The following is a 57,671-nucleotide window of genomic DNA, read 5'->3' on the forward strand; positions in this document are numbered from 1 at the left end:
TAAAATTCAATGTGTTACATGAACCGCCGTATACGGAACCGTACGTACGGTGGTGTGGGAGGACGGCGGGGGTGACCCCGCCTCCTACCCGATTGGTGGAGCGCCTTGACCACGAACTGCGGCACGATCCACTCCGGCTGGTCGGCGAAAAGGAGTACCCCGCCCAGGTTCAATCTGTCGTCATCGGTGGTCAGATTCATGTTTTGCAGCAACCGGGGTCTACATGGGATTGGCTACTCTTTGATGCTATGACAAAGAAGCTCAACCCCTTCACTGTATGTCATTTTGATAAGGCTGGATAACAAAGCTGAGTGTTCTTTTTGATAACCAGCCTTCATTAAAACCTCAAACCATATCCCATCTGCCGCATATCTCAGAACTTGCAGCATTTTATCTGAATCCGTATTGTGGTGTAATTTTTGTTTTTCTTTCATCCATTCGTTATACATGGATTTTAATTGTGGCTCTGATAGTGCGTAGAATGCGAAAAATATCAGCTGTTCTTCCTGTCCTGAGGCAACATCTTTCCAGATTGAATTGATATAAGCCCTTGTAAATCGCCCGTATTCTACTGAATCTTCAGCCATCAACTTGCTAATTTCTGTATCCAGTTGTTCTATAAAATACCTTGATACAGCCTCGCTAAGTTGATTCTTGTTCTTAAAATGATGGAGAAGTCCTCCTTTTGTTACACCAGCCGCGTCAGCGACGGCCTGGATGGTGACAGCATTGGGGCCTTTCTCGGTGATGATTCGCGCGGCACACTCAATAAGCTTACTACGGACTATTTCAGGTTGTTTTTTTCGTTTATGAGCTGTTGGCACAAGAGATCTCCACGATTTTTTAAGTATAATCAGCTAGAATATAAACTAGTGATTAGCCATGTGTACTAAAAAGATATCTGAAGATGCTTTTCATGATCAACATGGTTGATCGGCAAGCCTGTTCCGCTAAGCGAGTTTACGAGTATTTTGCGCAGGCGAACGTAGCAAGTACTAAACTCCGTTGCAAAATTTATATTTTTATTTATGATTTGTCATTGTATATATTTTCGCGTAATTCACTATTTATCTTTTTTACATTTGCTTTTCAAATTTGAATATTTCCTCATCATAATCATTGTCAAGTTTGTGATTTGGATCGGTATGATATTTATTAAAAAAATCAACTATTTTAAATTTACACTTATTTACGTAAAAGTGTATATTTTTTTTCTCAAAATACGGTGTAACTGTTTCCCATACTTTTGTTTTTGGATGTTTTTCTTCGATTGCCTTCCAAGCTTTGTATCCAATTCCTCTGTTATGAAAACTAGATAATATAAAATATAATAATAGTTTGTTATGTTGAGTTGCTTCGTCGATAGATACAACTGCACCGCCAACAATATTATCATTTGAAATAACTTGATATACAATGGCACCAGCAGATTTAAATGACTCTTCGATATCTGAATCAGAAGGAATTGGCTCATCTAATGTATGTCCGAATTCCTTTTCTGCTGATATTCTAAAGGCTTCTTGTAGATCAGTCTTAAACTTCTCAAGTTCCGACTCATCTGCGATTCTGAGAATAACATTTGATTGGTTAACATCATTTTTCATAGTTTACTTCCTATTCTTGAGTTCTTTTCGCCGAAGGCATCCACCTAACCCTGTCGCTAAGCATACGTCTATACATGCTAAACCAATTTTTTATGTATTCTATAAATCAGCATGAGTGCAACTCCAAGTGTCAGCAACTCCGCCAGCGGGACTGCCGCCCACACACCAGTAATGCCCATGAATATTGGTAACACGGTGACGCCGATCAGCACGAATACCAATCCGCGCGCCGCGGAAATGATGATTGAAATCTTCGCTTTGCCCAGTGCGGTAAAGTAGGCAATGATCAGCACGTTGAGTCCGTTGAACAGAAATATGAAAGCGAAGAGCTGCAAGCCTTCGACTGCGATTTGAAATGCCTGGCTTTCGCTGCCATCGAAGAACAACAGGATCGCATGCCGCCCGAACGCCTGTAGCACGATGAACACCATGGCCCCGATGCTCATGGTGATTATCGCGGCAATACGAAATAATCTCCTGACCCGCTGGTAGTTTCCAGCTCCGTAATTGTAGCTCAGCACCGGAATCAGGCCATCCGAAATACCGAGGAACAGCAATATACCCGTGAAGTTGATGTAGTTGATGGCAGTGAACGCGGCCACTCCGTCGGCCCCCAAGAGGCGAACTACGGTGAGGTTGATGATCAGGATGCTGACCGAGGCCGCCATTTCCGAAACGCCTTCGGATGAGCCGTTGTAAACAGCACGTCGCAAGAGCGGCATACGAAAATGACCTTTCAGCATCGACAGCCGCTGTCTGGGATTGAAGGTAATACAGCCAGAAATCAGCAACCCGATGGTGAAAGCGACGCCGGTGGCCACGCTCGCCCCAGTATTGCCCCAGCCCAGCCCGATCACGAAGAAGAAGGTAAGTAGCACATTGATCACCACGCTTAGCGACATGATGATCATCGAAAACCTGGGATGCCCTAGTGCCTTCAACATGGCGTCGGAATAAAAGCATAGGGTCAGTGGCAAGATGAACGGCGCCAGCCCTTTAAGGTAGGGGGTGTAAAATATTTTGTGTAAACGGTCAGTTGTCGATAATCGACCTCTCAAGGAGACGACATGACCGCACGCAAGCCACTTCCAGTCGACCTGATCGACGCCCTCCTGGCGGACTACAAGAAGCCTGAAGACCTCATCGGCGAGGAAGGCCTTCTCAAGCAACTGACCAAGGCCTAGCAGTGACAACCGAAAATTGACCATCCGTGATCACCGAATTTTGACCACCCTGAGACGCGTTTGTTGATATGGACGCTCTGAGGGCTTCGCCCCGCCTTTGCCAACTGGTAGCCTTCTTTATATCCGCTTTGTCTTTTTATTCAGGCTCTGCTTCAGCCGATAGCTCTTCCAAATGCAAGGATGCTCAGAACCGCATCCTTACTCACGGTGCGCTGGTTCAGCGTCATCCGGCAGGCCTCAGCGACCACGTCGAGACCATGGCTGGGGACGCCGGTGAGAATCCCGGCGAACTGGCGGTCCCGGTCGTCGCAACGTCGTAACCGTTCGCGGAACTGCTTGATGGCCTTGGGCAGCGCCACGCCGCAAACGGGGCACAGTTGAGCAGCGCCCCAGGCTTGCGATCAAGCAGAGGGGCGTAGCGCCAGGGATCGTAGACGGTCTTGTCGCGGCCGAATTCCCGCTTGTGCTCGGCGATCAGCTTGCCGCTTTCCACGAACTTGAGCCTTCCCGCGTAAGCCTTGACCTGGCCCTTTTCCACCCGGCCGTGGGCGTGCAAATGATCTGCTCGACCAGGTAATGGGCGAACAACTCTTCGCAGCGCGGGTTGAAATACATTGCAAGATAACCAGTGGACCGCAAATCGGAAACAATGTGTTGAACTGTTCTCTTCATGATGTCGATCCCATGTGCAATGTCTTCCACGCTCATGCTTGAATCCCGGAACAAGGCATACTGGACGCGCGCTTGCGGCAAATACGTTCGGGCTTGTTCGAAGCTCTGTGCAATGATGATGGCATAAACGATTGGGTAACGTGAAATTCCTACCGCGATGGTCAAGATATTCGGATACCGTGACAAGAATTCTGAATCAGCAGCATTTTGTCCAAGAGCGTAAAAAGTGAAAAAAGAGGATGTTTGCCTGCTGATAAATATCCTTGCAATGAGCTCTTACTTGGTAGTATTATTTAGAAGTTTTTGTTTTGTGTTTAGGAATTTTATCCATATGGATTATTATATAGCTAGTATTAATGAGTATTTTTATTACTTAATAATAAATACTAATAACTATTTAGGTAGAAAATTTCATTTATGCATTTTCTAGACGCTTTTTATTATAATTCGATATTTTTTTAGAATTTTATTTATTACAGGCGGTTGAAATTTTTTCAGGAGGAAGCAATGAGAGTGTTTTTTTCTTTTTTGGATGCTTTTTTTCAGGCTCACTGCATCAGAATTTTGCTCATGTCGGTCGTCTTCCTTTCTTTTTCAATGCCTGCCGTGGCCACGGGTTTGCTGGATACGTACAGGCTGGCCGTTCAGAATGATCCTGTATTTCAAGGTTATCAATTTCGGACCTTTGTCGCTCAGGAAGGAAAACGGCAGGCTCTGGCCGCCATGCTCCCGACGGTGATGGCCACGGCCAGTTACATGCACAAGAGCCAGGACATCGTAAGCAGTGACAACGAGGTCTACGCGTCGGGCAGTTCCGAGTACGGAACGACCGTGTACGCCGTTACACTGACCCAGCCTTTGTTCAACTGGACGTCTTATGTCGGGTGGAAACAGGCCGAGGTCATTCGGGCCCGCTCGGAGATGGAGTTCGTCCTGGCCGGCCAGGAGTTGATCACCCGGGTTGCGGACCTTTATTTTCAGGCTCTGGCCGCGAAGGATCGGCTCGACTACGTCCTCGTCGAGCAGACCGCCGTCGAGAAACACTTCGAACTGGCCCAGGGCCGTTCGGACATGGGTCTCATCCCCATCACCGACCTGTACGACGCCAAGGCGCGCCTCGCGGCCACCGAGGCCCTGACCATCGAGACGCGCAACAGGCTTGACGACGCCTTGCAAGCCTTGAGCGAAGTGACCGGCGCGCCCGTGGACGATCTCGGCCCCCTGGCGCAGAACATTACCCTGAAGAGACCTGAGCCGCCGACCCTTGATTCCTGGCTCGCCGGAGCCCTCGAAGGGAATCCGGCCATCGAGCTGAGCAAGAAGGCCGTGGAAGTTGCCGAACTCGAAGTGAAGCGTCAGAACGCCGCACATTATCCCACGCTGGATCTGGTCAGTTCCTTCGACAACGAGAACACCGAGGATTCGCTTTTCGGTGGAAGCAGCGAGGTCGAAACATACAAGATCGGCGTGCAGTTCAACCTGCCCCTGTATCAGGGCGGGGAAGTCGCCTCCAAGGTCCGCTCCGCGCGGCACGAGGTCGGCATCGCCCGGCAGGATCTGGTCAAGCAGTCCCGGTCGGTTGCGCGCAAAACCCGCTCGGCCTTTCTCGGCGTCGACAGTTCACTGAAGAGGGTGGATGCGCTGGCGCAATCCCTCGACGCCAACAGGCTGGCCCTCGAAGCCAAGCAGGACGGCTACATGTCCGGATTGTTCACCAGCCTTGGCGTCCTTGACGCCGAACGCGATCTGGCACTGGTCAGCATCGACCATGCCCAGGCGCGCTATGATTACATTCTCAACAGCCTGCGACTCAAGCAGGCTGTCGGGACCCTGACCGAACAGGATTTGCTGGATCTGGAAAACTGGCTTGTGAAATAGGCTCGTACACGCTGCCGACCACTTGGAGGGTATGGGAATGCTGAAGCATTTGCGCGAAAGATTCGCCGCCATGAGGCGTGGCTCCGTTTCTCCGGTCGAACCCCGCCGAAAGATGAGGTTTGAGACCCTGGAGCCTCGCATCCTGCTTTCGGCGGATCTGGGCATGGAAAATCCCGATTTCGGCCCTCACGGACAGGACGCCACGGTGGCCATCGAGCAGCCCCTGGTCCAGACCCAAGACCCCGCCGTCGTCGCTTCCGACGACACATCGGCCACGGACAGCTCCAGGCAGGAAGGCCCCGGACAGGAGAGCCCCGGGCAGGAGAGCCCCGGGCTCTACAGCTCCACGGAAATGGTTCTCGTCGATCCGTCCGTGGGCGATTACCACTCCCTCCTCGAAAGCCTGTGCTCTTCTTCTGATAATCTCACACAGTATGAGGTCCACGTGCTGGACGCGTCCCGGGACGGGTTCGAGCAGATTTCGTCCCTGTTGCGGGACCGGGGAGGAATCGATGCGCTGCACCTTGTCGCGCACGGGGATGACGGAAATCTGAGGCTCGGGACTACGATTCTGTCCGGGGACAACCTCTCGCTGCATTCCGAAGAGCTGCGTTCCTGGAACACCGCCTTGAGCGATAGCGGCGACATCCTGCTCTACGGCTGCGGCATCGCCGCCGGACAGGACGGCGTGGAGTTTGTCCGGGAACTCGCCTCCTTGACCGGGGCCGATGTCGCGGCCTCCATCGATGCCACGGGCGGGGCCGGCCTTGGGGGCGACTGGGATCTGGAATACACCGCCGGCGCCATCGATAGCGCCACGCTGTTCGCCAATCAGAACGATTACGCCTGGCTGCTGCAGGACCGTTATGTCACCGGCACCGACAGCACCGACACATTCACTCTCGACCTCGCGGGCCTCACCCTGACCGGCGGGGGCGCGAGCCTCTCCCTGAATACCACCGACAACTATTTTCTAAACGGAGCGGGCGGTTCCGACACCCTGATGATCGTAGGCGGGACCGGCGAGGACACCATTTCGCTTTCCTCCACCGGCATCACCTTCAACGGCACTACCTACAATTTTCAGTTTGGCGGCATGACCGGCGTGGAGTCGGTGATCGTCACCCCCGGCGACCAGTCGGAAGATGTCGTTTCCGTCAGCAGTCTGGACATGGACGGCAGCCTGACCCTGCTGGCGTCCCAGGGGACGGTGGCGGTAGCGGCGGGCGCCGTCGTGACCTGTGACACCGGCATCTTCATCACCGCGCCGACCATCACCATCGCCGACGGGGCCGTGCTGACGACGGCCGAGGATATCCGGCTCATCGCCAGCGCCGGGGTGGAAGTGACCTGGCTCACGGCCACGCCGGTATTCAATTACCAGAAAGCCGAGGCCTCCATCGACATTGGCGCCGCCACGCTGAACGCCGACAACGTTCTGATCCATGCCGATGCCACCACCATCAAGAAATTCGAACTGGTGGTGGACGAAAACGCCTTGAGCAGTTTTGTCGACAGACTGGTGAGCGGGCTGCTGCCCGCCAACACCTCCCTTGCCTTCACCGACAGCGGAGGGGCTGCGGCGGATGCGATCACCCGCGGCGACGGGGGAAGCTGGATCTTCGACGGGTTCAGCGTCGGTCAGCTGATCCGGATCAGCGGCACGACCTCCAACGACGGAATCTACCGTATCGATTCCCTGACGGCGGACACCCTGACCCTGGGCGCGGAATACGCGCTGGTCAATGAATCCACTGCTTCGGCTTCCGTGGCCTCCGCCGTGGCCCTGAGCGGCGAGCTTCAGCTCGCTTTCAACAACATCGACAGCGCCGCCGACACCATCGTCCGCGCCGTCGGCACCTGGGCCGCGGACGGCTTTGTGGCCAGCCAGTTCATCAGCGTGACCGGTTCCGCCGACAATGACGGGATCTATCGCATCGCCTCCATCTCCGGCGCCGTCATCACCCTGGAGAGCGGCTACGAACTGACCCAAGAAATCCAGACCGAAGCGTCCACCAGCGTGGTCTCCCTCATCGGCATGACGGCAGCTGACCAGCTCACGCTGGCCACCAGCGGGGGCGTCTCCACCATTGTCCGGGATTCGGGAAGCTGGATCAGGGAAGGATTCCAGGCCGGACAGAGCATCGAGATCTCCGGGTCCACCGCGACGATCACGCTGTCGGGCGATTTTCATTTCAGGGACAACGGCGCGGCGGCGGACACCATCGAGCGCGTCGACGGCCTGTACTGGGAAGATGGCGGGTTTCAGGCGGGGCAGTACATCTCGGTCGCCGGTGCCAATGCCGGCGTTTACCAGATCGCGGCGGTCGAGGGGGCCGTGCTGACCCTCATGGATGCGGACAGCCTGGCCGCGATGGATTCCCAAGCCGCCGTGATCACGGCCGTCACGGCCATGGTCGGCGCTCCGTCCCTGACCTTCGCCGCCGCCACGGCGGAGCAGGGGGCCATGGTCTCGCGGGATACGGGCAGCTGGGTGGAGGACGGTTTTTCCGCCGGCATGACCGTTGCCGTCGGCGGCTCCGCGTCCAATGACGGCGTCTACCGCATCGCCTACCTGGACGACCTCAACCTGATCCTGGAAGAAGGCGCGGTGCTCACGGACGAGGCGCCCGAGGACGGTGTCGTCCAAAACATCACCGTCCTTTCCCCCCGCAGCGGGGTCAATAACGGCACTTTTCAGATCCAGTCGGTTTCCGCCGACGGCCGCACCCTGACCCTGACGGACACTTTTGTGCTGCTGGCGGAAACCGGCAACGGGTTCACTGTCACCGCCGACCCGGTTTCGGCCGCCGACATACCCATCGCCATCGTGGACCAGAGCCAGGGGATGACGGGATCGCCTGCGCTCTATTTCGTGAACAAGGGGGTGCTGGCCGGGGCCGGAAGCCTGACCTTCACCGACAACGGCATCACCCAGGACGCCATTTCCCGGGATACGGGCAGCTGGGTGACCGACGGCTTTGCCGTGGGCCAGAAGATCACCGTCACCGGATCCGTCGCCAACGACGGGGACTACCTCATTGCCGACATCATCGACGGCGGAAAGACCCTGCGGCTGGTTTCCGGACAGGAACTGACGAACGAGACGATGCGTTGCGAGGATGTCAGCGTCATTGCCGACACCGCCGACACCATCACCCGCGCCACCGGCAGTTGGACCGACGACGGCTTTGCCGCCGGCCAGTACATCGCCGTGTCCGATACGGACAGCAACGACGGCACCTATCTCATCGCAGCCGTTTCCGCCGACGGCAGGACCCTGACGCTGGACGGCGTCTACACCTTGAACGGGGAAATCACGGACAGCGCCTCGGTGGCCCGGATCACATCCGCCCTCAACAGCAGTGGCGGACAGCTCACCGCCGGGGATGTCTCCGATCAGCTCCTGGGGCAGGTCGACGGGGTCGGCCTGTTCAACACCATAAGTTACGTGGCCCAGGTGCTTCTGGCCCAGGCGACAAGCACCATCACTCTCGGCGCGACGATCAACGCGGCGGGGAATCTGGTGGTTGAGGCCGAATCTCTCGCCAACACCACCCTGAAGACTCCGAGCCTGATTTTCGGGGTGTCGGTGGGCTCGTCCACGGCAAGCGCGTCGGCCATTGTGGAGAATGGGGCCGTCATCACGGCGGGCGGGGATTTCAGCCTGACCACCACGGTGGACAATACCCTGAACGTGACCTCGGCCGCCATGAAGGGCATTCAGAAGACCATCGCCCAGAAAGTGCTGCATATTCCCAGCGGCCCCGGGCTGTTCGTCGCGGTGGGCGTGGCCGATTCGAACAATACGGCCGCCGTGGACAGCGGCGCGGTGATCGAGGCGGACTCCGTGGCCGTGCGCGCGGAAACCACCAACCGTTTCAGCACGGCCGCCAAAAGCGTCGTCATCACGCCGCAGAAGAACATGGGCGAGGCCATCGGGGTTGCCGTGGCCACGTACAGCTCCGATACGAGCGCCCATATCGGCGGCACGGTGACCGCTGCCGTCGGAGGTGTGTCCGTGGCGGCAGAGTCCGTCAACGTGGTCGATCGGGTCAGCGCCGCCTCGGCCGTCAAGGCCAAACCACCCCTTGCCGGACGCATGATGGGCGCAGTCACGAAGAAACTGGCCGGAACCAAGGATCAAAAGGCCGGGTTCAGCCAGTTCTCCATGGCGGCCAGCGTGGCGGTCGCGGTGAGCAGCAACAACGCCGAAGCCTATATCGCGGACGGGGCCGTCGTCACTGCCGCCGGCGACATCGTCGTGACCGCCCGGGCCGAAGACAATTTCAAGGTGATCTCCACGGCGGCGGCCAAGCTCAACGCAGCCGTGAGCATCGCCGGAGCGGTGGCGGTGACCGATTACACCAATACCGCCAGCGCCCGCATCGGAGCTGACGCGACGGTGATTTCCGGCGGCGACGTGTCGGTGACGGCCGACGCCGTGGTGCCGAGCCAGTTCAAGGTCGTCAGCGATTTCATCACGCTCATGACCTGGTTTGCGGATCTGGACCAGAACATCACCACGCCGAGCATCGATTTCAACCTGCCCCGCATCGATTCGAGCTCCGGGACCATCGACTTTGCCGCTTCCCAGGACACCCTGACCCAGCTGTCCTCCTACAGCTCACAAACTCTGGCCGAACTCCTTGAGCCGGTGCAGCTGCTGATCGGTTACCTGAAGGTGGTGCCCACCAGCATCGCCACCACCTTTGTGCAGGCCAGTTCCGCGTCCAAGACCGAGAAGGACAAGAAAACCGGTCAGGTGAAAGACCCCGACGCCATCGGCAAGTTTTCCGCTTCGGGCATCGTCAACGTGCAGTCCGTGGACAATGCGGCCAGCGCCGTCATCGGCGCCGGCGCGGTGGTGTCCGGCGATACCGTTGCGGTGGATGCCGCCGCCAGCATGGACACCATCAGCATAGCCGGGATGAAGCTGGGCAAGATACAGGATGTCATCGCGCTGCTGAAGGCCGGCGGGGCCGCCGGTAACGAAAGCTCCGGCAGCGGGGCCGGAGGCACGTACAACGGCCAGACTTTTGTCAATCGGGCCACGGCTCTGGTGGACGACGGCGCGGTGGTTACGGCCACCGCAGGCGGCATCACTGTCGGGGCCACAGTCGACGACTGGATGCTCAACATCGCCCAGGCCGGCGGCAGCGCCGAAAAGTTCGGGGTGTCCGGGGCCTTTGCCTGGAACAACGCCACCCATGAAGCCGTGGCCCATGTGGAAAACACGGCCACCCTCGCCGCAACGGGTAATGTCGATATTGCGGCGTCCACGTCCTACCAGAACATCAATATCGCCGGTGCGATCCAGAAGGGCGGCACGGCATCGGCGGGTGCCGCGGTGGTGCTCAATCAGGTCAGCAACATCACCGAGGCCTTTGTCGGCGACACGTCCCACAGCGCCGAGCCTGCGGTTTCAGGCACGCCCATCCTGTCTTTTGCCGGCAACGCCATCACCCGTTCCGGCGGAAACTGGACAACCGACGGGTTCCGTGTCGGACAGTTGATCCAAATTTCGGGAACCGCCGGCAACAACGGTCTGTATCGCATCGTGTCCATTTCTGCGGGCGGCACGATCTTGACGCTCAATGCGGCCCTTGCCGCCGAAACCACGGCCGCTGCCGGCGTTTCGGCGCTGGGTTCCATCACGTCCGGCGGGGCGGTCAGGCTTGATGCCCGCTCGGATGAACTGCTGGTCACGGTCACGGTGGCCGCTTCCCAGTCCTCGGGCGGCACCAAGAAGGAGGAGACTGGCAGTTCTCCGGATGATCCGCTGGACGGCGAGAGCCTTCCGAACCTGTTCGGCGAAGAGCCGACCAATGTTAAGCAAGTGGCCGGCATCGCCATTTCCGGCGGGGCGAGCGTCAACACCGTAAGCGACGTCACCCGGGCCTGTGTCAGCGACGGCGTGCACGTGGACGCGGCGGGAGATCTGACCATCACGGCCGACAACCAGGCTCTGCTGGTTTCCGTATCGGCGGCCCTGGGCCTCGACATGAGCAAGGCCGATGGGGGCGCGGCCCTGGCCGGGTCTTTCGCCTATCAGGATCTGGACCGGGACGTGAATGCCTATGCGCAGGACGCGGTGATTTCGGCGCAGAATGTCTCCACCGTCGCGTCCAGCGATGATCTGGTGGTTTCCGTCAGCGCCGGCGGGGGCGGCTCAAAGAAGGGGAAACTGTCCGTGGCCGGTTCCGCGGACCTCGTCCTGGTCGACAGCGACGTGCAGGCCGGTCTGTGGGCCGACACCTCCCTGGATGCCGGGGGGGATGTGACCATCGACGCTTCGGGCAAGCTGCTGGACGTGTCCGTGGCCGGGGCCGTTTCCTATTCCGGCGGCGCCAGCGGCGTCGGCGGATTCGGAGCGGCGGCCGATGCTGTGGCGCTGACGCAGACCGTCAAGGCCTTCATCGGCGACAACGCCGTGGTGGATGCCGCTGGGGATATCAGCATCACCGCTTCCCAGGATACGGACATCATTTCCGTGGCGGCCTGCGGGGCCGTGACCAAGGGCAAGATCGGCATGACCGGTTCCGCCTCGATTCAGGTGGTGACCAATGTCGTGGAGGCTTCTATCGGCGCTGGCGCCGTGGTGACCACCCCCGGAAGCCTGCTTCTGGACGCGGACGACTCGCTCTTCGTGGTCTCGGTGGCCGGGGCCGTGGCGTACGGCAACACGGCCGGGTTCGGGGCGTCCGGGGCGGTGGGGGTCATCGACCAGACCACCAAGGCCTCTATCGGCGATGGCGCGACGGTTTCGGCCCAGGGGCACGGCGACGGGGTTTCCGGCGGCAACGGCCTGTCCGCCAACGGCATCGTCATCGATGCCGGCACTTCGGACACGATTTTCCGCATCGCCGGCGGCGGCGGTGTCAGCAGCAAAACCGTGGGCGGGGCCTTTTCCGCCAGCACCGATATAATGGACATCGACACCCTGGCCTACATCGGCGACAGGGCCGTCATCAACGCTACCACTGCGGGGGCGGCGGCCAACCAGGCCGTCAGGCTCCGTGCCGAGGATTCCCTGTTCAAGGTGGGCGTGGCCGGATCTTTGGGCGTTTCCAAAGCCGTGGGCGTCGGCATTGCGGCGGACGTGGAGGTCATCGGGCGGCGCACCAAGGCCTATATCGGCAGCGACAGCACCGTGAATGCCGTGGGTGATGTCGCCTTGCAGGCGGATACGACCGGCAAGATCTTTTACTTTGCCGCCGGTCTGGGGATCGGCAGCAACACGGCAGGCGTGGCCGGTTCGGCCGCCGTGGTGACCACCACCGATGTGACCCGTTCTTCCATCGGCAGCGGATCGACGGTTTCGGTCGGCGGCGACGTGGCCCTTCATGCCGCCTCAGACACGCTGCTGGTCGGCGGCGCAGGGGTGTTCGCGGTGGGCGGCAAGGCCGGAGTCGGCCTGACCAACGTGACGGTGGTGCGCAGCGACACGGTGGAAACCGAAATAAACGGGGCCACGGTGACGGCCGGCGGCGCGGTCGGTCTGGAATCCGGCGCTTATTCCTCTGTCGTGAACCTGGCCATCGGCGGGGCGGCTTCGTCCGAATTCGCCGCCGGCGCCGGCATTGCCGTGAATACCGACACCACCACGGTCTATGCCGGAATCTCGGGCAACGCCACGGTGACGGCCGGGGGGGATGTGACCGTACAGGCCCTCAATGACCGGTCGGTGGATACCTTGGCCATCGGCGGTTCCGGCGGCGGCAGCTACGCCGGCGCGGCCGGAGTGGCCGCCAATGCGGTCACCAACCGCGTCACGGCGGAGATCGCCGCGTCGACGGTCAAGGCCGGCATGAACGTCGACGGCTCCATGTCCAACGCGGCGGCGGACGTTGTCCTGCTGGCCCAGTCCTCCTCCGGCATCCGGGCCCTGGCCCTCGGCGTTTCCGGAGCGGGCACAGGAGCTCTTTCCATTGCGGCCCTGGGCAATTTTGTGGTGAACACCATCGGCGCCGGTATCACCGGCTCCACGGTGGCGGCCGGGGGAGACGTCACTTTGACGGCCAGGGAGCTGGCGCCGTTCAGCATTCCGGACTGGATCGTGCCTGCGGAGGCGGCCGCCGACCTGTCCACCGCCCTGGACGGATCCCCGGTTCAGCTGGACTCCAATATCCTGGCGGTGAACGTGAGCGTGGCCGGTTCCGGCAAGGTCGCCGTGAGCGGACTGCTGACGGGCAATGTGATCGCCAACGACATTTCCTCGGAAATATCCGCATCTACGGTAACGGCGGGAAGACACACCATAAGCGGGATTATTCTCAATCCGGCCGCCGACGTCATTCTGACCTCCCTGACCGATTCGGCCATCCTGGCCCTGTCCGTGGGCGTGGGCGCATCGGGGCAGGTGGCGGTGCAGGCTACCGGCTTCGGCAACGTGATCACCGGCGTCGTCGAGTCGAGTATAACCTCGGCATCCACCGTGCAAAGCGGCGGCCTGGTGGCGCTGTCCGCCGAGGACCAGTCCCACATCACCTCGGTCGGCCTGAGCGTGGCGGCTTCCGGCAGTGCGGCGGTCTCGGCCATCATCGGCGCCAACGTGATCACGAGCACCGTGGACACGTTGATCACCGGGTCCACGGTCACAAGCGGCAGCACCCTGGCCCTCGCGGCCCGGTCCGCGTCCACCATCTTCAGCTTTGCCGGCGGGGTGGCCGCTTCCGGCTCCACAGCCGTGCAGGTGACCATGGCCGGCAACGTGGTCACGAACACCACCAGGGCCGCGATCATGGCGGGAACGACCGCCTCGGATGTGGATGCCGTCGGCGCCGTGACGCTTTCGGCCACGGACGCCTCCATCGTCGACGCCATTGCCTTCGGGGTTGCCGGTAGCGGCAGCACCGCCGTGGGCGTGGGTATGGCCGCCAACGTGATCGCCAATTCCACGGAGGCCGCTGTCGGCGGATCGAGCCTTGATACGGGTTCGACGCTCACCCTGACTGCGCAGTCCACCGAGATCATACGCGCGCTGGCCCTGGGCGTTGCCGGGTCCGGCTCGGCGGCCGTGCAGGTCACGGCCCTGGGCAACGCCATCATCAACAGCGTTGCCGCCACCATTTCCGGGTCCACGGTGAGCGCCGCCGGAGACATCGTCCTGACCGCCCGGGATCTGGCCCCGAGCGTGCTGACCCCCTGGAACCTGGGCAGCGAGAAAAACGAAGACGATGTGGACGCAGCCCTGAGTGGTTCGCCCATCTCCCTGGACGCCAACATCCTGGCCCTGAACGTCGGCGTGGCCGCGTCGGGATCCGTGGCGGTCAACGCCGTCCTGACCGGCAACGACATCACGGGCAGCGTCGAGACCGGGATCACGGGCTCCGTGGTCACGTCCACCGCCGGCGACATCGTTCTCGACAGCGACGCCAGTTCCGGCATCATTTCCATGACCGTGGGCGTGGCCGGATCGGGCGCTGTGGCCGTGAACGCCACGGGCTTCGGGAACGTCATCGGCAACTCGACCACGGCGGCCATCACCGGCGGTTCCGTGGCCACGGCCACGGCCGGGGCCTTGGACCTCGACGCGCAGGATTCCTCCCTGATCCGTTCGGCCGCAGTGAGCGTGGCCGGCACGGGCGCGGTGGCGGCGGGGGCCCTCATCGGCGCCAACGTCATCGCCAACACCGTGGCCAGCGACATCGTCTCCTCATCCGTGATCACAGGCACGACCCTGGACCTCGAAGCCCGCAACACCGCGGACATCATGGGGCTGAGCGTGGGCGTGGCCGCGTCGGGCGCCGGGGCGGGACTCCTGTCCCTGACTGCCAACGTCATCGCCAACACCACCCGCGCCTCCATCCGGGGCACGGACACCGGGCGCAGTTTCATCGACGCCACGGGCGGGGTGAACCTCGAAGCCTACGACTCCTCGGAGATCAACACCCTGGCCATCGGCGTGGCCGGCACCGGCGGCGGGGCAGTGGGCGTGGGCATCGCCGCGGCCTCCATAGCCAACGCCACCGCGACGGAAGTGAGCGACACCGACCTCTTCACGGACGCGACCCTGGCCATGACCGCCGAGTCGGGCTCCATCATCCGCACCCTGGGCATCGGCGTGGCCGGCTCGGGCGGCTTCGCCGTGCAGCTCTCGGCCATGGGCAACACCGTCACCAACACGACAAGCTCGGAAATCATCGACGCCGGCGTCACGGCCGGCGGCGTCACCCTGGCGGCCCGCGAGGTCGCGCCGAGCGTGGTTCCGTTCATGGACGCCGTGGGCTCCTACGTACAGGACGGCGAGACCCGGACGACCCTGGACGACGCCCTGGATGATTCGCCCCTGGACCCGTCGGCCAACATCCTGGCCCTCAACGTCAGCGTGGCCGGATCGGGCGGCGTGGCGGTCAACGGCGTCGTCACGGGCAATGTCATCACCAATGAAACTTCAACCAGAATCTCAGCTTCCACCGTGACCGCCACGGGCGACATCGGGCTGGAGACACTGTCCGACTCGGGTATCGCCGCCATGACCGTGGGTGTGGCGGGTTCCGGAGTCGCGGCCGTGAACACCACGGGTTTCGGCAACGTCATCGTCAACTCCACCACGGCCACGGTCGAGGATTCGACCCTCGACGCAGGGCAGTCCGTCTCCCTCGCGGCCACGGACAGCGCCGACATCGCCGCCCTGGGCATCGGCGTGGCATTCTCGGGTGCCGGGTCCTTCAACGTGCTGGCCGCGGCCAACGTCATCACCGACACGGTCACGGCCGATATCACCGGGTCCGACGTGACCGTGGGAAGCGCCCTGACGCAGGACGCCGCGACGCGCGCGGGCATCATGTCCTTTGTCGGCGGCGTGGCGGCCGACGTTTCGGCCGCGGGGAACCTCACTCTGGCCGGCAACGTCATCACCAGCACCACCGAGGCCGTCATCAGCGGCGCGTCCACTGTGGACGGCGGCGCCATTTCCCAGACCGCCGAGAACTCCGCGAGTATCGACAGCCTGTCCTTCGGCGTGTCCGCCGCCGGCGGTGGGGCCGGCGGGGCTGCGGCAGCGGCCAACGTCATCGTGAACACCACTGCCAGCGGCGTCCTCGATTCGACCGTGACGAACGCTGCCAGTTTCAGCGCCCAATCGCGGTCCGAGGCCATCATCCGCGCCCTGAACCTCGGCGTGTCCGGCGCGGGCGGCTTCTCGCTGCAGCTGACCGCCCTGGGCAACGACGTCACCAACACCGTCACGTCCGAAATCTCGGGCGCAACGGTCACGGCCGACGGCAACATCTCCCTGTCCGCCACGGACGAGGCGCCCTCGACCATTCCCGCCTGGGCCCTGTCCGCGGAGAACCAGGGCAAGCTCGACGCGGCCCTGACTGATTCGCCCCTGGAAAACTTCGCGAGCACCAATATCCTGGCCCTGAACGTCAGCGCCGCGGGTTCGGGCTCCATGGCCTTCAACATCGGCCTCATGGGCAATGTGGTCGCAAACACCGTCCAGGCCGGCATCGTCGATTCCACGGTGACCAGCGGCTCCGGCGGCGTCTCGGCCACGGCCCTCTCGGATTCGGGCATCGTGGCCCTCTCGGCCGGCATGGGCGTCAGCGGCGACGTGGCCCTGAACATCACCGGTTTCGGCAACGCCATCGTCAACACCGTGGATGCGTCCATCAGCGGCGGCTCGACCGTCACGGCCGGCGGCACCGCCTCCCTGTCCGCCACGGACTCCTCGTCCATCACCTCCGTGGGCCTGGGCCTGTCGGCGTCGGGCGCGGCGGCCATAAACGGCACAGTGGGCTACAACCTCATCACCAATTCCATCACCGCCGGGGTCTCGGGTTCGACCCTGACCAGCACCGGCGCGGCGGAACTGGCCGCATCGTCCGAAGCGGAAATCCTCAGTTTCGTGGGCGGCGTGGCCGCATCGGGCCTGGTCGCGGCGCAGCTGTCCCTGACCATCAACGAGATCGAAAACACCATCAGCGCCTCCATCGTGGACGATGACGCCGGAGCCTCCACGGTGACCGCGGGCTCCCTGTCCCTGTCGGCCACGGACGAGTCGACCATCGACTCCGTGGCCATGGGCCTGTCCGCATCGACCTTTGCGGCCGGCGGGGCGGCAGTGTCCAAGAACCTCATCGCCAACGGCGTGACGGCCGGGATAACCGGTTCCGGGGTCGATTCCTCCGGCACGGTGTCCCTCGAAGCGCGCTCCTCGGACATCATCCGATCCTACGCCATCGGCGTGGCCGGCGCGGGCCTCGGGGCGGCCAACGCCTCCCTGACCCTGAACGACATGGGCAACACCGTGACCGCGTCGGTCGCGGATTCGACCGTCACCGCCACGGGCGACATCTCCCTGTCCGCTTCGGAAACCGCGCCCCTGGCCGTGCCGGACTTCAACACGGCCATCGCCGCCCCGGCGGGCATGGTCGGCAAGCTGACCACCGCCCTTGACGGCAACGAGGTCAACCCCAACGCCAGCATCGTGTCCTTCGCCGGCAGCATCTCGGTCGGCGGCTTCGCCGCCCTGGGCGCGGCCGTGGCCGACAACAGCATCCACGGCACGGTCAATGCGGAAATCGTCGACTCCACGGCGGACTCCGCCGCCGGGTCCGTCACGGTGTCCGCCGCCTCGGGCGCGGCCATCGCCAGCCTGGCGGCCGGTTTCGGCGCCTCGGCCGGCATCGCGGCCAACGCCTCGGTGGTGAACAACACCCTGACGTCCTCCACCTTGGCCGGGATCACCGGCGCGTCCACGGTTTCGGCCGGCGGCGACGTCACGGTGGAAGCCTCGGACGCGGCGCAGATCGACGCCCTGGCCTTCAGCCTGGCCGGCGGGTACGCCGCCGTGGGCGGGGCCGTGGTCGTCAACACCGTCGGGAACACGACCCTGGCCCAGATCTCTGGAAATTCCGCAAGCCAGAAGGCCGCGATAACCGACGCCGACCTCCTCACCGTCTCGGCATCCTCGAGCTACACGGTCGGGGGCCGGAGCCTGGGCGCGAACCTGGGCGGCGTGGCCGCCGGCGGTTCCGTCGTCTCCGCATCCATCAATGGCTCGACCTCGGCCTACATCGGCGAATTCTCCGATATCGGGGTCGGCGGCGCCGTGGGCCATGTCAACGTGACCGCCCAGACCACCGTGGACGTGACGTCCGGGGCGTACGGCCTGGCCGGCGGCATCCTGGCCGGCAACGTGAACTCCGCCGGCGCCACCGTCGGCATCGCCGTTGATGCGCATGTCGGGAACGCCGACATCGTCGCCACCGGCGACGTGAGCGTCTCGGCCGGGGCCGTGATCACGGCCGAAACCGATGCCTTCGGCCTCAGCGTGGGCGGCCTGGCCATCGGCGCGTCCCTGTCCGACATCGGGATCAGCTCCGAAATATCCTCCTTCGTGGACGGCGCGGCGGACATCGCCGCGGCCAGCCTGACCGTGCAGGCCTCGGCCGACGCGAACGCCGACGCCTACGCCAACGCTTCGGGCGGCGGCCTGCTGGCCGGCAACGGCGCCGACGTCGGGGCCATGGTCAAGCCCGTGCTCAAGGCCTTCGTCGACGACGGCGCCGTCATCGCCGTGAGCGGACTGCTCTCGGTCGCGTCGGCGTCCAAGGGCAAGGCCAAGGCCAAGGGCGAAGGCGTCACCGTGGGCATCGCCGGGGTCGGCGTCGTCCTGGCGGACGCGGAACTCTCGCCCGAACTGACCACGTTCATCGGCAGCGGCGCGGACGTCACCGCAGGGTCCATCGCGCTGCAGTCGCGCCACAACGTCAACGCCGACGGCACCGTCATCGACCAGGGCGCCGAGGCCTGGGCCGGCGCGTCCGGCGGCGGGGTGGTGGCGGTCAACGGCGCCTCGGCCACGGCCACGGCCGCCGCGATCCTCGACACCCGCATCGAGGCGGCGGCCACGGTTTCGGCCACCGGCGGCGACCTGCTCGTTTCCTCCGTTTCCAACGACAAGGCCGGCGCGACGGCGACGGGCATCACCGTGGCCGGGGTGGGCGTGGGCGCCATGGTGGCCACCGCCACCAGCCATGGCACCCTTGTCAGCCAGATCGACTCCTCCACGGTTTCGGCCCACGACAACCTCACGGTCGAAGCGGCCGGCTACGGCACGTCCGAAGCCGGCGTCTCCGCGGCCACGGGCGGCCTCGTCGCCGGCGGCGTGAACATCGCCACGGCCACGGTCACCTCCGAAGTGACGGCCGACATCGGTTCCGGCGCCATCATCACGGCCGGCGGCAAGGTTACGGTGGATGCGCAGGCCACGCCGAAATCCGTGGCCGCCACGTCGGGCGTCAACGCCGGCGGCGCGGCCGTGGGCGGTTCTTCGGCCATCGCCGAGTCCTCGCCCGTGATCGAGGCCTTCGTGGGCCACGGCGCTTCGGTCACGGCCACGGACCTCGACATCACCGCCTCCCGGAAGGTGCCGGGCAGCGGCGTCTCGGCCAGCGCCTCGGCCTCCGGGTCCAGCGGCGGGCTGCTCATCGGCGCCAACGCCACCGTCAGCAGGGCCTCGGGCAACGGCAGCGCCGCGGCCTACGCGGACACGGACAGCATCCTCGACATCTCCGGCAGCGCCACAGTCGAGGCCGATTTCGACAGCGTCCAGCGCAGCACCGCCAACGGCAAGGCCTTCGGCATCGTGGCCGTGGGCGGCAACTATGCCATGGCCGACAGCGGCAGCACCGTCAGCGCGTACCTGGCCGACGGCGTGACCGCCACGGGCGGGGCGTTCTCCATCAGCGCCGGCGGCACCGAGGACAACCGGGCTTCGGCCATTTCCGGCACGGGCGGCGTGTTTTCGGTCTCGGCCTCCGAGGCGTACACCACCAGCTCGAACACGACCCTGGCCACCGTCGGCGCCAGGGACGGCGGCGGGATCGACGTGGACAGCCTGAGCATCTCGGCCGCCCATGAGGCCCTTTTCGACGCATCGGCCGACAGCTCCTCGGGCGGCGTCATCGACGCGCCCGGCGCGAAGATCCAGAACACCGTGACTACCGACGTTACGGCTGGCATCGGCGACAACGCCGACATCCGCGCCCGCCAGCTCGACATGAGCGCGGAAACGACGGTGCGGAAGGACTGGCTGTCCGGCTACAACCTCGTCTCCGCCTCGGGCGGCGTGGGGGCCTTCCCGGCCGGCGCCAGCAGGAGCGACATCAATATCCAAAGCCGCACCGTCATCGACGACGACGCGACGGTGACCGTGACCAAGCGCGGCGACGGCACGGGCGGCGACATGAACCTGTCCGTGCACAACGACGTCACGGCCCGCGACAAGGCCAAAATCGACTCGGGCGGCGCCGTGGCCACGGCCAAGACCGAATCGCGCATCTACAACGACGTCAACACGGCCGAGATCCTTGTCGGCGACGCCACCCTGCAAGCCGGCGGCGGCATCGCCGTGTCCAACTGGACCGATCTGGATCTGCAAGCGCAGGCCCATTCCAAGACCTACGGCGCGGCCGGCTACGCCCAGGGCGTCTCCGTGGCGCACGCGTCGCCGAAGAACACCGTGACCATCAGGGACGGGGCGGCCATCGAGGCCGCGGGCGACATAGCCATCACCGTCGGCGGCAGCGCGGACGAACTCCAGCGCTCGACCACCACCGTCGCCGCCCGCACCGATCTTTGGAACAAGACGGCCATCCCCATCCGGTCCAACCCCACGGCCGACGCCGTCGTCAATCAGGACTCCCGCATCGATGTGGCCGAGGATGCATGGATCGGCAGCAATCAGGACGTGCTGCTGACGGTCGACGGCGGAACACGCTCCGTATCGGGCAACTGGAACTATCAGGACGCCTACATGGGCCTGGCCGAGGACATCGCCAATGGCCTGATCTCCCTCTTCACCGGCTCGAGTGGTTCCGTGTCCCTCAAGGAGAGCGGCGGCAGCGAGCAGGACAACCTGGATCGGAACGTCAACATCGACGGCACGGTCGAGGCGGGCCTGAACAACAAGCAGTTCCTGGTCGTGGACGGGGCTCTTGGCGATCCCAACAACCCAGTCATGAGCGGAACGCCCGGACTGGTCTTCACCAGCACCTCGGGCGAGGACAGCATCGAACGCACCGATGGCGGCAACTGGGCGACAGACGGCTTCAGCGCCGGTATGTACATTCAGGTTTCCGGAGCCGGCAATCTGGACGGGGCTTACCTGATCGAAAGCATCACGGGTTCGACCATCACGTTGAACGCCGAGACGCCCCTGGGCGGCGAAAATGAACCCGTGATCGGGACCGTGTCCGCGTCCGGCGTGACCATTTCGCACCTTGTCATGACCGGTGCTCCGAAACTGACGATCAAGACGGCGGACAACTCCATCACCCGCAGCGCGGGCAGTTTCGTCGAGGACGGGTTCCTGGCCGGCCAGTGGATTTTTGTTGACGATGCCGAAGCAAACAGCGGCTTCTACAAGATTTCCGGGTTCTCGGGCGACGGTGCGATCATGTATCTGAACGCGTCATCGTCGCAGCTCGCAGCTAACGCGCAGAACGCGTTCGGCGTGACGATCCGGGGAGTGGCCGAACCCGTCGTCGCGGTGGAGGGCAGTGTCTATCCGTTGCTGGAGATTGAATCCCAAGGGATTACTGCCTGGATCGACCGGCCTGACGGCAGCGGCAGCTTCATCGACGACGGCTTTGAAGTCGACCAGTATCTGCGCATATCCGGTTCGTCGAACAGCGACAATGACGGCACCTATCTGATTACAGGGGTGACCGAAACCCGGTTGACCATATTCTTGAGCACCTTAGATTGGCTCAACGACTCGTCCGGAGAAACTCCTTCCATCCTCTCAGCCTTTACGACTGAGCATTCCGTAGCAGGGATGTTTGGAAGTCTGGCATTTGACGCGGACAGCGGCACCATAACGCATTCCTCCACCGCCCACTCCTTCACGACCGACGGATTTGCCGCGGGCCAGATCCTGGTCGTCAACGGCACGGCCAATGCCGGGGTCTATACGATCAAGGAGGTTGACGGAAACGTCATCACGCTCAACGAAGCATTGCCGGCCGACGCAACGGACGTTGTTCCATCCGCCGTCACGGCCTACGATGGCGATGACTACGCGACGGTCCAGCTCGGCACCCGGACCATGTCCTTTGACGCCGCAGCCCGAACCATCACTCGCAACGACGGGCTGGCCTGGTCCGGCGTTTCCGCTGGGCAGATCATCGAGATCACGGGTTCGCAGCACAACACCGGCTTCTTCACTGTCGCCGAGGTCAGCGACTCGGTCCTCACCCTGGTGGAAACTGATTTGCTGACGGATGAGGACCAAGCCTTTGGCGTGACCATCGTGGCGGCGACATCGCTGGATACCGTGATCACCGTCGACCTCGGTCTGACGCACACCGATCCCCGGGACACCATCACCCGCCAGGACGCGGCGTGGGCGGATGACGGATTCGAAGCGGGCATGTTCATCAATGTGGCCAACACGACCAGCAATAATTCCTCCTTCAGGATCGACAGCATCTCCGGCAACACCCTGTACCTGGCCAAAAACCATACGCTGATCGACGAAACCCTTTCCGCCGGGCAGAGCGCCGCACAAGGGGTGGCCATCACCAGCTCCAACCCCCGGCCCTTGACCATTCACACCACCACGGCGCAGGGCGCTCCGGACCTGACCTTCGCCAATGTCTACGGCGGGCGCGACACCATCACCCGCTCGACGGGCAGCTGGCTGGCCGACGGCTTCCTGGAAGGGCAGACCATCACGGTCTCCGGCTCGGGCGTGAACGACGGCGTGTACCAGATCGCGACCATCAGCGCCGACGGCCTGACCCTCGGGCTGTCCATGAAGGACACGCTCGCCTCGGCATCCGGGGTGAGCGGGGTGTCCGTCAGCGGATCCGGCATTTCCTCCGGCGTCTCGTATTCGCTGAGCGTGGAGGATCTGGGTGTGAACATCGCCAAGGAGATCGACCGGCTGCAGAAACTCAAGGCCGAGCACTACGGCAATGCCGCGGCCATCGCGGGGTACAACGCCCAGATCACCCAGCTCAAGATGCAGGCGCTGGACCTCGGGCTGATCGACGCCAGCGATCCCGGGCTGCTGAACGACAGCACCCCGCTGTCCCCGAAGCAGGAACTGCTGGTTACCTACATCGTCGTGTCCGACATCGAGGCCAGTTCCGGAAACATCGAGGTTTCGGCGGGAACGCTGACCGGCACCGGGAATCTCTACGCCAACAACGACACCGGCGTGGTCATCGAGAACGCCAGCCCGTACTATTTGCGTGTCGGCGACGTGATCATTCCAACGAACCAGGGGGGCATGGTCTTCTTCAACGTTCTGCCGGTGACGAGCAACGCGGACATCGAGAGCGTGTACGATTTTCTGTACGCCTCCGGCCAGGTCGGCCAAACCCCGCAATTCTCGACCATCGGCACGGACGCGGGGGAAACCGAACCCGCCATCTCCATCAGGAGCACCTTCAATCCGACGTTCCCGGAGCAGGAGGAATTCCGCGGCATCACCGCTCCGGACATCGAGATCACGGGCAGCATCGTGAACCGCCTGGGCAGCGTGACCATCCACGACGCCAAGGGCAGCGTCCTCATCAAGGGCGAGGCCGGCAAGACGGCCGTGGCGGCCAAGACCATCGACATCTCCGCGGGCCGCGATTTCGTGCTGACCAGCGAAGGGTTCTACAACACCGCCGGAGAACCCTACGGCTCGCAGAACACGCCCACGGTCGCCGGCAACAACATCTTCCTCACCGCGCGGTACCTGAACTTGAACGGCATCGTGCAGAGCGGTCGACCCGACCGCTCCGTGACGCTGGACGCCTCCCTCGATGACGATATCGCCGCGTTCAAGGCCAATGCCCTGGCCGGGCGGTATCTGACTCTGACCAACGACGACGGCAAGGGGCAGGGCATTGAGGTCCGCTATGACCGGGATACGGACGCCATCGTCGTCGACTCCGTCGCCATCGAGGGCGGTTTCATGCTGCTGACCGGCCAGATCATGAACACCAATGCCAACGCGGTACTGAAGTCCGTGGACGGCTTCGGCCGCGTCACCATCAACAACGCGACCGGCTACGCCGTCGTCGTCAACGACATCGACACCGGCGGGGACGGCATCGAGGGCATCATCAAGATCGTCGACACGGTCGATACGTACTCTTCCTCCGGCGTCTTTCGACCGGGCGTCGAACCCACCGTGACCACCTACACCCGGATTGGCGACACGATCAGCAAGACGGTGACCCGCGGCGGGACGCTGCTTTCGACCTCGGACTCCAGCGGCAGGACGCTGACCGACGGCTACACTCCCGCGGCAGGCCAGCGCTATGTCTACGTCACGGGTCAGACGCAGTTGCGCCGGATTTACAAAGAATACATCACGTCGAGTTTCTGGGGCATCGACTGGTTGTCTCCGGATCCCGGCCAGCAGCCGGACAAGGTCTGGACCGTCAACGTGGGAGGGCCCGTGCCGACAGGAAGCGGGACTTTTGTGGAATGGAACGCCTCGCTGACCGATACGCCCACGAAGGTCACTCCGTTGAGCGTCAATCTCGACGCCGAAAAGTTTCTGTACGGTTACAGCTACACGACGACGACTGGGTGGTGGATCTTCTCCACCACCGAATACCATAACGTCCTCGTCTACGCGCAGGGATCTGTGACGTATTCCAACAACAGCATGAAGGCCGACTATCCCATCGACATCGAGTTCATCGGTTACGATGCGGGCGGCATCACCATCAATTCCGCGACGGATGTCATCGTGGCCGGCTCCCTCGTCAACGTCGCCGGCACCACGGCCATCACCAGCGCCGGCACGGTCGCCAGCACGGAGTACGGCCAGGTTCAGGGCAGGGACATCGACCTTGTCGGCGTCACGGGCATCGGCTCCTCCGACAGGGCGCTGCAGGTCGATCTCGCGGGAGGCGTTCTGGATGCGGCCAGCAGCGCCGGCGACATCTTCATCGAGGAATTCACCGGCGCCCTGAACGTCGGCACGGTCGACGCGTCCCACGGCGACGTGACCATCGGCGCCTATGGTTCCATTACCGCCGCCGACGGGGCGTCGCTGATCAGCGGCAACTCCATCGACCTGTCCTCCCGGGCGGGCGGCATCGGTTCGGCGACCCAGTCTCTGCGCATCGACAGCGGCGTCTCCGGGTCGGGAAGGCTGACGGTTACGGCCATGGACGACATCCACCTTGCGGAAACGAGCGGCGACCTGGGTTTGAACACGGTCCGCTCTGTGCGTGGCGACGTGCATCTCCAGGTGCTCGACGGCAACCTGACCGACGCCAACGGTAACGACACCCGCGACGAAAGGACCATCGCCGACTTGGAGGCCCTGTGGAGCAGCATGCGCCTGACCCTCGCGACGGGTGCCAGCGAAGCCGCGCAGCAGAACATCGCCGCCTACGAGGGTCTTAAAACCAGAGAATACACCAGTTACTGGAACTACCGCGAGCAGCAGGCCAATCCATTGGTTTATGATTCCGCCTTCGAAGTCCGTTTGTCGGATCTGGAATTGAACTACTACCGGTCCGTCGGCTGGACCGATGAGAATCTCGCGGACCTGGTGGCCAAGCGGACCCGGGAGTACCACGATCTGCACGCTGCCTACGGCGCTCTGGGCGATACGCGCATCGACGGATATGCCTATCAGGTGGTCGTGGGCAGCGCGGAGCATGAGACCCTCATGGCCGGTCATGCCTGGACCGCGGCCGAACTGGGCACGACCTTCAATCCGTCCCTGCTGCGGGCCAAGACGGACACGGAGACGAAGATCGAGGAAGCCAACATCTCGGCCAATAACGTCTTCATCAGCATCGTCAACGGCGGCATGGGAGGCATCGGCGGCCAAGAGATATTCACCCTGCCCATGGATGCCGATTCCCTGACGGAACGGCAGCGGCTCATCCTGGCCGCCGCCGAGCGCGACGACATGATCGCGCGCGACGTGGACGGCAATATCGTCGACATCTTCGATCCCGGCAGCAACGCGGCGACTCTGGAGATCCTGCTCCATGACGATGTGGATATCGCGGCCAGGGGCGGCATCTCCATTGCGAGCGACACGCATGTCTACCTGGGCAGCGAGCAGGACCTCAACATCGACAGCATCGTGGGCGGCGACGCCATCCGCATCAAGGGCGCACAGGGCGTCTTCGACGTGGACGGCGGAAGCACGGTCACCGGCGGCGGGCCGGGCGGAGGGATCATCCTTGAAGGCGCGGACGCCACCCTCGGCACGTCCGACCAGCCCCTCGCCGTGGATCTGCTGAACGGCAAACTGACCGCCAGGGCCACGGGCGACATCAACCTCCTGGCCGTGGTTCACGACCTGTTCGTCGACGGGATCTATTCCCAGGACGGGCATGTCACGGTCTCGGCCACCGGATCCATCTTCAACGGCAACAACGACAGCGCCTGGAATATCCAGGCCGGCTCCGTCACGCTGACCGCCGGAGGGTCCATCGGCCAGGACGGCAACGCCCTGAACACCGAACTGCCCCTGCTCGACGCCGCGCAGTCCGGCCTGGGCGTGATCGACATGACCGCGGGCGGGGACATCTTCGTGACCGAGGTCAGCGGCGACATGAACGTCGGTCGCATTTGGGCCGGCGGTACGGCCTCACTTTCGGCGGCTGTGTCCATTCTGGACGCGAACGATGATCCCAACCCCGATATCATCGCCAATTTCATCACTCTGGGCACCGTGCTCGGAGGCATCGGTGCAGCTGGCAACGATCTGGACATTGATTCGTCCGTAACGCTCGATGGCCTGGTCAACATCTCCTCGGCTGAAAACGTGTACCTGATCGAGGCGATCGGCGACCTGCGCCTCGATCAGGTTCTGCTGACGACGCTGAATAAGAAGGCCTATCTGGCGGCGCAGGGCAGCATTCTCGGTGCTAATTCCTCGGGCGACCATGCCGTGATCGCCGGGGCGGTCATCTTTCGTTCAGACCAGAACGTCGGACAGTCAGGCGATGCGCTGAACATCCAGGTCCAGCGTCTGGAGGGTGCGGTTGCGGGCGACATGTGGGTGCACAACCACGGCGCATTGATCGTGGGCAACGCCGGCGACGGCACCAGCGGGTTGACCTCGGCCGGCGGGGGCATCCAGATCACCGCCAGCAGTCCGGTGACCATCGAAACCAATGTCGTCTCCACGGGTTTGAGCAACGACGGGGACATCACCATCACATCCACGGACCACGCGGGAAGCGGAGACGACATCACCGTTCTCGCCGGCGCGGTCATCAGGAGCGTCGGCGGCAACGTCACGCTCCTCTCCGGCGACGACGTCATCCTGCACAGCGGCAGCGCCATCAACGCCGACGGGACGGTGCGCATCGTCGGCGATCACGGCGACGCTGACCCAGGCGCGGGCAGTCTGATCGAGCTGCACGGGACCATCACCGCTCAGTCCGTATCGCTTGAAGTCGGCGATGACGACGACACGGTGGTCATTCCCGGCATCACGGTCGCGACCACGATCCTCACCGGCGGCGGCGACGACCTCATCCACGTCGGCAGCAACGCCGACGCGGCGGGCAGTGCGGGTGGGACCATGGCCGGTATCACGGCCCTGCTTGACATAGACGGCGGCGATCATCCACGCGGCGACACCCTCGTCATCGACGATTCCGGCAACATGGGCGCCAATAGCACCATCCTCGACGGAAGCACCCTGACCATGACCGGCATGTCCGGCTCCATCCAGTACGTTCGGATCGAGGACGTGAACATCTCCTTCGGCAGCGGCGACAACATCGTCAACGTACGGGGCACGGCGGCCGGGTCCACCACGCGCCTGACCACGGGGGATGGCGACGACGTCTTCAACATCTCCTCCGACGCTCCGACGAATCTGGGCAACCTGGACGGCATACGCGGCGACCTGGTGCTGGTCGGCGGCGGGGGAGTCAACACCCTGAACGTCAGCGACCGGGGCAACACAACCGGCCGCATCGGCGTGGTCATCACCGAGAACGACATCATCGGCATGACCGGCGACGCGGGCGGTTCCGGGATCATCGGCTTTGACGGCAGCTTTAGCGGCGGCGTAAACGCTCATTTTGGTTCGGGAGCGGACGGCATCACCGTCCAAGGGGTTTTGCCCGGTCGGACTTTCGAGATCCGGGCCGGAGCGGGCGACGATACGGTCACGGCCATCGATGCCGATGCCGGTGCAGAAGGACTGCTGATCGTCTCCGGCGAAGGCGGTTCCGACACCCTCGACGCTTCGGCTTGGAAGAACGGCGTTGTTTTCTTCGGCGACGGCGGCGCAGCGACGGGCCAGGGTTCGATGACTCCGCAAAGTTTGGTTTCCGTGGAATCCACGGCACCCGCCGGCGTGGGCAAGGACATCCTCATTGGCGGTTCTGGCGACGACATCCTTGTCGGCGGCGGGGGCGACGACCAGTTGCGGGGCGGCGCGGGCAACGACGTGATCATCGGCGACGCAGGCCGGGTGACTTTCAGGAACGGCGAGCTTTACGAGGCCGGTACACTGGGGCGCTTCAGTTCGTCCGACGGGGATGACACCCTCGTCGGCGGGGCCGGGAACGATTTCATGTTTGGCGGAGATGGGTCAGACCTGTTCTACGGCGACCTGTCCGAGGACGTGATGATCGGCAAATACGGCAAGGTCACCCTGAGCGGCGGCAAGGCCGAGGAGGTCATCGCCCTGGGCGATCTTATCGGCCGGACCATGGTCGACCTTTACAGCATCGAGGAAACGGATGAGGCTTCCAGGGAACGCTCGGCCGGGCAGAGCGAGTCCCTCACTCCGGAGCCCGCGCCCGACGCGCTGGAAATCGAACAGGTGCAATCCGAATCGAGCTACTCCCGCCGCGTGACCCATCATGGCGGGCATTCGGTTCCGGCGGCCCAGGCGCAGCCCGGACAGGGCACGGCCCCGGCGGACGCGGTCCCGGCGGACGCTCCGGACCGGGAGCAGGGGGCTGTGGCGGAGGAAGTGGTCGGGCTGCGGCCCGCCGTTATTAGCCCGAGGCCGTCGGGCGGAGAGGGTTTCGTGCCGGAGCGGGAGGAAACTCTCTTTGCGGCCCGGGAGGACGCGGAGGCGACGGGTCTCCAAGGCGCCGTGGCCGGCTTGACCTGCCTGGGCGCGCTGTCGACCCGGGGCAGGAATGAAAAGCGTCGGCTGACCCCCGAGGAGCTGGAGGGTTTCGCCAGGCCCAAGGGCCGGAGCTGGAGCTGGAACGGGGAAAGGCTGCAAGGCGAGGAGAAGACGGAGTCTTCCCCTGCGCGGTTGGTTACCATAACGGAATTCACGGTTGAGAAGAAACGTCAGGCTGCGGACGCATAGTCCGGCATTTTCATACTGAGCCTGCAACATACAAGGAGTGTACACGTGACAATGGAAGACAAGACGCCCCAGGAAAAGGCGGAAGACCAGGCGGGCCAGATCCGCTGGGACGGCAGCCGCATGCGTACCACGTACGCCAACGTCTGCAACGTATCGAGCACGCGCGAGGAAGTGGCGCTCATGTTCGGCGTCAACAAGAATTGGCACCCGTCGCAGAAGGATCTGGTCATCGAGCTTTCCGACCGCGTCATCATCAACCCCTACGCGGCCAAGCGCCTGGCCATTCTCCTGGCCAACACCATGAACGAGTACGAGAAGCGTTTCGGCGTGATCAGTCTCGAAATGCCCGATGTCACGCCGCAATAGGGCGGGACGCGGACCTTTTCATCAGGCCCGGCACGGCGGCGTGTCGGGCCTTTACGCGTCTGATTCCGGGTTTTCCCCTTGTTTTTTGAGCAGATAGCTGGTTAACTGAGTACGTGAAAAGGGTTTGGTCTTCTGCCTGCTCCGGCGTCGCCGTTGCAGTTGATCGGGTTTCATCATTATGAGCAGCAACACTACCATACAGGACTCCGTACCGACCGGCGCAGGCTCCGTCCTGTCATGGGCCGAGTTCTCGTCGGCCTCGAGCACCCGGGAGTATTGCCAGGGGTGGATCGGGCTGCAAAGTGGCATGATTCCGGGTGTGATCCAGGGAATTCTGGTCACCGAGGGGGAGGACGGGCAGTTCACCCCCGCCGCCGTGTGGCCCTACGGCGGTGCGGACCCGGTCCGGCTGGCCGAGGCTCTGGAGCGGGTCATCGACGACGGGCGCGGCCTGGTGCTGGAACTGGACGCCGCGGACCGGTATGCCATGGTCTACCCCGTCCGGGTGGATGACAGGCTGTTCGCCGTGGTGGCAATGGAACTGGCGGCCGACAGCGAGGCCGATCTTAACCGGGCCATGGAGCAACTGCAGTGGGGTTGCTCGTGGCTGGAGTTGCTTCTGCGCCGCCGGGAGGCCGACAAGGACAAGGCTCGCCTGCTGCGCCTCGGAACGGCGGTGGACATGCTGGCCCTGACCCTGGACCGGCCATCCTGCCGCGAGGCGGCCATGACCTTCGTTACGGAGCTGGCCGCGGCATCGGGCTGCGAGCGCGTCAGCCTCGGCTTCGTGCACGGGCGCTCCGTCAGGCTGGAAGCCGTCTCGCACAGCGCCGAGGTCAACCTCAAGATGAACCTGACCCGCAACATCGAACGGGTCATGGACGAAGCCCTGCTGCAGCGCCGCGAGATCTCCTTTCCCACGGACGACGTCACGGTCATCTGCCGCGAACACGAGGCCCTGTCGCGCCAGCAGGCCATGGCCGCGGTCCTGACCCTGCCCCTCTACGGCCAGGACCGCTATTACGGCGCCCTGACCGTCGAACGCGCCGCGGACCAGCCGTTCACGGAACGCGATGCGGAATTCTTCCGGGCCGTGGGGGCCCTGGCCGGTCCCATCCTGGAGGCCAAGCGCCAGGTCGACCGCTCCGTCCTCGACCACGCCCGCGCCAGACTGTCCGAGGCGGCCGGGCGGTTGCTGGGCCCCCGGCACTACGGCCGCAAGCTTGCCGTGGCGGCGCTGGCCTGCGTGGCCGTATTTCTTTTCTTTGCCCACGGAGACTACCGCCTGCGCGCGGATATCGCCCTGGAAGGTGGGATTCGCCGGGCCGTGACCGTGCCCTTCGACGGCTTCATCCATCAGGCCCCGTTCCGGGCCGGCGATCTGGTGAACGAAGGAGACGAGCTCTGCCTCCTCGACGACAGGGACCTGCGCCTGGACAGAATGGTCACCGCCAGCCGTCTGCGGCAGCTGGAGCAGCAACTCCAGGAAGCCGTATCCCAGCACGATCGGGCCCAGTCCAGCATCATCCGGGCGCAGTTGAACCAGGTTCAGGCCGAGTTGGACCTGGCCGACGCGCAACTGGCCCGCACCCGCCTCACGGCGCCGTACTCCGGCCTCATCGTCAGCGGGGATCTGAGCCAACGCCTCGGCAGCGCCGTGAAGCAGGGCGACGTGCTCTTCGAGGTCACGCCGCTGGATTCCTATAGGGTCATTCTCAAGGTCGACGAACGACGCATCGCCGATGTCCGGGTCGGACAGCGCGGCGAGCTGGTCCTTTTTTCCCTGCCCGGGCAGGAGTTCGGGTTCACGGTCAGCAAGATCACGCCCATCGCCAAGGCCGAGGATGGCAGCAATTATTTCCAGGTGGAGGCGGCGCTGGACAGCGTGGACGAAACCCTGCGCCCCGGCATGGAAGGCGTGGGAAAGGTCGCCGTGGATCGGCGCAAACTGGTCCGGATCTGGATTCGGGACATGCGCGAATGGCTGACGCTCTTCTTCTGGAAATGGTTGCCTTGAAGCGCAGGAGCGGGGTTCGCGCATGAGCGTTTCGCTGCTCAGTCCTTCATGGTACAGGGTCGCCCCCCTCAAGCCGCGTCTGCGCAGCCATGTGCGCATCGAGCGCCACGATTATCGCGGCCAGGACTGGTATGTGATTCAGGACGGCTTCACGGGGCGCCATCACCGCTTTTCCTCCGAGGCCTACCAACTGGTGGGCATGATGGACGGCCGCCGGACCATGGACCAGATTTGGCAGGCCGTTTGCGCCCGCCTGGGCGACCACATGCCCACCCAGGATGAGGTCATCGAACTCCTGGCCAGACTGTACCGGGCCGATCTCTTGCAGACCAGCGCCATCCTCGACTTTTCGGATCTGCACCAGCGCAGCGTGAAGGGCAGGCGCAACCGCCTGTTCACGCAGTTGGCCTCGCCGCTGTCCCTGCGCTTCCCGCTCCTGGATCCGGACCGCTTCCTGACCCGGACAATGCCCTGGGTCCGTCCGTTTCTCGGCTGGCAGGCCTTGGTGGTCTGGATAGCGGTAACGCTCACGTCCGCCGTCTTGGCCGTCCTGCACTGGGACTCCCTGCAAGGCGATTTTTCCGACGCGCTTCATGGCATGGAGAATCTGCTGCTGATCAGCCTGCTTTATCCCGTGCTGAAAGTCCTGCACGAGTTCGGCCATGCCTACATGGTCAAGAAGGAAGGCGGGGAGGTGCACGAGATGGGGGTCATGCTGCTGGTCTTCATGCCCCTGCCGTACGTGGACGCGTCCTCGTCGACGTCCTTCCGGGACAAGCGTCAGCGCATGCTTGTCGGGGGGGCGGGTATCATGGTGGAGCTTTTCGTGGCCGCTGTCATGCTTCTGATCTGGCTGAACGTCGAGCCGGGAATCGTGAGCGCTCTGGCCTACAAGACCCTGCTCGTGGCCGGGGTGTCGACGGTCCTCTTCAACGGCAATCCGCTTTTGCGTTTCGACGCCTATTACATTCTTTCGGACTGGCTGGAGATTCCCAACCTGGCGCAACGCGGCGTCGGCTATCTGGGATACCTTTTCAAGCGGTATCTGCTGGGAGTGGAAAGCGCCGAATCACCGGCCCGCAGTCCCGGGGAAGCCCGCTGGTTGTTCTTTTACGCCGTGGCCGCCTTCTGCTACCGGATTTTCATTTCCGTGCGCATCGTGCTTTTCGTGGCCGGGCAGTTTTTTTTCGTGGGAATCGTGCTGGCCATCTGGGCGGTGTTCATGATGCTCATCATGCCCACGTGGCGCGTGGCCGCTTTTCTCGTCAAGGATACTCATATGCAACGTAAGCGCCTTCGCATCATCATGATGGTGGTTCTTCCCCTGGCTCTGCTGGCGGGGGGGCTGGCTGTGGTCCCGGCGCCGCTGTACACCAACGCCGAAGGCGTAGTCTGGGTTTCGGAGGAATCCCGGGTGTACGCCGCTGCCGGCGGGATGGTCGAGGCCGTGGTCACTCCCGGCGGGACCGCCGTAAAATCCGGCGATCCGCTGATCCGCTGCGCGGACCCGTTGCTGGAAACCCAGGTCCGGCTCTTGCTGGCCCGCCGGGAGGAATTTCAGGCCCGCCGCCAGTTGAGCATGAACAGGGCCCGCGCCGAGACCGCCATGCTGGAAGAGGAAATCCGGAGCATCGAAACGGAGATCGATCGCGCCCAGGAGCGTCAGGCGGCCCTGATCACGCGCAGCCCCGCGTCCGGGATTTTCGTGCTTCAGGACGAGGCTGATTTGCCGGGCCGATTTCTGCGGCGCGGCGAACCTGTGGGCTACATCCTCGACCCGTTGCGCATGCAAATCAGGACCGTGGTTCCCCAGGCCGACATCGAGCGCGTCCGCTCGGATGTCCGAAGCGTCGAGGTGCGGCTGGCCGAGAACATCGGGCAGGTGCTGCCGGCGCGGGTGTTCCGCGAGGTACCCGCCGCGAGCCGCGTGCTGCCGAGCCTGGCCTTCAGTCTCGACGGCGGTGGCCGGTTCGCCCTCGACCCTCGGGAAAAGGACGCCCCACATGTGCTGGAACGCCTCTTTCAGTTCGACCTGGTGCTTGAGGGATCCGTACCAGGCAACGTGGAGGAGCGTGTCTACGTCCGCTTCGAGCACAGCTCCGAACCCTTGGCCTTGCGGGCCTACCGGGCGTTGCGGCGCCTCCTCCTCACCCGCTTCGCCTTATGATTGCGCCCAGAATGCATTCTGGCTGCGTTGCTGCGGGAAAAATGGAAACCTCATGTAGACGGCTACACTTCGGCTTCCATTTTTCCTTTGCGCCTTGCCACAATGCATTCTGGACGCAATCACCGAGAAATGGTCGGCGAAGGGTTTGAGAATGTGTATAGAGGAGTTTTGATGCTGCATCTGACTCATCCCCCAGCCATAGGTTGCGTGATGAACTGTGGTGGAAGTGCCGGAGTTTTCATTCTGCATCTGACTCATCCCCCAGCCAGCCGCGAAGTTCGGGCCGAGAGGCCTGACCGGGTCGAGACGTGGCTGGAGCGGCAGGTGCACCGGGTGCACGGAAACCTCATGTAGACGGCTACACTTCGGCTTCCATTTTTCCCTTGCGCCTTGCCACAATGCATTCTGGACGCAATCACCGAGAAATGGTCGGCGAAGGGTTTGAGAATGTTTATAGAGGAGTTTTCATGCTGCATCTGACTTATCCCCCAGCCAGCCGCGAAGTTCGGGCCGAGAGGCCTGACCGGGTCGAGACGTGGCTGGAGCGGCAGGTGCACCGGGTGCACGGGCGCCTCCAGGGTCTGGCGCCCCGTGGTTGGGTGCGGCGGGAGGCGGAGGCGGTCAACGCGGCCGGGGCGCGTTTCGCCGGGATGGACGGGCGGGGGCTGGCCGCCGAGACGGGGGTGCTGCGCGAACGGCTCCTGGCCGACGGGTTCCTGCCGGAGCATGTGGTGGACTGTTTCGCCCTGGTCCGGGAGCAGGCCTTCCGCACCCTCGGCATGCGGCATCACGACAGCCAGGTCATGGGCGCCCTGGTCATGCTGCGGGGCATGGTCGCCGAGATGGAGACGGGCGAGGGCAAGACCCTGACCGCCACCCTCACGGCGGCTACGGCGGCCCTGGCCGGGCTGCCGGTGCACATCATCAGCGTCAACGACTACCTCACGGGCCGCGACGCGGAGAACATGGGGCCCCTGTACCGCGCCCTGGGCCTGAGCGTCGGTTCCGTGGTCCACGGGCAGGGGCCGGACGAGCGGCGCAGGGCCTACGGCTGCGACATCACCTACGCCACCAACAAGGAGCTGGTCTTCGACTACCTGCGCGACCGCCTGACCCTGGCCGACCGGCCGGACCCCATCATGATCCAGGCCGAGAGCCTGCTCGGACGCGGTTCGCGCACCGGGCGCCTGCTCATGCGCGGCCTGCACTTCGCCATCGTGGACGAAGCCGACAGCGTGCTCATCGACGAGGCCAGGACGCCGCTCATCATCTCCGGTTCCTCGGGCGCCGACGAGGAGCGGGACTTCCTGGGGCAGGCCCTGGAGCTGGCCGGGACCTTCGTGCGCGACACGGATTACGAACTCGACGAGGCCCGCCGCCAGATCATCCTGACCCCGGCGGGCCGGGAGCGCATCGAGGAGGCGGCGCGGCGGCTGGGGGCCCTGTGGAGCGGCATGGTGCGCCGCGAGGGGGCCGTGCACCAGGCCCTGACGGCCCTGCTCCTGTTCCGCCGGGACGAGCAGTACCTGGTGCGCGACGGCAAGGTGCAGATCATCGACGAGTTCACGGGCCGCGTCATGCCCGACCGTTCCTGGGAGCAGGGGCTGCACCAGATGATCGAGCTCAAGGAGGGCTGCGAGCTGACGCAGCGCCGGGAACCCCTGGCCAAGATCAGCTATCAGCGTTTTTTCAGACGATACCTGAGGCTCGCGGGCATGACAGGCACGGCGCGTGAAGTGAAGGGCGAGCTGTGGAATGTCTACGGGTTGGCCACGCTGCGCATGCCCACCCACCGGCCGGTGATCCGGCGCAGGCTAAAGGAGAGGGTTTTTCCCACCCGGCACGATAAATGGCGGGCCGTGGTGGATCGGATCGGTGAATTGCACCGGCAGGGCCGGGCCGTGCTTGTCGGGACGCGAACCGTGGCGGCCTCCGAGGAACTCGCTGCCCGCGTTCGGGAAGCAGGGCTGCCCCATCTGGTCCTGAGCGCCAAGCAGGACGCCGAGGAGGCCGAGGTCATCACCCGGGCGGGCCAGCCGGGAAGCGTGACCATCGCGACGAACATGGCCGGGCGGGGCACGGACATCATGCTTGCGCCCGAGGTGCGCGATGCAGGCGGCCTGCATGTCATCATCACGGAATACCACGAGGCCGCGCGCATCGATCGTCAATTGGCCGGGAGGTGCGGGCGGCAGGGTGACCCCGGAAGCTTTGAAGGGATTTTATCCCTGGAGGATTTTCTGTTCCAGGGCAAATGGGGCGACCCCTTTATCCGCGTGGCCATGTTTGCCGTCACCCGGACGAGGATGCCCCAATTCGCGGCGCGCCTGCTGCTGAGGCGCATGCAGCGCAACGTGGAGCGGCACAACACGCGGCTGCGCCGAAACCTGTTCCGGCAGGACCAGGCGCAGGGAAGCCTGATGTCCTTTGCCGGCCGGTTCGAGTAAACAACGTCTTTTTCCCCGTGTTTGAGCTGTTTCCGGTCCAAACGCGGGGGCCATATGCATCGAGGAGAACACGAGATGAAACGCGTATTTTTTCTGGCGCTGCTGTGCATGTTGGCAGCCACGGTTCGAGCCGGGGAACTGCCGCCTTTCGAAGGGCTTATCGAGCCTCGGGAGACCGTCAATTTCGGCAGTCAGGTTCCGGGCATCCTGGAGAAGGTGATGGTGGAGCGGGGAGAAAAGGTCGAAGTCGGGCAGATCCTGGCCCGGCTCAAATCCGGGGTCGAAGCCGCAGCCCTGCGCACGGCCGAGGCCAAGGTGGATTTCGGGCAGCGCAAGTCCCAGCGCAACGAGGAACTGACCAAAAAAAAGCTCATTTCGATGCATGAAAAAGACGAGATCGAGACCGAGCTGCAGCTGGCCCGGCTGATGGTGGCCGAGGCCAAGGCGCAACTCGAAATGCGGGTCATCCGCAGTACGATCAAGGGTGTGGTGGTCAAGCGTACTGGCGCACCCGGCGGCTATGTCGGCGAGGAACCCTTCCTGACCGTGGCGCAGATCGATCCCTTGAGCGTCGAACTGGTCATCCCGGTCCAGTATATCGGCTCCATCAAGGAAGGTGTCACGGCCAAGGTCCTGCCGGATGAGCCGGTGGGTGGCGAGTACAGCGCCAAGGTCGTGATCGTGGACAAGGTCATCGATGCCGCCAGCGGAACCTTCGGCGTGCGACTGGAACTTCCCAACCCCCAGTTCAGGCTGCCGGCGGGCATGAAGTGTCGGGTTCTCTTCTGATCGTGGACACGTCGCAGGGCCGGCAGGCCATGTTTTCGAGAGCGGAATCCTTACGGGTTCAAACGAAGTCGGGCGGGGATACAAAAGGCGGATTCCAAGATTGGAATCTACGACCCGCCTTATCTTTTGCGCGTCCTGTACCCGCACTCTGGATCACAACGGCTCCTCTCTAGCCCTCTCAACCTTTTTCGGCACCGAGTCTTTTTTCGAGATCAAGATCGGTCGTGGCTATTTCTTGTCGAGTTCGCAGACGCACAGAAAATCATGATGGGCTTCGGTGACGCTTTTCATTTTTGATGAGCGTTGTCGCAAGCTGGTAATGATAGTCCGCGACTCCCGGCAATAATGAAACAATACATGATACGTTGAAATTCCATGCAGCAGAACTTGATGCCCTTAGAGTAATAGCAGATGCTGCTGATAAAAGTAAAAACGCATTCTTAGGCAGCATGAGCCATGAGCTCAGAACCCCGATAAATGGAATTTTTGGACTGCTTCAGTTTCTTCAGACAACAATAACAGACCGGGGTGAAAATGGTCGAGCAGTTGCACGAGCTGGAGCGGGGTCACAATGTGATGCCCGACCGGGAAGGACGAGTCGTCGAGTTCAAACGCGATGTCAACGAGCTGCTGACCCTGGCCGGTCAGCCGCTGCGGTACCAGCGCGCGGCCGGGGGGGACGAGGTATGAGGAATGGACTTTTGATCCTGATGGGCCCGCACTACGGCATTGCTACAGGGGAGAGACTATGCGGCTAATCGCCAACGAAAAGTCAATTCCGCGCATTCATCTGGTCGGCACGCTTTTGATTGTGCTTCTGCTAACGGTCGGGCTTGCCGGCTATAACTTGTGGCAAAGCCGCAAGGATGCGCAATCATCCTTCGACCGCATTGAGCAGGCCCTCGCCGGGCAGATCGACGCACGTCTGAAGGATGAAATGCACAACAGCATCAGCACCATGGAATTTATCCGTAGCCAGACTGAAGCTGTTCTGCGCGAAAGCATCAAGCTACAGGTGGATAGCGCCTACCAGATTGCCGAAGCCATTTACACCCGGGATTCTGCCCTCCGACCGGCGGCCGAAGTCCAAAAAATGATCGTCGAGATGCTCCGGCCGATACATTTTTACGATGGCCGCGGCTATTTTTTCATTGATGACATGAACGGCCAATTCATCCTGCTGCCCACGTCGCCAAAGCTCGAAGGCAAGACCTTGCTCGACAACCAGGATGACGCCGGCCACTATATAATGCGGGGCCTGATCGCCGCCGCAAGACTGCCGAGCGGCGAGGGCTTCTCGCGCTATCGATGGTACGCGCCGGAAAATCCCACAGTGATGGCCGAAAAGCTTTCCTACGTCCGCCATTTCGAGCCTTACGACTGGCTGATCGGCACCGGCGACTATCTCCACAAGTGGGAGGAAAGGCAAAAGCAGGAAGCGATATTGCACCTGCGTACTCATCACTTCGGCACAACCGGCTACGTCGTGCTGTTTGATGCCGATGGCCGGTCGTTGCTCTCGCCGTCCAATGCCGCGCTCGAAGGCAAGACGGAAGCCGACCTGCCTGTCTTTGAACGCAGCGTTCTCGAAAAGCTGCTGAGCACTGCCCGAGCCGGCGGCGGCATCGTCCACTACGATTGGCCGCAAACAGACAGCGGTACACTGGCGAAAAAAACGGCTTATGTTCAGACCTACTCACCCTGGCAGTGGGTTGTGGTGACCACTTTGTCCGATGACGAGATGCATGCGGCGGTCGCAGCAGAACAGCAAACTCACGCGCGATTGAGTGCCAGGCAGGCACTGACAAACATGCTGGCAGGACTGCTGGCTTTGCTGTTCGGACTGGTCGTCTCATTGATATTCTCGCGCTGGATGCGTCAATTGTTCAAGGAGTACCACCGCAACAATCTTGTCCAACAAGACACCTTGCGCCAACAGGCAGATGTTTTGCACAAAACCCAGGCCAGTCTGCAAGAAAGTGAGCACCATTTTCGCACCTTGGCGAATGGCGGCACTGCGCTGATCTGGACCTCCGGTACCGATAAGCTGTGCAACTACTTCAACGAACCCTGGCTACGCTATACCGGTCGCACCCTCGAACAAGAGTTCGGCAACGGCTGGACGGAAGGCGTGCACCCGGATGACTTCGATCACTGTCTGAAAGTTTTTGTCAGTCATTTCGACCGCCGCGAACCATTCTCGATGGAATACCGTCTGCGCAAGTCTAGCGGCGAATATGGGTGGATTCTCGACTTGGGCAACCCGCGCCATGACCGAGAAGGCAACTTTAGCGGCTATATCGGATATTGCTACGACATCACCGATCGCAAGCTGGCCGAGGATGCCCTGCGGGAGACGGAGAGATTCCTCAAAAGCTCACAACAAATTGCACGGTTAGGCAGTTGGCGTTTGGATCTGGCAACGAACCAGGTCGTGTGGACGGAGGAGCTATACAAAATGTACGGCTTTGATCCGGACCTGTCCCCACCGCCATATTCCGAGCACATGAAACTGTTTACCCCGGAAAGCTGGGCAAGGCTGTCCGCGGCCCTGGCCCATACCGCGGAAACAGGAGTGCCCTATGAGCTTGAACTTGAAAGCGTGGGGAAAGATGGCGTCACTGGATGGATGTGGGTACGGGGAGAGGCCGTAAAGGACACGGAAGGCCGCATTGCCAGTCTTTGGGGGGCAGCGCAGGACATTACCGAGCGCAAGCGAGCGGAGGGTTCGTTGCGGGAGAGCGAGGCCCGCTTCCGCCTGCTCTTTGAGAACGCGCCTCTGTCGTATCAGTCGCTGGACGAGCGGGGATATTTTCTCGACGTGAATAAAAAGTGGCTGGAGACAATGGGCTATGAACGGGAAGAGGTGATCGGCAAATGGTTCGGGGATTATCTCGGGCCGAGTTTCAAGGAGCACTTCGACACGAATTTCCCTCTGTTCAAGCATGCTTGCGTCATCGACGGCGTGGAGTTCGACATGATGGCCAAGAACGGGCAAATCCTCAGCGTTGCGTTCAATGGTCGGGTGCAGCTCACCCGTGACGGCGAGTTCCTGCGCACTCACTGCATCTTTACCGACATCACTGACCGCAAGCGGGTCGAGACGGAACTGCTTCTGGCCAAGGAGGCAGCCGAAGCCGCGAATAGAGCCAAGTCCGAATTCCTGGCCAACATGAGTCACGAGATCCGCACCCCCCTGAATGGTATCATGGGCATGCTCCAACTGCTCGAAACGACCACGCTGGACGAGGAGCAACTGCATTTCTGTTCTCTCGGTATCCAGTCGACCAATCGTCTCACCAGCCTGCTTTCGGACATTTTGGACCTCTCCCGGGTAGAAGCGAGCATGATGCTCGTCCGTTCCGAACGCTTCAACCTGCAAAGCGCACTGAATCAGGCCATTGACCTTTTCGAGCCTGTCGCTGTCCAGACCGGTGTCGCATTGACACGTCATCTTGACCCAGGACTCCCGATTTGGGTTGTCGGCGATTCCATCAGGCTCCAGCAGGTGCTTACCAATCTGATCGGCAACTCCTTCAAATTCACCAAGCGCGGGCACGTGCACGTCGAGGTCTATCCGCTTCCGTCTCGCAGCAATGATAGCTTCAGAGTTTTCATCGCCATTGAAGATATGGGGTGCGGCATCGCGGGTGAAGATCTTGGGAATTTGTTCAAACCGTTCACCCAGGTAAGCCAGGGATATACTCGAAACCACCAGGGGGCCGGATTGGGGCTGGCCATCAGCAAGCATCTGGTGAGCCTCATGGACGGGAACATCGCCGTGGAAAGCGAGGAGGGAATCGGGACTACCTTTGCTTTTTGCGTGACCTTCGGCAGGGAAGCGCAGCTTCATGATGGCGAGGTTACGGCGGAATGCCGCACCGCGCCGCAGGTGTCCCGCCGGATTCTTTTGGCCGAAGACGACGAAACAACGGTTTTCAGTATCAGCAGACTGTTGGAAAAATCCGGACACCGCGTCACCGTGGTCCATAACGGTCAGGAAGCCCTGGAAATGCATGAGGCGAACGATTTCGACCTCATCCTCATGGATGTATCGATGCCGGTCATGGATGGCATCGAAGCCTGCCGGCGCATTCGAGGCTCTGAAAACTCCCACAAGCGGGATATCCCGATCATTGCTCTGACAGCCTACTCCATGACCGGGGACAAGGAGAAGTTCCTGGCTGCGGGCATGAGCGGATACGTAGCAAAGCCCGTAAATATGGAGATCCTCATGCAGGTGATGTCCGAAACGCTCGCAGAACAAGGGCGTTAGGGAAGCAGACGCACCACCTCAAGCCTAAGCCGCGCAAAGAGTAAAGACTCCTGCTTCTATCGCCTCTAATTCTTGACACTTCCAAATTGATCGGGCTTAGGTAGCAGGCTGCAACAAATAGACCTTTCCCGGCCCGGGATCGGCCTGTCCACCATAACCTAAGACGCGATCATGGCACTCAAAAAATCCGAACTTTATTCCTCTCTCTGGGCTTCCTGCGACGAACTGCGCGGCGGCATGGATGCCAGTCAGTACAAGGACTATGTCCTCGTTCTGCTGTTCATCAAATACATCAGCGACAAATACTCGGGCCAGCCCTACGCGCCCATCACCATCCCCGCCGGAGCCAGCTTTGCGGACATGAGCGCCATGAAGGGCAAGTCCGACATCGGCGACCAGATCAACAAGAAGATTCTTGCCCCCTTGGCAACAGCCAACAAACTTTCGGATTTTCCGGATTTCAACGACGCCACCAAACTCGGCACCGGCAAGGAGATGGTGGACAGGCTGACCAACCTGGTTGCCATTTTCGAGAACCCGGCCCTGGATTTTTCTAAGAACCGGGCCGACAGCGACGATATCCTGGGCGACGCCTACGAATATCTCATGCGCCATTTCGCCACCGAGAGCGGCAAGAGCAAGGGGCAGTTTTACACGCCCTCCGAGGTCAGCATGGTCATCGCCCAGATCCTGGGCATCCGCGAGGCCCAGACGTCCGCCAATACCTCGGTTTATGACCCGACCTGCGGTTCGGGCTCCCTCCTGCTCAAAGTGGCCCACGAGGCGCGCACGTCCGTGACCCTCTATGGTCAGGAAAAGGATGCCGCCACCAGCACTCTGGCGCGCATGAACATGATTCTGCACGACAACCCCACCGCCCTCATCGTGCAGGGCAACACCCTGACCGATCCCAAATTCACTGAAAACGGCGCCCTCAAGACCTTCGACTTCGTGGTCGCCAATCCGCCTTTTTCCGACAAACGCTGGACCAGCGGACTCGATCCGGAAAATGACGAACACGCACGCTTCCAGCCCTTCGGCGTGCCACCGGCCAAGCAGGGAGATTACGCCTATCTGCTGCACATCGTGCGGTCCCTCAAAAGCACCGGCAAGGGCGCATGCATTCTGCCCCACGGCGTGCTCTTCCGGGGCAACGCCGAGGCCGCCATACGCCGCAATCTGGTACGCAAGGGCTACATCAAAGGCATCATCGGTCTGCCTGCCAATCTCTTTTACGGCACCGGCATCCCGGCCTGCATCATCGTCATCGACAAGGCCGAAGCGGCGGGCCGCAAGGGCATCTTCATGCTCGACGCCAGCTCCGGCTTCATGAAGGATGGCCCCAAAAACCGCCTGCGCTCCCAGGACATCCACAAGATCGTGGACATGTTCACCAAGGGCCTGGAGTTTCCCAAATACTCGCGCATGGTCAGCATGGAGGAGATCGAGAAGAACGACTTCAACCTGAACCTGCCGCGCTACATCGACAGCCAGGAGCCCGAGGATCTGCAGGACATCGAAGGGCATCTGCGCGGCGGCATCCCCCAGGCCGACGTGGACGCCCTGTCCCGCTACTGGAATGTCTGCCCCGGGCTCAAGTCCGCCCTGTTCGCCCCAAACCGGCCCGGTTACCTCGATCTCACGGTGGACAAGGCCGGCATCAAGGTGGCCATCTTCGAGCATCCGGAATTCACGGCCTTCATGTCCGGCATGCAGGCCCACTTCACGCTGTGGCGCAACTCGGTCTGCGCCACCCTAAAAAGCCTCACGTCAGGCTTCGCGCCCAAGGATCTGGCCGCGCGCCTGTCCGAAGAACTCCTCGCCCATTACGCGGGCCAGCCACTTATCAAGCACTACAACGTGTACCAGCACTTCATGGACTACTGGGCCGCGACCATGCAGGACGACTGCTATCTCATCACGGCCGACGGCTGGATCGCCAAACCCTGCCGCATCATCGAAACGGACAAGAAGGGCAAATCCAGGGACAAGGGCTGGACCTGCGATCTCGTGCCTAAGCCCCTGATCGTGGCCCGCTACTTTGCCAGGGAACAGGCCGCGCTGGATGCACTAACGGTAGATTTGGAAACCGTATCCGGCCGCATGACCGAACTGGAAGAGGAACACGGCGGGGATGAAGGCGCATTTGCCGAACTGGACAAAGTCAACAAGCCCTGCGTCAGCGCCCGAATCAAGGAGATCCGTTTCGACGCCAGCGCCAAAGAAGAAGCCGCCATCCTGAGCACATGGCTCAAACTCTGTCAGCAGGAAGCGGACCTCAAAAAGAAGGTCAAGGAGGCCGAAGCCGACCTCGATGCGCTGGCGTACCGGCACTACCCCAAACTGACCGAGGCCGAGATCAAGACCCTGGTGGTGGAAGACAAATGGCTGGCCAGCCTGGAGACCGCCATCCACGGCGAGATGGACCGCATCAGCCAGGCCCTGACCCAGCGCGTGCGGGTGCTGGCCGAACGCTACGCCAAACCGCTGCCGCAGCTGGTGGAAGAGGTGGACGCACTGGCGGCCCGTGTCGATGCGCACCTTCGACGAATGGGGGTGACACCATGAATTCGCCGAGGAATTTTGAGCAGCTTGTCAGTCTTTGCCAGCAGACGCATGAGGAACTCTATGTCAGAGCCGTCCGCGTCGTGGATGCCCACCTCGTTGTCCGGAACTGGCTCTTCGGCTACTATATCGCGGAATTCGAGCAGTTGGGCGCAGATCGCGCCCAATATGGCGTCCGGTTGCTCGGAAACTTGGCAGATCGACTCAAACCATTGAAAATCAAAGGTACTTCCGCCACCCGCCTCAAACTTTACCGCTCATTTTATCGCCTCTTCCCAATTGGTCCGACAGCGTCGGACCAATTGGGGCAGCTCCCGAAGCCCTCGGAGATAAGCCCGACACCGTCGGACCTATTGACCGCCCAAGGATTGCAGGGTCGACAGCCGCTGGCTGGAGCACTCATCAAGCACTTCCCCCTTGGCTGGTCCCACTATGTCGAACTGCTCACCCTGGACGACATCGCCGAACGCCGTTTTTACGAGATCGAGGCCGCCGCAAACCAGTGGACGGTGCGCGAACTCCAGCGGCAGATCGCCAGCAGCCTTTACCAGCGCCTCGCCCTCAGCCGGGACAAAGACGAAATCCGCCGCCTTGCCGCCGAGGGGCAGGTGGTGGAAAAAGCCGCCGATCTTATCAAGAACCCCCTAGTGCTGGAATTTCTCGGCCTTGAAGACCGTCCGCACTACTCCGAGGAAGACCTGGAATCCGCCATCATCGACCAACTGGAGACCTTTCTCCTTGAGCTGGGCAAAGGCTTTCTCTTCGAAGCCCGACAAAAGCGCTTCACCTTTGACAACGATCACTTCCGCGTGGACCTCGTTTTCTACAATCGTTTACTACGATGCTATGTCCTCATTGACCTCAAGCGCGACAAGCTCACCCACCAGGATCTCGGACAGATGCAGATGTATGTGAACTACTTCGACCGCCACGTGAAGCTGCCCGAGGAACTGCCCACCGTCGGCATCGTGCTCTGCCACCGCAAAAACGACGCCCTGGTGGAACTGACCCTGCCCCAAGCCGCCAATATCTTTGCCTCCAAATACCAGCTCTACCTGCCGTCCAAAGAGGAGCTGAAAGCTCGCCTGGAACAAATCACCTCCGAGTTGGAAGGAGGCGAGCAGCCATGAACGCTGTCGATGCGTGCCCGAAGGGGTACAAGCAGACTGAGGTGGGGGTTATTCCGGAGGAGTGGGGAGTCGAAATGGTTGGCGATGCTTTCGAGATTCGCAACCAATTGCGCCTGCCGATTAGCCAAATGGTCCGCAAACTGGCCTGTCAGGATCACGTTTCAATCCACGCCCCTGCGAGAGGGGCGACTTGTTAATAAGCTTCTTATTCATCAATTCCCAACGGTTTCAATCCACGCCCCTGCGAGAGGGGCGACTTAAATCACCGCCATGAATAGTGACATGAGGACCGTTTCAATCCACGCCCCTGCGAGAGGGGCGACCCGATTGGGATTCCGCGCTCGCCTACGGACGACATGTTTCAATCCACGCCCCTGCGAGAGGGGCGACACAAGGACGCCGAGGAATAGAATGGCCGAAATGGTTTCAATCCACGCCCCTGCGAGAGGGGCGACCCGATTGGGATTCCGCGCTCGCCTACGGACGACATGTTTCAATCCACGCCCCTGCGAGAGGGGCGACCCGGAGACACTTCGGCCTTGATGCGCGAGCAGTAGTTTCAATCCACGCCCCTGCGAGAGGGGCGACTTTGAGTTGACATGGTTTTTTTCCTCATTTGGCGTTTCAATCCACGCCCCTGCGAGAGGGGCGACCCGGAGACACTTCGGCCTTGATGCGCGAGCAGTAGTTTCAATCCACGCCCCTGCGAGAGGGGCGACTTTGAGTTGACATGGTTTTTTTCCTCATTTGGCGTTTCAATCCACGCCCCTGCGAGAGGGGCGACCACGGGAGGATTCGCGCTCGGTGCGATGACGGTGTTTCAATCCACGCCCCTGCGAGAGGGGCGACGGGACATCCCCGAAAACCTCTTCTCGCTCTTCCAGTTTCAATCCACGCCCCTGCGAGAGGGGCGACTTGGGGCGCTCCGGACTGCGCATGACCGACCAGTGTTTCAATCCACGCCCCTGCGAGAGGGGCGACTCGAAATTCCTGAAATTTGTCTTGATCCTTGGGAGTTTCAATCCACGTCCCTGCGAGAGGGGCGACCCAAGCAGTCCTTGAACAAATCCGCCCACCGTGTTTCAATCCACGCCCCTGCGAGAGGGGCGACCGATGCGCATCAATTCACTCTCAACTGTTGCGAGTTTCAATCCACGCCCCTGCGAGAGGGGCGACCGCTGGAACAATCCAATGGGCGTATCGACGTACAGTTTCAATCCACGCCCCTGCGAGAGGGGCGACCGACACGAGCGGGCCAACTCCGTCGAGTTCCGCAGTTTCAATCCACGCCCCTGCGAGAGGGGCGACCCCCTGCCTGGCGTTGCAATTCCGTTTCTGGCGAGTTTCAATCCACGCCCCTGCGAGAGGGGCGACGAGGATTTCGGCAAGGTCCGCGTACTTCGACTTGTTTCAATCCACGCCCCTGCGAGAGGGGCGACACCAGCCCGCTCTCCGTTGCGGGTATTGACGATGTTTCAATCCACGCCCCTGCGAGAGGGGCGACCCCCTGCCTGGCGTTGCAATTCCGTTTCTGGCGAGTTTCAATCCACGCCCCTGCGAGAGGGGCGACGAGGATTTCGGCAAGGTCCGCGTACTTCGACTTGTTTCAATCCACGCCCCTGCGAGAGGGGCGACACCAGCCCGCTCTCCGTTGCGGGTATTGACGATGTTTCAATCCACGCCCCTGCGAGAGGGGCGACCCCCTGCCTGGCGTTGCAATTCCGTTTCTGGCGAGTTTCAATCCACGCCCCTGCGAGAGGGGCGACGTCACGCCAACACCAAACATATCTGTCCACGACGTTTCAATCCACGCCCCTGCGAGAGGGGCGACTCGTCTTTCTGCTCGCGCACGGACTCGATGTAGCGTTTCAATCCACGCCCCTGCGAGAGGGGCGACCAACGTGCCAGAACTGTCTTTGTCCTTTGCAGTGGTTTCAATCCACGCCCCTGCGAGAGGGGCGACTCGGCCAAAAAACAGCAATCTGAAGCAGAAACAGTTTCAATCCACGCCCCTGCGAGAGGGGCGACCTCCCATTTGTTGCCACCCGTCACGGAGTTGATGTTTCAATCCACGCCCCTGCGAGAGGGGCGACGTCCGTAGGCACTGCGTATGCGGTCGAGGTCAAATTGTTTCAATCCACGCCCCTGCGAGAGGGGCGACCTCGCCCTTGACCATGCGGTCCCATATCTGGGTGTTTCAATCCACGCCCCTGCGAGAGGGGCGACCCAAGCCCTCGCGCTTAAAAAACTTGCAGTTGATGTTTCAATCCACGCCCCTGCGAGAGGGGCGACACTGGCGCGGGCTGGAGTGTGGGCCGAAGAATGCGTTTCAATCCACGCCCCTGCGAGAGGGGCGACATAAACCTATCATACATGATACCCCCCTTAAATGTTTCAATCCACGCCCCTGCGAGAGGGGCGACTGAGCGCACCATGTGCTATTCGTGCTTTCTTGATGTTTCAATCCACGCCCCTGCGAGAGGGGCGACTCCTGGGGTCCGTGCGAAATGCTTACTTGTAGTTGTTTCAATCCACGCCCCTGCGAGAGGGGCGACCCCCGCGTTGGCGCGGCAGTAGCGGGCTGTGTCGTTTCAATCCACGCCCCTGCGAGAGGGGCGACCTGCGGTATGAGTGCCAAGCTCAGCCTGGAGGTAAGTTTCAATCCACGCCCCTGCGAGAGGGGCGACTCCTGCGAAGCTCCGTGATTGAGTGGTGGGCGGTGTTTCAATCCACGCCCCTGCGAGAGGGGCGACCCGGGATGCGGATCAATCCAAATTTCTCAGCATGTTTCAATCCACGCCCCTGCGAGAGGGGCGACCGCCGAGGGCGTGGCGGTCACGGTGCGGTGCAAGCCGTTTCAATCCACGCCCCTGCGAGAGGGGCGACTTGACGTTGCCATGTCTCAGGCCGTGGCCCCTGTTGTTTCAATCCACGCCCCTGCGAGAGGGGCGACGACGAATAGTCATTCTAATAATTTGTGCAGAAGTGTTTCAATCCACGCCCCTGCGAGAGGGGCGACTAAAAATCTCGGAGAATCCAAGCAGGATTTTTTGTTTCAATCCACGCCCCTGCGAGAGGGGCGACTGCTCCATCTTGTTGATGAGCCCCATGTCTTCAAGGTTTCAATCCACGCCCCTGCGAGAGGGGCGACCTGGAACAACAAGCATTGCAACCCACCTATGGATGTTTCAATCCACGCCCCTGCGAGAGGGGCGACCAGATCGTCCGGATCGTCCACGGGGGTTTTATGTTTCAATCCACGCCCCTGCGAGAGGGGCGACAGAGTGGCGCTGCCTGCCCGAAGAGCCGCGTTATGTTTCAATCCACGCCCCTGCGAGAGGGGCGACCACGCACGCGGCCCTCGTCCACGCCTTCCTGGTGTTTCAATCCACGCCCCTGCGAGAGGGGCGACCACCGGCATCCGCAAGAACGCGCTGGCATCTATAGTTTCAATCCACGCCCCTGCGAGAGGGGCGACGAGGACGGCGCTCTGGTTGCCGGTCTGGTCAGTGTTTCAATCCACGCCCCTGCGAGAGGGGCGACCTGCCCAAATAGCCGCGATAGCGGTCGCTTATGGTTTCAATCCACGCCCCTGCGAGAGGGGCGACTCCGACCGCAAGAACAGACCCTGTTCCTTCTGGTTTCAATCCACGCCCCTGCGAGAGGGGCGACCTCCGTGCCTTGGCGAGCCGGTATCGATCCTGCTGTTTCAATCCACGCCCCTGCGAGAGGGGCGACGGCGTGGCGAGCAGTGCGCAGATTGAGGAGGCGTTTCAATCCACGCCCCTGCGAGAGGGGCGACCGACCTTCATTTACGGCCCAGAACTGACCGGGATGTTTCAATCCACGCCCCTGCGAGAGGGGCGACCGCGGCCAGCATCAACACCGTGGCGCTATCGGCAGTTTCAATCCACGCCCCTGCGAGAGGGGCGACCCATGTACGAGGCGAGAAGTGCCGTTCGGAATCGTTTCAATCCACGCCCCTGCGAGAGGGGCGACGGACAAGCGCGTCCTGTCTCGCCAGACGGTTTATGTTTCAATCCACGCCCCTGCGAGAGGGGCGACGCTTGAGAACGCTGACGAGTCGGCTATTTACTTGTTTCAATCCACGCCCCTGCGAGAGGGGCGACAAAATCCCGTGGACTATCGCGGGAAGTTAAGAGGTTTCAATCCACGCCCCTGCGAGAGGGGCGACGTGGACAAGCTAAAGGCAAACTTGGCGGCTCCAAAGTTTCAATCCACGCCCCTGCGAGAGGGGCGACCGTTGTTTACGACGCGCAGGAACTCACAATTGGCGTTTCAATCCACGCCCCTGCGAGAGGGGCGACCGGGCCGTTTGGATTCAGCAGATTCGGCGGGCTTGTTTCAATCCACGCCCCTGCGAGAGGGGCGACCGAGCCAGCCGAACAGACCGTTGCGACTGACATGGTTTCAATCCACGCCCCTGCGAGAGGGGCGACACGCCCATTCCAGTTGTCGCCGCGCTGGCCGGGGTTTCAATCCACGCCCCTGCGAGAGGGGCGACGCCCGGGCCACGCGCTTTTCGCCCATGAGTTCCGTTTCAATCCACGCCCCTGCGAGAGGGGCGACCACATGCGATTGGCTTAAATCGGTGCTTGCTTGAGTTTCAATCCACGCCCCTGCGAGAGGGGCGACCTCGTCCAGGATTCCGACTGCGATTTCAACGGTGTTTCAATCCACGCCCCTGCGAGAGGGGCGACCGGGACAAGAGGACATCACTGGCAACGCAAGCGGTTTCAATCCACGCCCCTGCGAGAGGGGCGACTCGGCTTCGCGCAGGTAGCGCAGGGCGATGGACGAGTTTCAATCCACGCCCCTGCGAGAGGGGCGACACGGCGTGGCAAGTGCGTCGCAGATTGAGGAGGCGTTTCAATCCACGCCCCTGCGAGAGGGGCGACCTTGGGGGCAAATTGCTTGCGGATTTTTAAGCTGTTTCAATCCACGCCCCTGCGAGAGGGGCGACGTAGCGTCGTTGTCCCAACGTATGACAGTAGATGGTTTCAATCCACGCCCCTGCGAGAGGGGCGACTACGGCGGAGGCGGCATGACGGTAAACATCATCGTTTCAATCCACGCCCCTGCGAGAGGGGCGACGCCGACTCGTCCACCAACGCCGCCGCACTCGCTGTTTCAATCCACGCCCCTGCGAGAGGGGCGACCGTAAACCGCAGCGCGTTTTCAAGCGTGTTCTGGTTTCAATCCACGCCCCTGCGAGAGGGGCGACCAAGACGGTACGCGCTGCTGTGTCCGATGTCCAGTTTCAATCCACGCCCCTGCGAGAGGGGCGACGCGCATCTCATGCAGGTGCCACGCCCCGTCTTCGTTTCAATCCACGCCCCTGCGAGAGGGGCGACACGGGCGATGACAGAGTTGTGGTCGACGAGAATGTTTCAATCCACGCCCCTGCGAGAGGGGCGACGCGACCTGATCACGGCCGCGATGCATATACCCATGTTTCAATCCACGCCCCTGCGAGAGGGGCGACCTGATCGTCGATTCGCTGTCGTTGACAACCATGCCGGTTTCAATCCACGCCCCTGCGAGAGGGGCGACCGAGAAGATTCTTTGTTGTGTTGTTGTAATAATTGTTTCAATCCACGCCCCTGCGAGAGGGGCGACATGAGCTGCACGGTCTGGTTGCCGGTCTGGTCGGTGTTTCAATCCACGCCCCTGCGAGAGGGGCGACCCCGGATGCTCTGCCACGATCACGGTCAGAGTGGTTTCAATCCACGCCCCTGCGAGAGGGGCGACTCTTGTCAATGTGGAGGATTTCGCACATTTCGTGTTTCAATCCACGCCCCTGCGAGAGGGGCGACCCCGGCGGGCGTCGGGTAATTCCGCCGTAAGGCGTTTCAATCCACGCCCCTGCGAGAGGGGCGACTTTCTAGCATCACGGAGGTGCTTGAGTTTGAGTGTTTCAATCCACGCCCCTGCGAGAGGGGCGACAGATGGACCTTGATTGTTACGACGGCGTATTTGGAGTTTCAATCCACGCCCCTGCGAGAGGGGCGACCGCATGGGGCTTCTTTTTTGGAGGAGATAGTAAGGTTTCAATCCACGCCCCTGCGAGAGGGGCGACCTTGCTAGAGTAAACGGAGGTTGGAGTGATAACGTTTCAATCCACGCCCCTGCGAGAGGGGCGACCTCCACATCCTGATCGGCAATGCGGCGGTCCTTGGTTTCAATCCACGCCCCTGCGAGAGGGGCGACCAGGCGCAGGGGCTAGACGTTCGTCAACGCCGAAGTTTCAATCCACGCCCCTGCGAGAGGGGCGACGGCCTCAATCACCAACTCCTCGGCGGTCGAGGTAGCGTTTCAATCCACGCCCCTGCGAGAGGGACGACCGAATGTAACAAGTGCCAGGTCGCGTGTCAGGAAGTTTCAATCCACGCCCCTGCGAGAGGGGCGACGACGCGGCCAGCCTGCGCCGTCACCGGCAAGGTGGTTTCAATCCACGCCCCTGCGAGAGGGGCGACGCGGTGTCTGCAAAGATGGTGGTCGATCTGGATGTTTCAATCCACGCCCCTGCGAGAGGGGCGACTGCATCTACGGCAGACTTATCTTCCGACACACTGTTTCAATCCACGCCCCTGCGAGAGGGGCGACAGCGCAAGGCCGTTGTTAAGTCGGATCGGGAATGGTTTCAATCCACGCCCCTGCGAGAGGGGCGACTGTCTGTCATGCCAAGCGTTGCTGCTCGGGATCTCAGAAGGCTCATTCCGCGAAGCCGTTCCTCAATCCCTGCTTTCAGAAGCGTCGGATCATGGCAGAGCCATAATTATCCTACAAAACAACATCCTACGTACATCGCGAACCTCCCGGCAATTCCGCCTCCGCTTGGGGTTCGCGCTACAGAATCAGCGGGGCTTCGGGATCATACGCGGGCTTGGCCCCGACATGCTCGATCTTCCGTTTCCAGTTTGCTCCCAGATAGTAGAAGCGCAAGCTGTCTTTCTCCTCATCCATCTCACTGAGCAGCCTGTGTTTAAGACGCGTCCACTGCGCAGGATCAACCACGCATTCGAACACGGAATACTGAACCCGCTGGCCATAATCCTGACATGCCTTGGCTATGCGCCTCAACCGCCGTTGCCCGCCAGGGTCCTCAAAACTTACGTCGTAACTGATCAGTACCAACATACTACTTCCATACAAACGGTGGGTATCCGTCCAAGTCTCCACGCAGCCATCGCGCCATGAGCATGGCTTGGACATGGAAGACGAGTCCCATGGAAATCCGTTCATTCAAAAACGGATGCACAATTTCATCCTGTTTGCGTTTCTGGTAGGCGACAAGCAGTGTCTTGCGTGCCTCATCTGTCATTTTAACCGCGCCAGTTTCCAGAACCTCGAAGCCGTCTTTTTTGATCTGTCCCAAATTGATGAGGGACAACGCCAACCGATCGGCAACAAATGCCCTGAATTCCTCCATGACATCCAAAGCCAAACCATGCCTGCCGGGTCGATCTCGATGCAAAAAGCCCACTTCAGAATCCAGTCCGACACATTCCAGGGCGCTACGCACATCATGACCCAGCAGAGTATAAATAAACGACAGCAGGCAATTCATCCGGTCCAGGGGTGGACGCCGACTTCGCACGGTAAAACGGAATTCCGGCTCCTTCGACAGGATCAGATGGTCGAAGACGCCGAAATAGGCGTTGGCCGCTTCGCCCTCGATACCGCGAGCAACATCCAGGCTGACCGACTGTTGCAGACGGTGCAGGCAATCCTTCAAATGCAATACCTCGCTTTCAAGGGCAGCCCCTTCGACCTTGTCACCATGATCCCGCACGACTCGCTGCAATACGCGGCGGGAATTGATGACCTTGGCGCTGATGATGGACCGGGCCACCTCGGCGCTGGCTTCCTGAGAATCTGCCCGTCGATACTGCTCGCGCCTTAGCAGTACATTTCCGGATATCGGACCCTGCACCCGCGCGAGAAAGCGGCCATGCTCCGTCAGAAAGCTGAAGCCCAGCCCTCGCTCGGCGGCAAAACCCATCAGGAACGGGCTGCACGAAACCTGCCCAAAACAGACCACGCCCCCCAGCGTATGAATCGGCACACGCAGTTTGACCGTGTTTCCCACACGCACGGCCACGCACTCTCCTTCCTTAGCCAGATATGCGCCCTGAGTCGTTACGTAGAGCGTGTTGAGCAGCTTTTTCATTCAGCGTCCGCCATGGCCGCCAGATATTTGCTGACGGATTTGTTTTTGGGTAGCTCCGGCATGCACAATTCGAGCAGTGAGCAGGCATCACATTTCGCATCATAATGGGCCGCAGGTGTCTGACCCGATGCGATGAGTTGATGCAGACGTTCCGACGCGTCTTCTGTCTCCGCACGCAGAGTTGCGTCGAACATCACCACCACACGCCTTCTGGTTTTTCCATAAAACAACGCTCCTTCCGTTATGGACACACCAAGCATTTCCTCCAGAGCCATGGCCTGGGCGCAAAGTTGGATTCTATCCCAATTGGCAGCCTTGCTGCGGCCACGCTTGTATTCGATGGGATACACATCGCTTTTGTCCGAGCCAAACTCGACCACATCGGCAATACCTGAAAGACCAAGCCGCAACGTACGCAAGGGAAGACTGCGTGCAATTCGTCTTCCTGCACGCACACAGTCTTCCCCGGAATCAACCTTTTCGTGAAGGATGCGACCTTCAGCCGTGAACAGATTCTCTTCCCAAACTCGCTCAATATGGATGAGCGCGCATTGCCGCTCGCAATAGAGCAGATGCTGTAGAGCGGATATTGGGAGAAGATCGTCTTCGGTGTACGCCACTAATACACAGATTCTTCTGGCCAGACTTTGATCTCGATACCCGAAGGTATTTGATCCTTATTTACTTCAATAAGGTAATCATCCTTACTCCGAGGCAAGTTGCTCATTTTGGTTACAGTCACACGTTCAAACAATCTGCCCGATAGTTCATTTCCCAGATGACTGTTGTGCTTGAAAATAACAAGTTTTCGAGGATTCATCTCGCCTCGTGCTGCTGCCCGGTCATGTTCAAAAGCATTGATCAGTGATTTCCAGAGAAGCTGTAAATCTTCCTCAGAGAATTTTGTTTTTGCTGCATCAACGGCGGAAACAAAGCCATGCATCCGATACATTGCATACGGTACTGTTGCCTTACGCCCAAAAGTGGATGCAAACTCCCGTTCATTTGCCAATTGCTTGTCCCGTTCTTTTTCAGTTGTTACGCAACAGCGAGTAATGGAATGCTCCGCCTGATAAATGCGATCTTCTGAGCGGGAAAAAGTGAACTGTACCGGGCCGCGGACCGTGCCGCCACCTTTAACTTTTTTCTTAGGGCTTTTTTTCTTCGCTCCTTCTTCTGTCTCGTCACTTGATTCGGAACTTTCAGACTCTCCGGTACTCAAGACAGCGCCGAATGCCCTGATATCCCAATAGTCCTTGCAAAGGCTTCCTCTTTTTGCCTGCGTAGTGGTCCCTTCTGCCTTGGCTATCAGAGCATTCAAAAAGGAGTCATCGTCAGCAATGTCTCTCTGGCGAATAAAAATATCATGAGGTGATTTGAGCCCGCCATTTAAAGCAACATAATTTCTAACCTTTCGCTTTATACAAACATCGGTAACAATCCCTCGTTGGTCTTCCGTATCAATCCGAGGGAGGTTGACTTGGTCGGGATCACCGTTAGGGTTGCCATCTTTAACGTCGAAGAAGAAAACGAAATCATACCGATTCTTGATTGGTTCACTCATTGTATCTCTCCCTACTTTGTATTTGAATCAGCAAATTGTTTTTGTTTCTGATGGTAATAGCCGATAGCGAACTGCCCTTGCTCTTCCAGGCGGAACATTGTCGGAAGGACTTGAGGAAATTTTTCGAGGTCAATCCCGTAACACAGCTCCTGTAATTCTTTGTCTAGGTTAACAGCCAGCCCGGGCTTTTCGTGCTTAATTTTTGAAAAATGTTTGGAACTTAGATTGAACAGTCTACCGAATGCTGGCGCCGGTGTGGTCATGGCGTAAGTAAAATACTTTTCTCTGATGCCCGCGTTTCTTTCGCCAAGCGCCGCATACTGGATGCTCTCCATTTTTGCGAATATCTGCCCGCAAATATAGGCTATCGGCCTTTCTCCCTGCACACCGCTTTCCGTAATCATATAGGCACCTCCTGTAAAATTCCGATTCAATATGAGCTTTATCAACGCAGCGCGTTCTGCTGTCACACCGTATTTGGAAAATTGAGCAAGGGACTTTGCCTTATCGCTCCCTTTATCCCCTTTTGCTCTCTGCAACGCTTTCGACAAAATCCATACGGGAACAGGGCTGCTCTGGCGAATGTTGTTGAAAATTGCTGCCCTCCAAAGGTTACTGGCAACCTTGGACAAAGCGGTATCGTCATCGTCAAACTTCTTGGCGTCCATCAGCCGCCTCTGGCAACTTTTAGCTAATGCGTACAATGGGGCATAATAGATGACTGACCGCTTTCGATCAAAGTCATAAGAAGTAATTGCAATATCCTGGAACCATTGGGCTATTGACGCTCTAAATTCACCCAGGCTTGTCTCGACCCAGTCCCGCACGGCAATGCGTGCCGCCGCTCCGGAAAGAGTGCAGGAATAAAAACGCTCAGGTTCAAGATAGCGGTGACCGGTAGCATTCCCTGCCGCCAGCGACTCAACCATTACCGCGACCTCATCGGAAGACGGTGCGTCAAGCAGATCAATTTCATCAAGCGCTTGGTTATTGCGCGTCCAGAACACCATGGCAGTATCTGTTCCAAAATTTTTCCGGTTGGTATAACGGAACTGCGGTTTTGATTTTCCTTTTTTGTCTGTAACCTGAATCTCATTGCCTGCAGAAAGCAGCCAATTTAGCCCTTCAACGTATGTTTTTGCGCAATTATTGCAAATCATACAATTTTCGTTACCAGTCATTTCATAAGATTCGAAAGGATTGTTGTCTCCGTTATAAGAAATTAGCTTTCTTCCCCCTGCTGGCTCTTTATCTCCAGGCACACCTTTGATTGGAAAGTGGGGATAATCTCCAACAGGAAATGAACTTTTTAGACAAACCGAGCATTTCTTGCTGCCTGTTGAGAACATTTTACTTTGTATGGACTCATATCTATTGATTATCTCAGAATACACTGTATCAAGTTCATGCACGAATTGATTGCCACCTGAGATTAATATTGCAATATTTCCAGCACGTGCTTTCTTTGAAATCGTTTTAAGAAAGTATTCTTGGGACATCTTGCCGATACCTTGGCTGCTGTTTTCTTCATAAAACTTAATTACTGGCTCTAACCCATCAATATTTTGAAGTTCCATTATTCGGCCAACAAAAAGTTTCCTCTTTTCAGCAACATCTTTCTCAAATATTTCGATAGCCTTCTGCTCCCCTTTGTCTTTGACTTTCTTTTTAAAAGCAGGGCCATCTGAATCATAAACCCCTAATGTATAGCCACAGTTATCAAGTAGCAAACGTGCTTTTTTTTCACTTGTACGTTGTATCGCCTCAGCCATTGTCCTTTTATTTTCAATAGGCAGGAGAGAAGCAAAACCTCCGTCTGACCGAATTGTTAAAACCATCGAAATTGCTTCTTCCTTCAAAGCGTCATGAACCCATGCTCCATCAGCCTTGCCGGCCCTCAACGTTTTTCCAAGTTCACTCAATTCCTTGATCATTTCGCGTCCTCTTCTTCTCGATGGTTAAACTCGTAGATAGCTGAGGAAACGTCACTGCCAACAAGGGGGCGCAGATGGGTTGAGAGCATCATCTGGTCATTTTCCGGTACCTCGCAGTTCAAGACGCCATCATGGATTGAGGCCTCGAAAAAAAGAGGTTGTGGCTTGCCCTGTTCACCATAAAAAATGTCAAACAGCATGCTTCCAATGGGTATGGTTTCCGTGATTGGTTGATCATTTTCGTCCGGCGACATGAATTCGGCGGAAAATTCACGTGTTCCCAGGTACGGCCTACGCCAGCACTGCCCTTTCCTGACCCGCCGGGGAAACATTCCCTCATGTTTATCATCTATTCCTACATATTTATCATACATCTGCCTGGTGGCATCCTTCATAAAAATCGATGCTTCGATGATGTAGGCAACGTCTCGCAACAACACGCTATTTCGCTGCGCCCGTTTGTCCTCAACAATGATCGGATTTCGCCCCTGCTTGGAATTGATTTCATTGCGTTTGATGGACATAAAGCGCACCGGGTTGAGCACAATGATGCGCCTGACATACCATTGGAATTCCGGTTTCCAGAGGATAGCATCTAGAA

The 57,671-nt window shown here is 60.8% G+C and carries 22 protein-coding genes, 1 pseudogene and 1 CRISPR repeat array (1 of these 24 running past the window's edge); of the genes and pseudogenes, 13 read left to right on the plus strand and 10 right to left on the minus strand.

Features of this window, described 5'->3' with window-relative positions; translation table 11 throughout:
- Positions 1 to 233: 233 nt before the first annotated feature.
- From BMZ24_RS12940 to BMZ24_RS12955, 4 genes are all read right to left on the minus strand, one after another.
- Positions 234 to 824 carry a TetR/AcrR family transcriptional regulator gene (locus tag BMZ24_RS12940; RefSeq protein WP_092192981.1) on the minus strand — a complete coding sequence of 197 codons (591 nt, stop codon included), beginning with the start codon at positions 822 to 824 and terminating at the stop codon, positions 234 to 236.
- A 252-nt stretch (positions 825 to 1,076) separates the two neighbouring features.
- Positions 1,077 to 1,604, minus strand: coding sequence for a GNAT family N-acetyltransferase (locus tag BMZ24_RS12945; protein WP_092192983.1), 528 nt, complete (start codon positions 1,602 to 1,604; stop codon positions 1,077 to 1,079).
- Positions 1,605 to 1,681: 77 nt separating this feature from the next.
- Positions 1,682 to 2,515, minus strand: a complete 834-nt coding sequence (locus BMZ24_RS12950) for an MATE family efflux transporter (RefSeq protein WP_482764192.1) — start codon at positions 2,513 to 2,515, stop codon at positions 1,682 to 1,684.
- A 496-nt stretch (positions 2,516 to 3,011) separates the two neighbouring features.
- Positions 3,012 to 3,344 carry a hypothetical protein gene (locus BMZ24_RS12955; protein ID WP_092192985.1) on the minus strand — a complete coding sequence of 111 codons (333 nt, stop codon included), beginning with the start codon at positions 3,342 to 3,344 and terminating at the stop codon, positions 3,012 to 3,014.
- 623 nt (positions 3,345 to 3,967) lie between these two features.
- Here BMZ24_RS12955 and BMZ24_RS12960 point away from each other — a divergent pair.
- From BMZ24_RS12960 to BMZ24_RS13015, 13 genes and pseudogenes are all read left to right on the plus strand, one after another.
- Positions 3,968 to 5,338, plus strand: a complete 1,371-nt coding sequence (locus BMZ24_RS12960) for a TolC family outer membrane protein (RefSeq protein ID WP_092192987.1) — start codon at positions 3,968 to 3,970, stop codon at positions 5,336 to 5,338.
- A 37-nt stretch (positions 5,339 to 5,375) separates the two neighbouring features.
- A complete protein-coding gene (locus BMZ24_RS12965; RefSeq protein ID WP_161949159.1) occupies positions 5,376 to 29,621 on the plus strand; it encodes a DUF4347 domain-containing protein in 24,246 nt (8,081 codons plus the stop codon).
- Positions 29,622 to 29,672: 51 nt separating this feature from the next.
- The gene (locus BMZ24_RS12970; protein ID WP_167364146.1) at positions 29,673 to 29,987 is read left to right on the plus strand and encodes a DUF3467 domain-containing protein; all 315 of its coding nucleotides are present in this window, start codon (positions 29,673 to 29,675) and stop codon (positions 29,985 to 29,987) included.
- 178 nt (positions 29,988 to 30,165) lie between these two features.
- On the plus strand, positions 30,166 to 32,004 hold the full coding sequence (locus BMZ24_RS12975) for a GAF domain-containing protein (protein ID WP_092192993.1): 1,839 nt from the start codon (positions 30,166 to 30,168) through the stop codon (positions 32,002 to 32,004).
- A 22-nt stretch (positions 32,005 to 32,026) separates the two neighbouring features.
- Entirely contained in the window at positions 32,027 to 34,171 is a 2,145-nt protein-coding gene (locus BMZ24_RS12980; RefSeq protein ID WP_092192995.1) for an HlyD family efflux transporter periplasmic adaptor subunit, read from the plus strand.
- 171 nt (positions 34,172 to 34,342) lie between these two features.
- A complete protein-coding gene (locus BMZ24_RS19545; protein ID WP_143077916.1) occupies positions 34,343 to 34,525 on the plus strand; it encodes a hypothetical protein in 183 nt (60 codons plus the stop codon).
- Between the two features lie 113 nt (positions 34,526 to 34,638).
- Entirely contained in the window at positions 34,639 to 36,618 is a 1,980-nt protein-coding gene (locus BMZ24_RS12990; RefSeq protein WP_092192999.1) for a preprotein translocase subunit SecA, read from the plus strand.
- A 75-nt stretch (positions 36,619 to 36,693) separates the two neighbouring features.
- Positions 36,694 to 37,407, plus strand: coding sequence for an efflux RND transporter periplasmic adaptor subunit (locus tag BMZ24_RS12995; RefSeq protein WP_092193001.1), 714 nt, complete (start codon positions 36,694 to 36,696; stop codon positions 37,405 to 37,407).
- A 449-nt stretch (positions 37,408 to 37,856) separates the two neighbouring features.
- A pseudogene (locus BMZ24_RS20185) lies at positions 37,857 to 37,901 on the plus strand (hypothetical protein); the annotation flags it as partial.
- Positions 37,902 to 37,941: 40 nt separating this feature from the next.
- Positions 37,942 to 38,097 carry a hypothetical protein gene (locus BMZ24_RS20190; protein ID WP_244150365.1) on the plus strand — a complete coding sequence of 52 codons (156 nt, stop codon included), beginning with the start codon at positions 37,942 to 37,944 and terminating at the stop codon, positions 38,095 to 38,097.
- Positions 38,098 to 38,155: 58 nt separating this feature from the next.
- Positions 38,156 to 41,683 carry a cache domain-containing protein gene (locus BMZ24_RS13005; RefSeq protein ID WP_092193005.1) on the plus strand — a complete coding sequence of 1,176 codons (3,528 nt, stop codon included), beginning with the start codon at positions 38,156 to 38,158 and terminating at the stop codon, positions 41,681 to 41,683.
- Between the two features lie 171 nt (positions 41,684 to 41,854).
- Complete coding sequence (locus BMZ24_RS13010) at positions 41,855 to 44,251, plus strand: type I restriction-modification system subunit M (protein WP_092193007.1); 2,397 nt, start codon at positions 41,855 to 41,857, stop codon at positions 44,249 to 44,251.
- Positions 44,248 to 45,378: a PDDEXK nuclease domain-containing protein gene (locus BMZ24_RS13015; protein ID WP_092193009.1), complete on the plus strand. Its 1,131-nt coding sequence runs from the start codon at positions 44,248 to 44,250 to the stop codon at positions 45,376 to 45,378. Before BMZ24_RS13010 ends, BMZ24_RS13015 begins: the two co-directional genes overlap by 4 nt.
- Before the next feature lie 158 nt (positions 45,379 to 45,536).
- Positions 45,537 to 52,071: direct repeats of the CRISPR family, unit length 32 nt; unit sequence GTTTCAATCCACGCCCCTGCGAGAGGGGCGAC.
- A gap of 177 nt (positions 52,072 to 52,248) precedes the next feature.
- Here the strand turns inward: BMZ24_RS13015 and cas2 are convergent.
- The 6 genes in view from cas2 to cas5c are tightly spaced (at most 11 nt apart) and all read right to left on the minus strand, a layout consistent with a single transcriptional unit that may run on beyond the window.
- Positions 52,249 to 52,539, minus strand: a complete 291-nt coding sequence (cas2, locus tag BMZ24_RS13020; RefSeq protein WP_161949160.1) for a CRISPR-associated endonuclease Cas2 — start codon at positions 52,537 to 52,539, stop codon at positions 52,249 to 52,251.
- A 1-nt stretch (position 52,540) separates the two neighbouring features.
- Complete coding sequence (gene cas1c, locus BMZ24_RS13025) at positions 52,541 to 53,572, minus strand: type I-C CRISPR-associated endonuclease Cas1c (protein WP_092193013.1); 1,032 nt, start codon at positions 53,570 to 53,572, stop codon at positions 52,541 to 52,543.
- A complete protein-coding gene (gene cas4 / locus BMZ24_RS13030; protein WP_092193015.1) occupies positions 53,569 to 54,192 on the minus strand; it encodes a CRISPR-associated protein Cas4 in 624 nt (207 codons plus the stop codon). Before cas4 ends, cas1c begins: the two co-directional genes overlap by 4 nt.
- Positions 54,192 to 55,136: a type I-C CRISPR-associated protein Cas7/Csd2 gene (cas7c, locus tag BMZ24_RS13035; RefSeq protein ID WP_092193017.1), complete on the minus strand. Its 945-nt coding sequence runs from the start codon at positions 55,134 to 55,136 to the stop codon at positions 54,192 to 54,194. Before cas7c ends, cas4 begins: the two co-directional genes overlap by 1 nt.
- Before the next feature lie 11 nt (positions 55,137 to 55,147).
- On the minus strand, positions 55,148 to 57,070 hold the full coding sequence (locus BMZ24_RS13040; RefSeq protein ID WP_092193019.1) for a type I-C CRISPR-associated protein Cas8c/Csd1: 1,923 nt from the start codon (positions 57,068 to 57,070) through the stop codon (positions 55,148 to 55,150).
- On the minus strand, positions 57,067 to 57,671 hold the 3' portion of the coding sequence (cas5c, locus tag BMZ24_RS13045; protein ID WP_092193156.1) for a type I-C CRISPR-associated protein Cas5c. It continues 121 nt past the right edge of the window; 605 of the gene's 726 nt are visible here — the last part of the coding sequence; its start codon lies beyond the right edge, outside the window; it ends in the stop codon at positions 57,067 to 57,069. Before cas5c ends, BMZ24_RS13040 begins: the two co-directional genes overlap by 4 nt.

Origin of the sequence: Desulfomicrobium norvegicum, from assembly GCF_900114595.1 — a bacterium.
Lineage (GTDB): Bacteria > Desulfobacterota > Desulfovibrionia > Desulfovibrionales > Desulfomicrobiaceae > Desulfomicrobium > Desulfomicrobium macestii.

What these genes read in the sequence shown, in the direction of transcription:
- BMZ24_RS12945 (WP_092192983.1), bottom strand. Translation starts at nt 1,604, where the DNA reads ATGAAAAATGATGTTAACCAATCAAATGTTATTCTCAGAATCGCAGAT.
- BMZ24_RS12950 (WP_482764192.1), bottom strand. Translation starts at nt 2,515, where the DNA reads ATGATCATCATGTCGCTAAGCGTGGTGATCAATGTGCTACTTACCTTC.
- BMZ24_RS12960 (WP_092192987.1), top strand. Translation starts at nt 3,968, where the DNA reads ATGAGAGTGTTTTTTTCTTTTTTGGATGCTTTTTTTCAGGCTCACTGC.
- BMZ24_RS12965 (WP_161949159.1), top strand. Translation starts at nt 5,376, where the DNA reads ATGCTGAAGCATTTGCGCGAAAGATTCGCCGCCATGAGGCGTGGCTCC.
- BMZ24_RS12970 (WP_167364146.1), top strand. Translation starts at nt 29,673, where the DNA reads ATGGAAGACAAGACGCCCCAGGAAAAGGCGGAAGACCAGGCGGGCCAG.
- BMZ24_RS12975 (WP_092192993.1), top strand. Translation starts at nt 30,166, where the DNA reads ATGAGCAGCAACACTACCATACAGGACTCCGTACCGACCGGCGCAGGC.
- BMZ24_RS12980 (WP_092192995.1), top strand. Translation starts at nt 32,027, where the DNA reads ATGAGCGTTTCGCTGCTCAGTCCTTCATGGTACAGGGTCGCCCCCCTC.
- BMZ24_RS19545 (WP_143077916.1), top strand. Translation starts at nt 34,343, where the DNA reads ATGCTGCATCTGACTCATCCCCCAGCCATAGGTTGCGTGATGAACTGT.
- BMZ24_RS12990 (WP_092192999.1), top strand. Translation starts at nt 34,639, where the DNA reads ATGCTGCATCTGACTTATCCCCCAGCCAGCCGCGAAGTTCGGGCCGAG.
- BMZ24_RS12995 (WP_092193001.1), top strand. Translation starts at nt 36,694, where the DNA reads ATGAAACGCGTATTTTTTCTGGCGCTGCTGTGCATGTTGGCAGCCACG.
- BMZ24_RS20190 (WP_244150365.1), top strand. Translation starts at nt 37,942, where the DNA reads ATGGTCGAGCAGTTGCACGAGCTGGAGCGGGGTCACAATGTGATGCCC.
- BMZ24_RS13005 (WP_092193005.1), top strand. Translation starts at nt 38,156, where the DNA reads ATGCGGCTAATCGCCAACGAAAAGTCAATTCCGCGCATTCATCTGGTC.
- BMZ24_RS13010 (WP_092193007.1), top strand. Translation starts at nt 41,855, where the DNA reads ATGGCACTCAAAAAATCCGAACTTTATTCCTCTCTCTGGGCTTCCTGC.
- BMZ24_RS13015 (WP_092193009.1), top strand. Translation starts at nt 44,248, where the DNA reads ATGAATTCGCCGAGGAATTTTGAGCAGCTTGTCAGTCTTTGCCAGCAG.
- cas2 (WP_161949160.1), bottom strand. Translation starts at nt 52,539, where the DNA reads ATGTTGGTACTGATCAGTTACGACGTAAGTTTTGAGGACCCTGGCGGG.
- cas1c (WP_092193013.1), bottom strand. Translation starts at nt 53,572, where the DNA reads ATGAAAAAGCTGCTCAACACGCTCTACGTAACGACTCAGGGCGCATAT.
- cas7c (WP_092193017.1), bottom strand. Translation starts at nt 55,136, where the DNA reads ATGAGTGAACCAATCAAGAATCGGTATGATTTCGTTTTCTTCTTCGAC.
- BMZ24_RS13040 (WP_092193019.1), bottom strand. Translation starts at nt 57,070, where the DNA reads ATGATCAAGGAATTGAGTGAACTTGGAAAAACGTTGAGGGCCGGCAAG.